54 protein-coding genes and 2 pseudogenes (2 of these 56 cut by a window edge) are annotated in these 57671 nt (G+C 54.2%); 33 read left to right on the top strand and 23 right to left on the bottom strand.

Annotated features, from left to right (window positions below; all coding sequences use genetic code 11):
- From VRC33_RS13065 to VRC33_RS13020, 10 genes are all read left to right on the top strand, one after another.
- Positions 1-460 carry the end of a methyl-accepting chemotaxis protein gene (locus tag VRC33_RS13065; protein ID WP_338556500.1) on the top strand. Its footprint begins 1211 nt before the window's first position, so the window shows 460 of its 1671 coding nt (coding positions 1212-1671); its start codon lies beyond the left edge, outside the window; its stop codon occupies positions 458-460.
- Between the two features lie 197 nt (positions 461-657).
- On the top strand, positions 658-2337 hold the full coding sequence (locus tag VRC33_RS13060) for a methyl-accepting chemotaxis protein (protein ID WP_338556498.1): 1680 nt from the start codon (positions 658-660) through the stop codon (positions 2335-2337).
- A gap of 101 nt (positions 2338-2438) precedes the next feature.
- Complete coding sequence (locus VRC33_RS13055; RefSeq protein ID WP_338564293.1) at positions 2439-3932, top strand: methyl-accepting chemotaxis protein; 1494 nt, start codon at positions 2439-2441, stop codon at positions 3930-3932.
- A gap of 86 nt (positions 3933-4018) precedes the next feature.
- A complete protein-coding gene (cheR, locus tag VRC33_RS13050) occupies positions 4019-4891 on the top strand; it encodes a protein-glutamate O-methyltransferase CheR (protein WP_338556495.1) in 873 nt (290 codons plus the stop codon).
- Entirely contained in the window at positions 4891-5940 is a 1050-nt protein-coding gene (locus tag VRC33_RS13045; protein WP_338556492.1) for a chemotaxis response regulator protein-glutamate methylesterase, read from the top strand. Before cheR ends, VRC33_RS13045 begins: the two co-directional genes overlap by 1 nt.
- 42 nt (positions 5941-5982) lie before the next feature.
- Positions 5983-6372, top strand: coding sequence for a chemotaxis response regulator CheY (cheY, locus tag VRC33_RS13040; RefSeq protein ID WP_338556490.1), 390 nt, complete (start codon positions 5983-5985; stop codon positions 6370-6372).
- Positions 6373-6381: 9 nt separating this feature from the next.
- Positions 6382-7026: a protein phosphatase CheZ gene (gene cheZ, locus VRC33_RS13035; protein ID WP_338556487.1), complete on the top strand. Its 645-nt coding sequence runs from the start codon at positions 6382-6384 to the stop codon at positions 7024-7026.
- Positions 7027-7233: 207 nt separating this feature from the next.
- A complete protein-coding gene (gene flhB / locus VRC33_RS13030; protein ID WP_338556485.1) occupies positions 7234-8379 on the top strand; it encodes a flagellar biosynthesis protein FlhB in 1146 nt (381 codons plus the stop codon).
- The gene (gene flhA, locus VRC33_RS13025; RefSeq protein WP_338556482.1) at positions 8379-10457 is read left to right on the top strand and encodes a flagellar biosynthesis protein FlhA; all 2079 of its coding nucleotides are present in this window, start codon (positions 8379-8381) and stop codon (positions 10455-10457) included. Before flhB ends, flhA begins: the two co-directional genes overlap by 1 nt.
- A complete protein-coding gene (locus VRC33_RS13020) occupies positions 10457-10852 on the top strand; it encodes a flagellar protein FlhE (RefSeq protein ID WP_338556479.1) in 396 nt (131 codons plus the stop codon). The genes flhA and VRC33_RS13020 overlap by 1 nt, the downstream gene beginning before the upstream one ends.
- A gap of 222 nt (positions 10853-11074) precedes the next feature.
- On the opposite strand, the gene argS is transcribed toward VRC33_RS13020, so the two are convergent.
- Together argS and VRC33_RS13010 are read right to left on the bottom strand one after the other, a co-directional pair.
- Entirely contained in the window at positions 11075-12805 is a 1731-nt protein-coding gene (argS, locus tag VRC33_RS13015; RefSeq protein WP_338556476.1) for an arginine--tRNA ligase, read from the bottom strand.
- Positions 12806-13020: 215 nt separating this feature from the next.
- Positions 13021-13158 carry a hypothetical protein gene (locus VRC33_RS13010; protein ID WP_338556474.1) on the bottom strand — a complete coding sequence of 46 codons (138 nt, stop codon included), beginning with the start codon at positions 13156-13158 and terminating at the stop codon, positions 13021-13023.
- Between the two features lie 303 nt (positions 13159-13461).
- On the opposite strand from VRC33_RS13010, the gene VRC33_RS13005 reads away from it, so the two are divergent.
- Positions 13462-14028: a VOC family protein gene (locus VRC33_RS13005; RefSeq protein ID WP_338556471.1), complete on the top strand. Its 567-nt coding sequence runs from the start codon at positions 13462-13464 to the stop codon at positions 14026-14028.
- On the opposite strand, the pseudogene VRC33_RS13000 reads toward VRC33_RS13005, so the two are convergent.
- Positions 14023-15182 (bottom strand): annotated as a pseudogene (locus VRC33_RS13000) (PatB family C-S lyase). The gene VRC33_RS13005 and the pseudogene VRC33_RS13000 sit on opposite strands and share 6 nt — an antisense overlap.
- A 100-nt stretch (positions 15183-15282) precedes the next feature.
- Between VRC33_RS13000 and cutC the strand changes: the two are divergent.
- The 3 genes from cutC (at position 15283) to VRC33_RS12985 (ending at position 17030) form a co-directional block, all read left to right on the top strand.
- Positions 15283-16038: a copper homeostasis protein CutC gene (gene cutC, locus VRC33_RS12995; protein ID WP_338556467.1), complete on the top strand. Its 756-nt coding sequence runs from the start codon at positions 15283-15285 to the stop codon at positions 16036-16038.
- A gap of 156 nt (positions 16039-16194) precedes the next feature.
- Positions 16195-16710: a hypothetical protein gene (locus VRC33_RS12990; RefSeq protein ID WP_338556464.1), complete on the top strand. Its 516-nt coding sequence runs from the start codon at positions 16195-16197 to the stop codon at positions 16708-16710.
- Between the two features lie 8 nt (positions 16711-16718).
- Positions 16719-17030: a hypothetical protein gene (locus tag VRC33_RS12985; RefSeq protein WP_338556461.1), complete on the top strand. Its 312-nt coding sequence runs from the start codon at positions 16719-16721 to the stop codon at positions 17028-17030.
- 151 nt (positions 17031-17181) lie between these two features.
- On the opposite strand, the gene VRC33_RS12980 is transcribed toward VRC33_RS12985, so the two are convergent.
- The 6 genes from VRC33_RS12980 to VRC33_RS12955 form a co-directional block, all read right to left on the bottom strand.
- Positions 17182-18279 (bottom strand): glycerol dehydrogenase, encoded by a 1098-nt coding sequence (locus VRC33_RS12980; protein WP_338556458.1) that lies wholly within the window; start codon positions 18277-18279, stop codon positions 17182-17184.
- Between the two features lie 573 nt (positions 18280-18852).
- Complete coding sequence (cmoB, locus tag VRC33_RS12975) at positions 18853-19818, bottom strand: tRNA 5-methoxyuridine(34)/uridine 5-oxyacetic acid(34) synthase CmoB (protein WP_338556456.1); 966 nt, start codon at positions 19816-19818, stop codon at positions 18853-18855.
- Positions 19818-20558, bottom strand: a complete 741-nt coding sequence (gene cmoA / locus VRC33_RS12970; protein WP_338556454.1) for a carboxy-S-adenosyl-L-methionine synthase CmoA — start codon at positions 20556-20558, stop codon at positions 19818-19820. Before cmoA ends, cmoB begins: the two co-directional genes overlap by 1 nt.
- A 110-nt stretch (positions 20559-20668) precedes the next feature.
- Positions 20669-21064, bottom strand: a complete 396-nt coding sequence (locus tag VRC33_RS12965; protein WP_338556452.1) for an MAPEG family protein — start codon at positions 21062-21064, stop codon at positions 20669-20671.
- Between the two features lie 103 nt (positions 21065-21167).
- A complete protein-coding gene (locus VRC33_RS12960; protein ID WP_338556449.1) occupies positions 21168-21992 on the bottom strand; it encodes a DUF72 domain-containing protein in 825 nt (274 codons plus the stop codon).
- Positions 21993-22085: 93 nt separating this feature from the next.
- The gene (locus VRC33_RS12955) at positions 22086-22649 is read right to left on the bottom strand and encodes a hydrolase (protein WP_338556446.1); all 564 of its coding nucleotides are present in this window, start codon (positions 22647-22649) and stop codon (positions 22086-22088) included.
- A gap of 291 nt (positions 22650-22940) precedes the next feature.
- Between VRC33_RS12955 and aspS the strand changes: the two genes are divergently transcribed.
- From aspS to ruvB, 6 genes are all read left to right on the top strand, one after another.
- The gene (gene aspS, locus VRC33_RS12950) at positions 22941-24734 is read left to right on the top strand and encodes an aspartate--tRNA ligase (protein WP_338556443.1); all 1794 of its coding nucleotides are present in this window, start codon (positions 22941-22943) and stop codon (positions 24732-24734) included.
- Entirely contained in the window at positions 24735-25169 is a 435-nt protein-coding gene (nudB, locus tag VRC33_RS12945) for a dihydroneopterin triphosphate diphosphatase (RefSeq protein ID WP_338556441.1), read from the top strand.
- A 21-nt stretch (positions 25170-25190) separates the two neighbouring features.
- Positions 25191-25934 carry a YebC/PmpR family DNA-binding transcriptional regulator gene (locus VRC33_RS12940; protein ID WP_338556438.1) on the top strand — a complete coding sequence of 248 codons (744 nt, stop codon included), beginning with the start codon at positions 25191-25193 and terminating at the stop codon, positions 25932-25934.
- Between the two features lie 43 nt (positions 25935-25977).
- Positions 25978-26502 (top strand): crossover junction endodeoxyribonuclease RuvC, encoded by a 525-nt coding sequence (ruvC, locus tag VRC33_RS12935; protein ID WP_338556435.1) that lies wholly within the window; start codon positions 25978-25980, stop codon positions 26500-26502.
- Between the two features lie 89 nt (positions 26503-26591).
- Positions 26592-27209, top strand: a complete 618-nt coding sequence (ruvA, locus tag VRC33_RS12930; protein ID WP_338556432.1) for a Holliday junction branch migration protein RuvA — start codon at positions 26592-26594, stop codon at positions 27207-27209.
- Positions 27210-27216: 7 nt separating this feature from the next.
- A complete protein-coding gene (gene ruvB, locus VRC33_RS12925; RefSeq protein ID WP_338556429.1) occupies positions 27217-28221 on the top strand; it encodes a Holliday junction branch migration DNA helicase RuvB in 1005 nt (334 codons plus the stop codon).
- 216 nt (positions 28222-28437) lie between these two features.
- On the opposite strand, the gene znuB is transcribed toward ruvB, so the two are convergent.
- Together znuB and znuC are read right to left on the bottom strand one after the other, a co-directional pair.
- Positions 28438-29223: a zinc ABC transporter permease subunit ZnuB gene (gene znuB, locus VRC33_RS12920; protein ID WP_338556426.1), complete on the bottom strand. Its 786-nt coding sequence runs from the start codon at positions 29221-29223 to the stop codon at positions 28438-28440.
- Positions 29220-29972 (bottom strand): zinc ABC transporter ATP-binding protein ZnuC, encoded by a 753-nt coding sequence (gene znuC / locus VRC33_RS12915; protein ID WP_338556424.1) that lies wholly within the window; start codon positions 29970-29972, stop codon positions 29220-29222. Before znuC ends, znuB begins: the two co-directional genes overlap by 4 nt.
- Before the next feature lie 77 nt (positions 29973-30049).
- Here znuC and znuA point away from each other — a divergent pair, with 77 nt between their 5' ends.
- The 3 genes from znuA to lpxM all read left to right on the top strand — a co-directional run bounded on the left by znuA (position 30050) and on the right by lpxM (position 33442).
- The gene (gene znuA / locus VRC33_RS12910) at positions 30050-30997 is read left to right on the top strand and encodes a zinc ABC transporter substrate-binding protein ZnuA (protein ID WP_338556420.1); all 948 of its coding nucleotides are present in this window, start codon (positions 30050-30052) and stop codon (positions 30995-30997) included.
- A 12-nt stretch (positions 30998-31009) separates the two neighbouring features.
- Entirely contained in the window at positions 31010-32338 is a 1329-nt protein-coding gene (gene mepM, locus VRC33_RS12905; protein ID WP_338556417.1) for a murein DD-endopeptidase MepM, read from the top strand.
- 132 nt (positions 32339-32470) lie between these two features.
- Positions 32471-33442 (top strand): lauroyl-Kdo(2)-lipid IV(A) myristoyltransferase, encoded by a 972-nt coding sequence (lpxM, locus tag VRC33_RS12900; protein ID WP_338556414.1) that lies wholly within the window; start codon positions 32471-32473, stop codon positions 33440-33442.
- Between the two features lie 118 nt (positions 33443-33560).
- Here the strand turns inward: lpxM and VRC33_RS12895 are convergent, their stop codons facing one another.
- The 6 genes and pseudogenes from VRC33_RS12895 to VRC33_RS12870 all read right to left on the bottom strand — a co-directional run bounded on the left by VRC33_RS12895 (position 33561) and on the right by VRC33_RS12870 (position 43000).
- Positions 33561-34796 (bottom strand): MFS transporter, encoded by a 1236-nt coding sequence (locus VRC33_RS12895; protein ID WP_338567341.1) that lies wholly within the window; start codon positions 34794-34796, stop codon positions 33561-33563.
- Between the two features lie 160 nt (positions 34797-34956).
- A complete protein-coding gene (locus VRC33_RS12890) occupies positions 34957-37314 on the bottom strand; it encodes a GNAT family N-acetyltransferase (RefSeq protein ID WP_338556412.1) in 2358 nt (785 codons plus the stop codon).
- A 1-nt stretch (position 37315) separates the two neighbouring features.
- Complete coding sequence (locus tag VRC33_RS12885; RefSeq protein ID WP_338556409.1) at positions 37316-38605, bottom strand: lysine N(6)-hydroxylase/L-ornithine N(5)-oxygenase family protein; 1290 nt, start codon at positions 38603-38605, stop codon at positions 37316-37318.
- Positions 38606-38615: 10 nt separating this feature from the next.
- A complete protein-coding gene (locus tag VRC33_RS12880; RefSeq protein ID WP_338556407.1) occupies positions 38616-40166 on the bottom strand; it encodes an aspartate aminotransferase family protein in 1551 nt (516 codons plus the stop codon).
- 413 nt (positions 40167-40579) lie between these two features.
- Positions 40580-42022: a pyruvate kinase gene (pyk, locus tag VRC33_RS12875; protein WP_338556405.1), complete on the bottom strand. Its 1443-nt coding sequence runs from the start codon at positions 42020-42022 to the stop codon at positions 40580-40582.
- A gap of 106 nt (positions 42023-42128) precedes the next feature.
- A pseudogene (locus VRC33_RS12870) lies at positions 42129-43000 on the bottom strand (MurR/RpiR family transcriptional regulator).
- A gap of 377 nt (positions 43001-43377) precedes the next feature.
- Between VRC33_RS12870 and zwf the strand changes: the two are divergent.
- On the top strand, positions 43378-44853 hold the full coding sequence (gene zwf, locus VRC33_RS12865) for a glucose-6-phosphate dehydrogenase (RefSeq protein WP_338556403.1): 1476 nt from the start codon (positions 43378-43380) through the stop codon (positions 44851-44853).
- A gap of 290 nt (positions 44854-45143) precedes the next feature.
- A complete protein-coding gene (locus VRC33_RS12860; RefSeq protein WP_338556401.1) occupies positions 45144-45782 on the top strand; it encodes a bifunctional 4-hydroxy-2-oxoglutarate aldolase/2-dehydro-3-deoxy-phosphogluconate aldolase in 639 nt (212 codons plus the stop codon).
- 193 nt (positions 45783-45975) lie between these two features.
- On the opposite strand, the gene purT is transcribed toward VRC33_RS12860, so the two are convergent.
- Entirely contained in the window at positions 45976-47154 is a 1179-nt protein-coding gene (gene purT / locus VRC33_RS12855) for a formate-dependent phosphoribosylglycinamide formyltransferase (protein ID WP_338556399.1), read from the bottom strand.
- 137 nt (positions 47155-47291) lie between these two features.
- Here purT and VRC33_RS12850 point away from each other — a divergent pair, with 137 nt between their 5' ends.
- Entirely contained in the window at positions 47292-47705 is a 414-nt protein-coding gene (locus VRC33_RS12850) for a YebG family protein (RefSeq protein WP_338556397.1), read from the top strand.
- A 1-nt stretch (position 47706) separates the two neighbouring features.
- On the opposite strand, the gene VRC33_RS12845 is transcribed toward VRC33_RS12850, so the two are convergent.
- The gene (locus VRC33_RS12845; protein ID WP_338556395.1) at positions 47707-48534 is read right to left on the bottom strand and encodes a sugar phosphate isomerase/epimerase family protein; all 828 of its coding nucleotides are present in this window, start codon (positions 48532-48534) and stop codon (positions 47707-47709) included.
- A 228-nt stretch (positions 48535-48762) separates the two neighbouring features.
- Between VRC33_RS12845 and VRC33_RS12840 the strand changes: the two genes are divergently transcribed.
- Complete coding sequence (locus tag VRC33_RS12840; RefSeq protein WP_338556393.1) at positions 48763-49416, top strand: DUF533 domain-containing protein; 654 nt, start codon at positions 48763-48765, stop codon at positions 49414-49416.
- Positions 49417-49553: 137 nt separating this feature from the next.
- Positions 49554-51608 carry a prolyl oligopeptidase family serine peptidase gene (locus VRC33_RS12835; protein ID WP_338564290.1) on the top strand — a complete coding sequence of 685 codons (2055 nt, stop codon included), beginning with the start codon at positions 49554-49556 and terminating at the stop codon, positions 51606-51608.
- On the opposite strand, the gene exoX is transcribed toward VRC33_RS12835, so the two are convergent.
- The 3 genes from exoX to VRC33_RS12820 all read right to left on the bottom strand — a co-directional run bounded on the left by exoX (position 51609) and on the right by VRC33_RS12820 (position 53355).
- Entirely contained in the window at positions 51609-52271 is a 663-nt protein-coding gene (exoX, locus tag VRC33_RS12830; protein ID WP_338556391.1) for an exodeoxyribonuclease X, read from the bottom strand.
- Between the two features lie 12 nt (positions 52272-52283).
- The gene (locus VRC33_RS12825) at positions 52284-53042 is read right to left on the bottom strand and encodes a carbon-nitrogen hydrolase family protein (protein WP_338556389.1); all 759 of its coding nucleotides are present in this window, start codon (positions 53040-53042) and stop codon (positions 52284-52286) included.
- An 82-nt stretch (positions 53043-53124) separates the two neighbouring features.
- On the bottom strand, positions 53125-53355 hold the full coding sequence (locus VRC33_RS12820) for a DNA polymerase III subunit theta (protein WP_338556387.1): 231 nt from the start codon (positions 53353-53355) through the stop codon (positions 53125-53127).
- 165 nt (positions 53356-53520) lie between these two features.
- Between VRC33_RS12820 and yobA the strand changes: the two genes are divergently transcribed.
- The 5 genes from yobA to VRC33_RS12795 all read left to right on the top strand — a co-directional run bounded on the left by yobA (position 53521) and on the right by VRC33_RS12795 (position 56892).
- The gene (gene yobA / locus VRC33_RS12815) at positions 53521-53886 is read left to right on the top strand and encodes a CopC domain-containing protein YobA (protein ID WP_338556385.1); all 366 of its coding nucleotides are present in this window, start codon (positions 53521-53523) and stop codon (positions 53884-53886) included.
- Between the two features lies 1 nt (position 53887).
- Positions 53888-54766 carry a copper homeostasis membrane protein CopD gene (gene copD / locus VRC33_RS12810; RefSeq protein ID WP_338556383.1) on the top strand — a complete coding sequence of 293 codons (879 nt, stop codon included), beginning with the start codon at positions 53888-53890 and terminating at the stop codon, positions 54764-54766.
- Positions 54767-54825: 59 nt separating this feature from the next.
- Positions 54826-55164 (top strand): YebY family protein, encoded by a 339-nt coding sequence (locus tag VRC33_RS12805; protein ID WP_338556381.1) that lies wholly within the window; start codon positions 54826-54828, stop codon positions 55162-55164.
- 518 nt (positions 55165-55682) lie between these two features.
- Positions 55683-55982: a hypothetical protein gene (locus VRC33_RS12800; RefSeq protein WP_338556377.1), complete on the top strand. Its 300-nt coding sequence runs from the start codon at positions 55683-55685 to the stop codon at positions 55980-55982.
- A gap of 262 nt (positions 55983-56244) precedes the next feature.
- Positions 56245-56892, top strand: coding sequence for a metallophosphoesterase (locus VRC33_RS12795; RefSeq protein WP_338556373.1), 648 nt, complete (start codon positions 56245-56247; stop codon positions 56890-56892).
- A 5-nt stretch (positions 56893-56897) separates the two neighbouring features.
- Here the strand turns inward: VRC33_RS12795 and rsmF are convergent, their stop codons facing one another.
- Positions 56898-57671, bottom strand: the 3' portion of a protein-coding gene (rsmF, locus tag VRC33_RS12790; RefSeq protein ID WP_338564289.1) for a 16S rRNA (cytosine(1407)-C(5))-methyltransferase RsmF. The gene runs 618 nt beyond the window's last position; only the last 774 of its 1392 coding nucleotides appear in the window; its start codon lies off the right edge, out of view; its stop codon occupies positions 56898-56900.

The raw sequence follows: 57671 nt of genomic DNA, 5'->3' as shown, positions 1-57671 counted from the left end.
TAACCTGGCTCAGCGTAGCGCGCAGGCTGCTAAAGAGATTAAAGGCCTGATTGAAGACTCTGTAGCCCGTGTGGATACCGGTTCGGTGCTGGTAGAAAGCGCAGGGGAAACCATGGCGGATATCGTCAGTGCGGTCACCCGTGTGACCGATATCATGGGTGAGATTGCTTCTGCTTCGGATGAGCAGAGCAAAGGGATCGACCAGGTTGGCACGGCGGTTACCGAGATGGACCGTGTGACTCAGCAGAACGCCTCGCTGGTGGAAGAGTCCGCTGCGGCTGCGGCGGCCCTTGAAGAGCAGGCGAGCCGTCTGTCACAGGCAGTTGCCGTGTTCCGGGTGCGCAAAGAGGCTGTAAATGCCCCCGCGCAGCACCGGGTCGCTTCACATAAGCCGGCAAAAGCCGCTGCCCTGAAGACCGCTGCTCCGGCAACGTCTGACAGCAACTGGGAAACCTTCTGATTAAGCAGTAATTACGGTGGCAGCGCTCTGCTGTCACCGTCCGTACCCCCTTCAAAATTCATCCAGTCCGTAATTCTCCGAATAATATCCCTAATCCCACAATAAAGATCCGGTTACAGGTGCCGATAATCAAAGCCAATGGAAGCCCCGGACGGGCAGCATGATTTTGCGTGTAAATGGAATATCAAGGAGTAGTTATGTTAAAGCGTGTGAAGGTGGTTACGGGTCTGGTAGGGGTACTGACGTTATTTGCCCTGTTGCAGTTGGGAACGGGCGGATTGTTTTATAAAACCGTCAATGACGACAAAACAAATTTTGCTTACAACCAGCATCTCCGCGAACTGCAGCAGTATATGGGCACCTCATGGATCTCTCTGGTTCAGGCGCGTAACTCCCTTAACAGGGCAGGAATGCGCTATCTGATGGACATGACCAATACGGGAGCAGGGCCCTCGGTCAGTGAACTGGTCGCGCTGGGGAATTCGGAGCTGAAGGAAGGCGACGAAGCGATGGAGAAATTTAATGCCACCCTGACCGAAGAAGGGAAGGCGCAGGAAAACGTCAAAACGCTGCAGGCAAACTACCAGCAGTATCGTCAGGCGCTGGGTGACCTGGCCGTCATGATGACCACCGATCGTTTTCAGGAGTCCGTCACTCAGCCTACGCAGAGCTATCAGGATCAGCTGGGTAAGGCCTATGACGCCTGGCTGGACGCCAATAACGCCCTGACCGCTAAAGCCATCCTCACCAACCATAATGCCTATCGCACTACGATCTGGCTGCTGCTGGGCGTGCTGGTGGTGACGCTGACGGTAATAGTGGTGAGCTGGAAAGGCATCTTCAATATTTTGCTCGCCCCGCTGAAAACCAATATCGAGCATATCCGCCGTATTGCCGATGGCGATCTGACCAAAACGATAGTGGTGGAAGGGCAGAGCGAAATGACCGATTTAGCCTCAAGCCTGCTGGATATGCAGCAATCCCTGGTGCGCACCGTTAGCCATGTTCGCGAGGGCTCTGATTCAATCTATACCGGTGCCAGTGAAATCTCTGCCGGTAACAACGATCTCTCTTCCCGTACTGAGCAGCAGGCTGCCGCGCTGGAACAAACCGCAGCCAGCATGGAGCAGTTAACCGCCACCGTTAAGCAGAATGCCGAGAATGCACGTCAGGCCTCACAGCTGGCCCTCAGCGCCTCCGGCACGGCAGAGAAGGGCGGCAAAGTGGTGGATGGCGTGGTGAGAACCATGAGCGACATCGCCGGCAGTTCCAAGAAGATTGCTGATATCACCAGCGTGATTGACGGCATCGCCTTCCAGACCAATATCCTGGCGTTAAACGCCGCTGTCGAAGCCGCACGAGCAGGCGAGCAGGGGCGTGGTTTTGCCGTGGTAGCGGGTGAAGTTCGTAGCCTGGCCCAGCGCAGCGCGCAGGCTGCAAAAGAGATCAAATTACTGATCGAAGACTCTGTGTCCCGTGTGGATGCCGGTTCAGCCTTGGTGGAAAGCGCCGGTGAAACCATGGCGGACATTGTCAGTTCGGTCACACGGGTGACCGACATCATGGGCGAAATTGCCTCCGCTTCTGATGAGCAGAGTAAAGGAATTGAGCAGGTAGGGACGGCAGTGACCGAGATGGATCGTGTCACGCAGCAGAACGCCGCTCTGGTGGAAGAGTCGGCCGGGGCCGCCGCAGCGCTGGAAGCGCAGGCGAGCAGGCTCAGCCAGGCCGTGGCGGTGTTCCAAATCAGTAAAGAAAAAGCCAGCGCAGCCGTTAATGTCACTACGCCGGTGAAAAAACCGCTGTTATCGCCTGTCGGAGTGACACGAAAAGCCCTGGAATCAGCCACGGCTGAAAACAACTGGGAAACATTTTGAGATGAGCTTAAACCGCCCTCAGGGGCGGTTGTACAAGGAGAGTAAAAGTGAACCGGATTCGTATCTCAACAACAATTATCGTGTTACTGGCCGTGCTCTGCATGATGCAGATCGTCGGCGGAGGGTTGTCCTTTAACTCTTTCCGTCTGGATGCAAAAAATTTAAATGACGTTGAGATCAGCGGCCATCAACGGGAAGCGCTGGGTGAAGTCTGGGCGTCATTACTGAGCGCGCGCGTCACGTTAAGCCGGGCCGGAACGCGAGCTGCGATGAACGTCTCGCGGGAACAAGTAATAATCTTGTTAAAAATGGCTCAGAAAGATCTGGATGCTGCCGATAAAGCATATAAGGAATTCGATTCTATCCCCGCCATCACCCCTGAAGGGGAGGAATTGAAAAAGGGGATGCAGAGCGATTATGACATTTACGCCAAAGAACTGACGGGATTAGGTCACTATCTGGACGCTGGCGAGGTGCAGGCCTACCTCGATTCTCCTACGCAGAAGAAACAGGAGAATTTTCAGACGCAGTACAAAGTCTGGATGAAGCATATCGATACGTTGCGTGAACATGCAACTGACGCCAGTAAAGGATTTTATACCCTGTCGAAAATCATCTTTGGTGGTTCGGTGATGTTGTCCCTGCTGGTAACAACGGCCGGTATCTGGTGGGTAGGTAAAGAAGTTATCGCCCCGCTGGCGGTGATGCGCAGCCACTTCGGGCGTATTGCATCCGGGGATCTGGCGGGCCGCATTACCCTGGCAGGGCGCAACGAACTGAGCCAGCTGTTCAACAGCCTGAATGAGATGCAGGTGGCACTGGCAGAAACCGTCAGTAGCGTGCGCGATGGCAGTAACGCCATGCAGGTGGGCATTCGTGAGATTGCGGCGGGGAATACCGACCTCTCTTCACGTACTGAGCAGCAGGCATCTTCGCTGGCAGAAACGGCAGCCAGTATGGAGCAGCTGACGGCCACGGTCAGTGCCAACGCCGAAAATGCGCTTCAGGCCGCAGTGGTAGTAAAACAAGCCTCGGTAACGGCGAACAAAGGCGGATCGCTGACGGCAAAAGTGGTCACCACCATGAGTGACATTGCGGTGAGTTCGAAAAAGATTGCCGATATCACCAGTGTGATCGATGGCATTGCATTCCAGACCAATATTCTGGCCCTGAATGCGGCAGTTGAAGCAGCGCGTGCAGGTGAGCAGGGTCGGGGGTTTGCTGTGGTGGCGGGTGAAGTGCGTAACCTGGCCCAGCGCAGCGCTCAGGCGGCTAAAGAGATAAAAGTGCTGATTGATGCTTCGGTAACCCGGGTGGATCAGGGGGCAGTTTTAGTAGCTTCTGCGGGCGAAACCATGGATGAAATCGTGAAGTCAGTGACCAGAGTCGACGACATCATGAACGAGATCGCCTCAGCTTCTGAGGAACAACGCCGGGGGATAGAGCAGGTAGCCCTTGCGGTAAGCCAGATGGATCAGGTGACACAACAGAATGCCGCGCTGGTAGAGGAAGCGGCAACAGCTACAGATGCACTTGAAGCACAAGCTGAACATCTGACGGGAGCGGTAAAACGCTTCTCATTTGCTGATGTTTAAGCGGTAGTCCAGGTTGCCTGACCGGCATACAGGGAAAATAAGAATGCTTTTAACCCCTTAATCAGTTCTTTGCAGGGCGGCCTTACATGAAAAAATCGACGTTGTTAGCACCGCAGGAAAACGCAACGCTGTTGTCACAAATGGTGCAGCGTCTGCCGTTATCCGATACGCACTTTAAGCGTATCAGCCAATTAATTTATCAGCGCGCTGGCATCGTACTCGCCGATCACAAGCGAGAAATGGTTTACAACCGCCTGGTGAGGCGGTTACGGATGTTGGGCATTGATGACTTCGGTCGTTACCTGGCTATCCTGGAAAATGACATTAACAGCCCTGAGTGGCAGGCGTTTATCAACTCCCTGACCACCAACCTGACGGCATTTTTCCGCGAAGCGCACCACTTTCCGATCCTGGCGGATCATGCGAAACGGCGCAGCGGCAATTTCAGCGTCTGGTGTGCGGCAGCTTCCACTGGCGAGGAGCCTTACTCCATCGCCATGACGTTAGCGGAAACGCTGGGTGCCGGGCCTGGAAAATTTCAGATCCACGCCAGCGACATTGATACACAAGTGCTGGAAAAAGCCCTGGCCGGCGTCTACCGGCAGGAAGAGCTTCGCACGCTGTCTCCACAGCAGCTGCAACGCTTCTTTTTCCGGGGAACAGGCCCGCACTCCGGAATGGTGCGGGTACGGCCTGAGCTGGCTAACTCAATTACCTATGCGCAGCTGAATTTACTGGGCAACGACTGGGCATTACCGGGACAGTTTGACGCCATTTTCTGCCGTAATGTGATGATTTATTTCGATAAAGAAACACAGGAAAAGATCCTGCGCCGTTTTGTACCTCTGTTGAAGCCTGGCGGTATTTTGTTTGCCGGGCACTCAGAGAACTTCAGCCAGATCAGTAAAGAGTTTTACCTGCGTGGCCAGACAGTCTATGGACTGACTAAGGAAAGATAATGGGCAAAATCAGAGTGTTATGCGTTGATGACTCCGCACTGATGCGACAGTTGATGACCGAGATCATCAACAGCCATTCAGATATGGAGATGGTGGCCTCAGCCCCGGATCCGCTGGTGGCAAGGGATATGATCAAAGAGTTCAACCCGGATGTGCTGACTCTGGATGTTGAAATGCCCCGCATGGATGGCCTCGATTTCCTGGAGAAATTGATGAGGCTGCGTCCGATGCCGGTGGTGATGGTCTCCTCCCTGACGGGGAAAGGATCGGAAGTGACGCTGCGGGCGCTGGAACTGGGCGCGGTGGATTTTGTCACCAAACCTTCGCTGGGTATTCGCGAAGGAATGCTGGCCTACAGCCAGACGATCGCTGACAAAGTGCGGGCCGCCTCAAGGGCAAAGCTTCACGCCCGTGGCTCACAGCCTGCGCCAGCGATGCTGAAAGCGGGGCCGTTACTGAGTAGCGAAAAGCTGATCGCCATTGGCGCTTCGACCGGCGGCACAGAAGCGATCAGGCATGTGTTACAGCCTTTACCGGCTACCAGCCCGGCGCTGCTGATTACTCAGCATATGCCACCAGGTTTTACCCGCTCTTTTGCAGAGCGGCTGAACAAACTCTGCCAGATCACGGTGAAAGAGGCCGAAGATGGCGAGCGTATTCTCCCCGGCCATGCCTATATCGCACCGGGTGCCATGCACATGGAGTTGTCCCGCAGTGGGGCTAACTACCAGGTGAAACTGAATGAAGGTCCGCCGGTTAATCGTCACAAGCCGTCGGTCGATGTGTTGTTTAAATCTGTTGCACAGTTCGCAGGGCGTAACGCCGTAGGGGTAATCCTTACCGGCATGGGTAACGACGGTGCAGCAGGGCTGTTAGCAATGAACAAGGCGGGAGCCTGGACCATTGCGCAAAACGAAGCAAGTTGTGTGGTATTTGGCATGCCGCGTGAGGCTATTGCCCTCGGCGGCGCCAGTGAAGTGGTGGATCTCCACCAAATCAGTCAGCACATGCTGGCAAAAATTAGCGCCGGACAGGCATTACGTATTTAGAGCAGCGCCCGTCCCGCGGGGCTACAAAAAACAGGAGTAAGTATGGCTGATAAAAATATGCGGTTTCTGGTGGTCGACGATTTCAACACCATGCGTCGTATCGTCCGTAACCTGCTGAAGGAACTGGGCTTTAACAACGTTGAAGAAGCAGAGGACGGTGTGGATGCACTGACCAAACTGCGCGCCGGTGGCTTCGATTTCGTTATCTCCGACTGGAACATGCCAAACATGGATGGCCTGCAACTGCTGCAGACCATTCGTGCAGACGCGGCAATGAGCAAGTTGCCGGTACTGATGGTGACCGCGGAAGCGAAGAAAGAGAATATTATTGCGGCTGCTCAGGCGGGTGCCAGCGGCTACGTCGTTAAACCTTTTACAGCAGCTACCCTTGAAGAAAAGCTTGGTAAGATCTTCGAAAAGCTGGGTATGTAAGGAGCCGAGATGAGCGAAATTCCGAAACCAAGTACCGACGCGGCCTCGGCCCAGGAGATTATCTCCCGAATTGGCTCGCTGACGCGGATGCTGCGCGACAGCCTGCGTGAACTGGGGCTGGATCAGGCGATTGCTGAAGCAGCAGAAGCCATTCCGGACGCCCGCGATCGTCTGGATTATGTAGTGCAAATGACCGCGCAGGCGGCTGAACGTGCCCTCAACTGCGTGGAAGCTGCTCAGCCGCGTCAGACAGTGATCGAGAATGGTGCGAAAGAGTTGAAGGGACGCTGGGATGAGTGGTTTGAAAACCCCATCGAACTGGCTGATGCCCGTTCACTGGTTTCGGATACTCGTGGTTACCTGGAGTCCGTGCCAGAACACACCTCATTCACCAATGCGCAACTGCTTGAAATCATGATGGCGCAGGATTTCCAGGATCTCACCGGCCAGGTGATCAAGCGCATGATGGATGTTATCCAGGAGATTGAACGCCAGCTGTTGATGGTGTTGCTGGAGAACATGCCCGATCAGCCTGCCCGTCCGAAGAAAGATGAAGACAGCCTGCTGAACGGTCCACAGATTAATGGCACCGCGCCTGGCGTGGTTGCTAACCAGGATCAGGTTGACGATTTGCTGGATAGCCTTGGGTTTTAAGCCTGCTTCTGGCCCCGTGTCAGAATCTGTATTAAACATCAGCCAGTAAGTAAACTGTCGGGACGGTATCATGCCGCCCCGACGGTTTTTGTTCCTGTTTTCTACCATCCGCTAAATAACCCCCTTTTTTTGCGTTTACTCGCCTCATTATTCCCCCGCCAGTTTGTCATGCTACCCACTGAAATTTTGACCTGAAGGTAAGTTGCCGTGTCTCAGGATAGCGACGAGGAAAAGACCGAATCCGCTACCCCTCACCGACTTGAAAAAGCACGAGAGGAGGGGCAAATACCGCGTTCGCGCGAGCTGACCTCCGTGCTGATGCTGGTGACGGGATTAAGCATTCTGTGGATGAGCGGCGGAACAATGGCGCAGAAAGTCGGCGCTTTACTGGCTGACGGCCTTAAATTCAACCATTCCGTGGTCAGCGATACCAGCCAGATGTTCCACCTGATGAGTAACCTGGTGGTGCAGGGCGTCTTCGCGCTGCTGCCGATGATGGCAGGCCTGGTGCTGGTGGCTATCGCCGCGCCGATGCTGCTGGGCGGTTTAGTGATCAGCGGCAAAGCGATCAAATTTGACCTGGGCAAGATGAACCCGCTGAAAGGGTTAAAGCGTCTGTTCTCCGCCCAGTCGGCGGCAGAACTGGTCAAAGCGGTGCTGAAGGCGATTCTGGTTGGCTGCGTGACCTGGGTTTATATCAGCCATAACTGGCCAAATATGCTGCGTCTGATCAGCGAATCACCTTATACCGCGCTGGCCAGCGCGCTGAATATGATCGCCATGTGCAGCGTGCTTATCGTACTGGGCCTGTCGCCCATGGTCGGTTTTGACGTTTTCTGGCAGCTATACAGCTACTTCAAAAACCTGCGAATGACGCGTCAGGACATTCGTGATGAGCACAAGCAGCAGGAAGGCGACCCGCACGTTAAGGGACGGATCCGTCAGCAAATGCGTGCTGCAGCCCGACGCCGCATGATGGCTGATGTGCCAAAGGCGGATGTGATTGTGACCAACCCGACGCACTACTCCGTCGCGCTGCAGTATGACGAACGTAAAATGAGTGCGCCTAAAGTGGTAGCGAAAGGCGCAGGAGAAATTGCCCTGCGCATCCGTGAACTGGGCAAAGAGCACCGTATACCTGTTTTAGAAGCACCGCCGCTGGCGCGTGCATTGTATCGACACAGTGAAATTGGGCAGCATATTCCGGGAACGTTATATGCCGCTGTAGCAGAAGTTTTGGCCTGGGTATGGCAACTCCGCCGCTGGAAGCTGGAAGGAGGCCTGGCCCCGAAAAGACCTGACAATTTACCTGTGCCGGAAGCACTGGACTTTGCCACAAGAGAAGAAGACTGATGGGGAATCTGGCCGCATTACTACGGTTACCGAACTTTAAAGATACTCAATGGCAGGTGATGGCCGGACCGGTATTGATCCTGATGATCCTGTCGATGATGGTGCTGCCTCTGCCGCCCTTCATTCTGGATCTGCTGTTCACGTTTAATATTGCGCTCTCAATCATGGTGCTTCTGGTGGCGATGTTCACCCAGAAAACGCTGGAGTTCGCGGCATTCCCTACCATTCTGCTGTTCTCAACGTTGCTGCGCCTGGCGCTGAACGTTGCCTCCACCCGTATCATCCTGATGGAAGGGCATACGGGGGCGGGTGCTGCGGGGCAGGTAGTGGAAGCATTCGGCCACTTCCTGGTGGGCGGTAACTTCGCCATCGGTATCGTGGTGTTTATCATCCTCGTTATTATCAACTTTATGGTTATCACCAAAGGTGCTGGCCGTATTGCAGAAGTTGGCGCGCGTTTCGTCCTGGACGGGATGCCCGGTAAACAGATGGCGATCGATGCTGACCTTAACGCCGGTCTGATTGGCGAAGATGAAGCGAAAAAACGCCGTTCTGATGTGACCCAGGAAGCGGACTTCTACGGTTCGATGGACGGTGCGAGTAAGTTCGTGCGTGGTGATGCCATCGCCGGGATTATGATCATGGTGATCAACGTGGTGGGCGGCCTGCTTGTCGGGGTGATCCAGCACGGAATGGACGTGGGTCATGCGGCAGAGAGCTACACGCTGTTGACCATTGGTGACGGTCTGGTTGCTCAGATCCCTGCGCTGGTTATCTCCACCGCTGCCGGTGTTATCGTCACCCGCGTCGGCACCGATGAAGACGTTGGCGAACAGATGGTCACCCAGCTGTTCAAAAACCCTCGCGTAATGATGCTCAGCGCCGGTGTACTGGGGCTGTTAGGCCTGGTTCCCGGAATGCCCAATCTGGTGTTCCTGCTGTTTACCGCAGCGCTGCTGGGCCTGGCCTGGTATCTCCGCGGCAAAGAAAGCCAGCCGAAAGCGGAACCCCAGGTTCAGACTAAACACGTTGAAACCTCATCGAATATCGAAGCCTCCTGGACCGACGTGCAGCTGGAAGATTCGCTGGGGATGGAAGTGGGTTACCGCCTGATCCCGATGGTTGATAACATGCAGGACGGCGAGCTGCTGGGCCGTATCCGCAGTATCCGTAAAAAGTTTGCGCAGGAGATGGGCTTCCTGCCGCCGGTGGTGCATATCCGTGACAACATGGACCTGCCGCCAGCGCGTTACCGCATTCTGATGAAGGGCGTGGAAATCGGCAGCGGTGATGCTTATCCTGGCCGCTGGATGGCGATCAACCCTGGCACGGCAGCAGGCACGCTGCCTGGTGAACCGACAGTGGATCCGGCCTTTGGCCTGGCGGCGACCTGGATTGACAGCGCGCTGAAAGAGCAGGCACAGATTCAGGGCTTCACCGTGGTGGAAGCCAGTACGGTAGTGGCAACGCACCTGAACCACCTGATTGCTCAGTACTCCAGCGATCTGTTTGGACGTCAGGAAGCGCAGCAGCTTCTGGATCGTGTGACGCAGGAAATGCCTAAGCTGACTGAAGATGTGATCCCGGGTCTGATTAGCCTGACCACGCTGCATAAAGTGCTGCAGAATCTCTTGTCAGAGCGTGTCTCTATTCGCGATATGCGCACAATTATTGAGACGCTGGCAGAACATGCACCGGTGCAGACAGATCCGCAGGAGCTGACTTCCGTGGTTCGTGTAGCGCTGGGCCGTGCTATCACCCAGCAGTGGTTCCCTGGCGGCGGTGAAGTGCAGGTTATCGGGCTGGACTCCACGCTGGAACGTCTGTTGCTGCAGGCCCTGCAGGGCGGTGGCGGTCTGGAGCCGGGTCTGGCCGATCGGTTACTGGCCCAGGCTCAGGGCGCGCTTGATCATCAGGAATCGCTGGGGGCACCGCCGGTGCTGCTGGTCAATCATCCGCTGCGCGCCTTGCTGGCCCGCTTCCTGCGCCGCAATATGCCGCAGCTGATGGTGATTTCGAATATGGAGCTGACCGATAACCGTCAGATCCGCATGACTTCCACCATTGGTGGTGCGTGATGAAGACGCTGCTGCTTAGTCTGTTACTGCTGCCTGCGATGGCGATGGCAGACAATGCCTGGCACGCCAGCAGCAGCGGCCCGGCACTGCAAAACCGGGGTGCTCAGGCCACATCTCCGGCGTTGACCCCAACCGAACCGGTGGCCGGGAACATCACGCAGATAGCCTGGCGCTACGAGCTGAGTAGCCCGGCACCCTCCGGAATGGTGGTCTACCTTTGTGCGCAAAACCGTTGCGCAGAACTCGACGGCGCCAGTGGCACCACGCGCGGGCTGACCGATGTCAGCGCCACAGAGCCGCTGCATTTCGTTTACGGTTTTCAGGGCACAGGGCGGCTTAACCGCTCAATCCGGGTTATAAGCAATGCGGTGATGGTGAACTATCGCCAGAAATAGACTGGTATAACTAAAAGGACGGAGTTCTCAGTCCTTTCAGACGGCTTACGAACCCCGAAGCGATGGGAGCATATGCCTTGAACAAAGCATCACGGGCCACGGACGGCCCGTGCTGAGCTGGCAGGGATGGCGCTTTTTGCGTCTTTGTGAGAGGCATATGCTCCCTGAGCCTGCGTTCAATTAACAACCTTAAAGGAGGGATTTCTCCGTCCTTTTGGCGTTTTACATCTTCTCTACAGTGTCGATACCCAGGGTATCCAGACCCTGCTTCAGGGTCTTCGCGGTGAGCAGGGCCAGCTTCAGGCGGCTCTGTTTTGTCGCTTCATCAGCAGCGGAGAGGATAGGGCAGTGCTCATAGAAACCAGAGAACAGACCGGCCAGATCGTATAAGTAAGCACACATTACATGTGGCGTACCGTCACGGGCGACCTGAGTGATGGTTTCTTCAAACTGCAGCAAACGAACGGCCAGCGCCGCTTCACGATCTTCAGCGATCTGCGTTGCGCCGGTGACGCCAGACTCATCAATCCCCGCTTTACGGAATACCGACAGCACACGGGTATAGGCATACTGCATGTAAGGCGCGGTGTTGCCCTCAAAGGCCAGCATGTTATCCCAGTCGAAGATATAGTCCGTGGTGCGGCTCTTGGAGAGATCGGCATATTTAACTGCACCGATACCCACGCTGTTCGCCAGCTTCTTCAGCTCATCGGCAGGCATATCGGGGTTCTTTTCGCCGACCAGTTTGGTGGCGCGTTCTACCGCTTCATCCAAGAGGTCAGAGAGTTTGATGGTACCACCAGCACGGGTTTTAAACGGCTTGCCATCTTTGCCCAGCATCATGCCAAACGCATGGTGCTCCAGAGAGACAGACTCGGGCACGTATCCGGCTTTACGGACAATCGTCCATGCCTGCATCAGATGTTGGTGCTGACGGGAATCGATGTAGTAAAGCACACGATCGGCATGCAGCGTTTCAAAGCGGTATTTGGCGCAGGCAATATCCGTGGTGGTGTAGAGGTAGCCGCCATCCTTTTTACGGATGATCACGCCCATCGGATCGCCATCTTTGTTTTTGTATTCATCCAGGAAGACTACGGTGGCACCTTCACTTTCCACGGCCAGACCTTTGGCTTTCAGGTCTTCCACGATGCCCGGCAACATGTCGTTATACAGGCTCTCACCCATCACATCTTTGCGGCTCAGCGTCACATTCATGCGATCGTAGATGATCTGATTTTGCGCCATGGTGATGTCCACCAGCTTTTTCCACATGGCTCGGCAATATTCATCGCCACCCTGCAGTTTTACCACGTAGCCACGCGCACGCTCGGCAAAGACCGGATCTTCATCATAAGTACGTTTAGCTTCACGGTAGAAGGCTTCCAGATCGGACAGCGCAATCTCTTCATGCTGCTCGTTCTGCTGCTTCTCCAGGAAGGCGATCAGCATCCCGAACTGCGTGCCCCAGTCGCCAACGTGGTTAGCGCGGATCACTTTATGCCCCAGGAACTCCTGAGTCCGCACCGCAGCGTCACCGATGATAGTTGAACGCACGTGACCGACATGCATCTCTTTTGCCACGTTCGGCGCGGAGTAGTCGATGACGATAGTCTGCGGAGTGACGGGCTCAACGCCGAGACGTGGCGCAGCGCAGACTTTATCTATCTGGGTGGAAAGCCAGTTTTTATCGAGGAACAGGTTAATAAAGCCCGGTCCGGCGATTTCAACTTTGCTGGCGATGCCCGTGAGATCGAGATGTTTGAGGACTTCTTCTGCCAGTTGTCGGGGCGCCATGCCCAGCTTTTTGGCAACGGCCATAATGCCATTTGCCTGATAGTCGCCAAACTGGGCTTTAGCTGACTGACGTATCTGCGGTTCGCAGTCGGCCTGCGCCCCTGCTGCGATCATCGCCTGACTGACTTTTTCTGAGAGAAGAGCCTGAATATTCACCGGGTTACCTTATATGCTAAAAAGTCTGCAGGTGCGCAGACCATCACCTTTCACGACGCCATACAACAGAAATTTGTATAATGGCACCGCTTAAAAAATAAGGGGAAAAGTATACTGTATTTCCGGTTCAGTTATCCAGGAACCTGCATACAGGAGGGGAAGATGAGGGGAATGGCGGCGGAAAGCAGTGCTGTGACTGTTTTCCGCCAGAGTAATCAGGTACGGCGACGGGCTGCGCGGTGAGGGCGATGCGGACTTGCAATGGTATTTTTGTCATTACGAACCTTCCAATGGCGAACCAGAGCAAACCCCATCATCGCAATCAGCGCTGCACATAAAATTAACATAAGCATTTTGCTTTTCCTTGTATGAGGGTCGGAATAAATCTATAAGAATCCAGAATACCCTACAACGTATTGCGCGGGATTTAAGAATAGTCGCATTGTATAAATTTAACTAAACTAAAACAGAAAGTTAAGGCGCATTTTCTAAATAAAAAGCTGGTCCTGAACCAGTCGAAACTGGGAACTTGTTTTGATAATTGCCATTCGGAGGCAATTTTTTCAGTTTAAGCAGGCTATTCACCAGTTAAGCTGGACCGGTAATAGACTGGGGTCGCAAAACAATGGTTAGACAAATTACAGTAAGGTGAAAGAATGTCGCTGTTTAAAGGCAAAAATGCAGAAGAACTGAACGATCTGGCTAATGATTTGCCACGTTTTTTACAATCCCTTTACGATCTGGCGGACCGGCTGGCATTGGATCTGGCGGGTCTTGATGTGGATCACATTGCGGTGCGTTGTCATCAGGTGACCACCGCAGAGCGCTGGAAAGCCGGATTTATGCAGCATGGGGCGCTATTTTCCGAGAAAGAGATCAATGGTCGTCCTGTGGCCCTTTTTGAACTGGAGTCGCCCCTGAATGTAGGGCCGTGGAAGATAAGCGTTGTTGAACTACCCTGGCCAGGAAACCGGCTCTACAGGCACGAAGGATGGGAGCATGTTGAGGTGGTGCTAAGGGGTGAGGTGGAACAACTCGGTGCGCGTGCGCTGGCCCTGTGTTCAGATGCAGGACTGACTCAGCAGGGGATATCCATTAAAACCAGTTCGCCAAAGGGGGAAGGAGAACGCCTGCCAAATCCCACGCTGGCTATAACCGACGGCAGCGTTACCATCAAGTTCCATCCCTGGAGCCTGAAAGAGATAGTAGAAAGCGAGCTATAAGGTGTTTTGACGGGGTAGCGATTTCACGGCGTTTTCCATACGCCGCAACGCTTCTTCAGTTAAGGCCCGTGGGCAGCCAAAATTGAATCTCACGAAACCATCGTCGCCAAAATCACGACCGGGTGAGAATCCCAGCCCGTGTCGTTCAAAAAGAGTGCCGGGCTGGCGACTTTCAACTGACTGGCATCAATCCACGCCAGATAGGTTGCTTCCGGTGCCACCACCGACAGGCCGTCGATAGCATTGATCCTTTGTGTGAGAAAATCGCGTGAGTTGCGCAGATACTCAAGCTGCTCATCCAGCCAGGGCTGTCCGTCACGCCAGGCAGCCGTGGCCGCCACATAAGCCAGCACATCCACACCGGGCACAATGCCCTGGCGCTCGTTAATAAAGCGTTTGCGCAGTTCAGGATTAGGGATAATCGCCAGGGAAGCGCCCAGCCCGGCGATATTAAAGGTCTTGGAAGGGGATATCAGCGTGACTGAACGCTGCGCCGCATCTTCGCTGAGGCTGGCAAACGGAATATGCCTGACGCCGGGTTCCAGCACTAAATCGCAATGGATTTCATCCGAACAGACTATCAGGTTATGCCGACGGGCAAAGCGCCAGTGCTCCTCCAGCTCTTCGCGGCGATAAACTGTGCCGCCAGGGTTTTGGGGATTGCACAGCATTAACAGCTTTTCGTTGCCGGTCATTTGTGGCTCAAGGGCGGCGAGATCCATCACCCAGCGCTGCTCTTCAAGCCTGAGCTGAGCATTTAACTGTTTGCGGTTGGCAAGCGCAGAAGCTGAGCGGAATGGCGGATAGATCGGTGTTGGGGCGAGGGTTGTCTGATGCACTTCAGTAAAAGCGCGCACGGCAAGATTAAGGCCGCTGACAACGCCAGGCAGAAACACTATCCATTCGGGTTTGATCTCCCACTGATAGCGCTCAGCCAGGCGGGCGATGACTACGTCAATTAGCTCGGCAGGCGGCTTGCCGTATCCAAATACACCGTGCTCCACCCGCTGCTTTAGCGCGTCAATTATACATTCTGGTGAACGAAAATCGGTGTCTGCCACCCAAAGCGGGAGGATATCCTGATCACCATATTTATGCCATTTAAGGCTATCGCTGTGACGGCGATCGATCCGTTCATTAAAATTGCAAGCCATGTCAGGGATTCCCGTTACTATAAATCTTAGAGTATGAAAACAGACTAAACATCTGAAAAGGTTTACACAACCAGCCAGCAGTCATTAACGGGAGGATGGAATGTTAAAACTGGAAGTATGCTGCTATGGAGTAGATTGTGCTTTGGCTGCTGAGAAAGCAGGTGCCGACAGGATAGAGCTTTGCGCTGCGCCCGCAGAGGGCGGAATAACGCCGTCAGCCGGGAGCCTGAAGCAGGCGCGCAAAATCCTGACCTTGCCTGTGCATCCTATCGTGCGCCCAAGAGGCGGCGATTTTTGTTTTACGGACAGTGAATTCAACGAAATAAAATCTGATGTCGCGCTGATCCGTGAACTGGGTTTTCCTGGGGTGGTGGTAGGCATACTGGATGTGGACGGGCATATAGATTTGCCCAGAATGAAGCAAATTATGGCGCTGTGCGAAGGCATGCAGGTGACTTTTCACCGGGCCTTTGATCTTTGCCACAGTCCTCTGATGGCCCTGCAGCAACTGACGGATTTAGGCGTGGCCAGGATCCTGACTTCCGGTCAGCAACAAAGTGCCGAAAGTGGATTAGCGTTGCTGAAGGAACTTAATATGCTCACGCGCGGTCCTATTATTATGGCTGGGGCTGGTGTTCGCCTCAGCAATTTGCAGAAGTTCATTGATGCGGGCCTGAGCGAAGTTCACAGCTCGGCCAGCCAGAGAGTCTCCTCTCCGATGCGCTATCGCAAAGCCGGTGTCTCTATGAATTCTGCGGCCGAAACCGATGAATTCAGTCGTACCTGCGTGGACAGTGATATGGTGGAAGCGATGAAAATTTCCCTGTCACTCAGTTCTCCGGTAAGAGTCGCCTGAGCCGATTTTGCCGCGCAGCACGCCAGTAACGACGTGATGTTTGCAAGTACCAGGCCCCATCATTTTGGTGGGGCTTTTTTTCATCCCGATCTGCCGCAGGGTGAAAATAGCCTTTACACTGAAAGTGATCCCCTTACTTCTTCGACGAGATTGTTCATGAAAATCATCATGCCGGGCGCAGGGTGTTTAGCTTTGTGGGTAGCGCTGTCAGTCGCCGCTTTTGCGGCAGAGATTTGTCCGGCACAGTCACAGCAGATCAATGACAGTAACAGTCTTATGATGCTGGGGGGGACCGCGAAAGGGCCGGTTAAGCAGGTGGTGGTGGGGGAGTTCGGCAAAGACGTCAATCAGCAGAAGCGCATTCTGGGGCAGTTTGACCGCTGTGGCGCGCTAATCAGAGCAGATATCAGCTACGACAAGAATGAAGGCGCGTTGATGCTGCGGATGGTTCAGAGCATTGCCAGGGCTTCAGGTGGCTGGCAGGCCGTGTACGATATGTCGGTGTATGTGGTTAAAGAGGGCAAACCCGTTGAGGTCAACCGTAAGCAGGGCACCATCGATTATCTGGTCAGCCCCAGAGGCATTATTACCAGCGCTACGGATGCTTTTATGCTCAGGGGAAAAAAGGTTTCACTGAGACCACCAACACTTTCGATCCGCAACTGCGGCTGATAAAAAGCGTGGCCAGGGGTTCCGATACCGAGGCTAACGGTGAATATCTCTATCAGTGGAACAGTAAGAATCAGCTGGTGGCTTCGTTGTCCGCTAACAGCAAAATGACCTGGTCTTACGATAAGCAGGACCGTGAGCAGCGACTGACGACAACCACCCATTCTGACAACAGCGAAATGGTGACGGTGGATGAATGTCAGCTCTGGGATGAGCGCGGTAACTGCACGCTGAGCTATTCTCATGAAACCGAAGTGTTCGCTGAGGGGGAAGTTAACCGCAATATCAGCGCGGCTTACCGCTTTGAATACTGGGAAAAGTAAACAGCACTCTTTGGCCGGGGACGTGCTTTCAGAAGGAGCCACAGAGGCAGAGCGGCTGTGATCGGATGATTTAAAAGGCGGCTGAATTGCCCCAGCCGCCCTGAATTTACAGCACCAGCCTGCTGCGCTGACTTTATCCTGAATGACGCGTTTATTTCACCGTCTGGCTGAATGCATCCACGGCCAGAATTGCGCTGGCAATGTCTTCAGCATTCAGATTTGGATTGAGGTTTTTCAGCGTATCGCCTTCACTGTTGGCCAGCGCCCCCACTTTCACCAGGTTTTCCCAGCTTTCATTTTCAAGATGCAACTCTTTCAGCGTGGTTGGCATTTTGATGGAGCGATAGAAACGAATATAGCGAGCAATTTCTTCATCTGGACGCTGCTCCAGTACCATCTGCGTTAAGGTGCCGTAGGCCACTTTTTCACCATGCGTCAGGTGGTGGATTTCACCGTCAATGGCGGTGAAGCCGTTATGAATCGCATGGGCCCCGGCCAGACCCGCATTTTCAAAGCCCAGCCCGGAAAGCAGGGTATTGGCTTCTACTACTGCTTCGACGGCGGGCGTGACCACTTTCTTTTCAACCGCCTGGTAGGCGCTATAGCCGTAAGCCAGCAGCGTTTTCTCACAGGCTTCGGCAATGGCCATACCGGCAATGGTTGGGTCGCCGTTGACCATTGATTTGCTGTGCGAGCGTTTTACCGCCTGCGCTTCCACAAAGGTAGCCAGGCCATCTGCAATACCTGATGCAAACAGACGCACCGGTGCCCTGGCACATACCTGGGTATCGACCAGCACTAAATCGGGATTTTTGCTGTAGAAGCGATAGCTTTCGAAGACGCCGGTATCGGAGTAGATCACGGAAAGGGCACTACAGGGAGCATCGGTGGAGGCAATGGTAGGCACGATCACCACCGGTTGTTTAAGTTCATCGGCCACGGCTTTTACCGTATCCAGCGTTTTACCTCCGCCCAGGCCAATCACCAGGCTGGCACCGCCTTTTTTTGCCAGTTCTGCCAGGCGGGTGATTTCGTTACTGGAAGCTTCACCTTTAAACTGTTCGTAGTGAAACTCAATCTGACTTTGTTTCAGGGATCCCTGAACGTCTTTGCCGATTAATCCCCAGACAATTTCATCTGCCACGACAAACGCATTGTTACCAAGTTCTGCAACATACTCACCTAACTGTGCCATCACACCTGCACCCTGGACATATTTCCGCGGTGAAGAGAAAACGAATTTACTCATGTGGGACTCCTTTCAGTTAATTGAAACGGGCTGACTCCATACTGGACTGAATAGCGCTAAGGCGTTTGTTAAAAAAAGGGTTTGTGAAAAAATACGCATTCTCATTGAGATTAGCAGGTCTGGATGGCTTGGTGGCAGGTCAGTGAGAGGGGGACTTAAAGGCAGGTTGTCTGGAGGGCTGGCGGCAGGTCAGGAAGAGTGGGCTGAACACAAAGACGCAAAAAGCGTCGTCCATGACAGCTCGGCCCGGCACGTCCATGTGCCGGGACGCTTTGTTTATCAGCCCACTCTCCCTTCCCGTTAGCTTCAGTTTCGCCGGGAGCGAGGCGGATACACAGGTCAAAACCAACCCACTTTTGCTTTGTGTAATCACTCAACCACAACCAGCTTTTGACCTGTTTATCCGCTAAACCACAAATCGGCACTGAAAATGAAGGGTGGAGCCTGGGAGCACGTTAGCCGAGTTTCTGCCGCATGGACGCGGCAGCAAAGCCCCCAGGGACCGGGTTCACGGCGTCTCGGATAACGTGCTTCCTGGTGACGCCTTTGCACATCACCGGTTTTGACCTGACCTTAAGGTTTCCTTGCTACCAGCACGGCGCGGAGCGGTGCCGGGTAACCTTCGACGGTTTTGGTTGGGTCGTTCGGGTCGAGGAATTCCGCCAGTGATTCGCTGGTCATCCAGTCGGTGCGGCGCTGCTCGTCGGTGCTGGTGACGGAGTAATCCACAATGCGGACATCTTCAAAGCCGCACTTTTCCAGCCAGCTCTTTAAGGCGCCAGTTGAAGGAATAAAGTAGACGTTACGCATCTGCGCATAACGCTCACCGGGTACCAGCACTTCACGATCGCCGCCTTCCACCACCAGCGTCTCCAGCACCAGTTCGCCGCCGCTCACTAACTGATTTTTCAACTGTAAAAGATGGTCCAGAGGAGAACGACGATGGTAAAGCACGCCCATGGAAAACACGGTATCAAAGGCTTTCAGTTCCGGAAGCTGCTCAATGCCCAACGGCAGTAAATGCGCACGCTGATCGTCGCCTAACAGTTTACGAACCGCTTCGAACTGGCACAGGAACAACTGCATCGGGTCAATTCCAACCACAAGGTTGGCACCCGCTCCAATCATCCGCCACATGTGATAGCCGCTGCCGCAGCCGACATCCAGCACCGTCCTGCCCGCAAGCGAGGAGATATGGGGTAATACGCGCTCCCATTTCCAGTCCGAACGCCATTCGGTATCAATATTCACGCCGTATAACGAATAGGGGCCTTTACGCCAGGGCATCAGATTGCGCAGCAAACTCTCAATGCCGCCACGCTGACGCTCGCTAAGGTGTGGGCTGTCGGCGGTTACGCTGTGGAGTAAATCCAGCGTCTCAGGCTTCAGTGAAGGCAAATGCTCTACTGAACGATCCCAGTTTTTGAAATGTCCATGTAACTGCTCGCGCTGCCAGGCAGCAATTTGTGCCGGCAGCGTCTCCAGCCAGTGGGAGAGGGGGCTTTTTGCAATAAGCTGGTAAAAATTACCGAAATCCATCAGACCTGACCTGCTTTCAGGGCTATCAATGACCCAAAATTAAAACACTGGAACCACAATTCAGCGTGCTCAAAACCGGCGGTACGCAGGCGAGCTTTATGTGTCTCAACGCTGTCCGTCAGCATGACATTCTCCAGCATGCTGCGTTTCTGGCTGATCTCCAGCTCGCTGTAGCCGTTGGCACGCTTAAAATCGTGATGCATATTGAATAACAACTCGCCCACATCAGCATCGGCAAAACTAAACTTCTCTGAAAGAACCAGCGCGCCACCAGGGCGAAGGCCTTTCCAGACGGTGTTCAACAACTGCTGGCGCTCATCCGGCTCCAGGAATTGCAGCGTGAAGTTCAGAACTACCATCGAGGCATTTTCAATGGTGATATTGCGGATGTCCGCCTCAATCACCTCAACCGGCGTCTCTGCGCGGAAAGCATCAATATGACGTCGGCAGCGTTCAACCATTGCCGGGGAATTATCTACGGAAATGATCTTGCAGCCTTCGGCTTTGATATTACGGCGTACCGAAAGCGTCGCCGCACCCAAAGAACACCCCAGATCGTAAACCTGAGTGTTGGGCTGCACAAAGCGCTCAGCCAGCATGCCAATCATGGAAATAATGTTTGAATAACCCGGCACCGAGCGCTGGATCATATCGGGGAAAACTTCTGCAACGCGCTCGTCAAACGTCCAGTCACCCAGTTTGGCAATTGGCGCGGAGAACAACGTATCGCGGTTAGACATAGTGGTAAGCCCGGAAACGGAAAGGCCGTATTTTGGCAGAAAGCGGCGCGGGCTGCACCCTTTCTGCCACTGTAGCCAGTCAGAGAGGTTAAAAAGTGACGGCGAAACGATTAATGCAGGGTCAGAACCAGATCCCACGGCAGAAAAATAAGATTCAAAATAATCATCCCCAGCAGCGAGAGCAGGGTGATGATCATACCGTTTTTACGCCACAGCAGCGTGCTGGTGCGCATGCCGTAGCTGTGCAGGATGCGGCCCAGGAAGAAGAACAGGCCCGCCAGATGCAGCATCCAGATATCGGCCCCGTTCATCTCCATCACCACCAGTAGCAGGGTGGCCAGAGGAATGTACTCCACGGCATTTCCGTGAATGCGAATGGCGGTCTGAAGTTCGTAAAATCCGCCATCGCCGTGTGAAACGCGATACAGGCGGCGAAGACGAACAACATCAATAGAAAACTTAATCAGAAACAGTGCTCCAAGCACGACATACAGGGCGCTGACCATCCCAACTCCAAAAGCACATAAATAACTGGCCTCATCATAGCGGTGAAAGCGCTGGCTGTCAGTGCGTGACCGCCATAGTTAAGGATTTATCTTAGGCTTAGCCTCAGAAAAGGTGTGCCTGCTGCGGCCAGTCTGGCGGATCGCCCACCTGAGGCAGCGCCTGTTGCAGAGCCTTCCACAGGTACTGCACCAGTTCAGGTGCCTGGGCAATATCCGGCGTATGGAGAAACAGCCAGGGTTGCCCCTGTTCACACCACTGCGGCAGCCTGGTCAGCCAGGCCTGAAACCATGCCAGGTTGGCTTCAGCATCATCGCTGCCGATAAAACGGATCATGGGCTTATCGGCGGTCATCACGGCATGGACCGGCAACTTAGGCTTTTTGCGCTGTGCGTCAATAACGGCCTGACTGGTGGGCCTGGCGGAGTGGACTCCACGGGTATCCAGGATGACCCGATTCACGCCTCGCTGATGTAATCCGCGATTCAGCGCCAGCTCCGCTTCCCCTTTGGCAAAAAAGTCGGGATGGCGGACTTCCACACCATAGCTGAACGACGCTGGCAGGGCATCAAGAAAGGCCCAAAGCGCGGGCAAATCGGCGGGAGCGAATTTTCCAGGCATTTGAAGCCAGTACTGACCAATACGTGGGGCCAGAGGTTCAAGCAAAGCGAAAAATTCAGCCGTCAAATCGCCGCAGTTACGCAGGGCAGACTGATGAGTGATGGTGGCGGGGAATTTAAAGCAGAAGCGGAACTCATCGCTGGTCATATCGCGCCAGCGCTGAACAATTTCAGGACGCGGTAGCGCATATAGCGTGGTGTTGCCTTCCACACAGTTAAAGTACTGCGCATAATCTTCGAGGGTACTCATACCCAATTTTTTCCACTGCGGATGCTGCCATTGCGGCAGTCCGAGATAAAAAGGTTTCATCGGCGTTTCCGGATTGGCGACCTGCCTGAAATGTAGCGAGTGAGTGAAGAGAGCGCAACCCGCCGGAGGATCGCTGACCGGCGGGTTGGGAGATTACAGCGCGGAAAGGATTTCTGAAGAGTTACGCACACGACCCAGACGCGGGAAGATGTGTTTAAAGCTGCCGTTGTGCTCTTCGGTGCTGCCGGCGCTGCAGATATCTTCAGCCACCACCAGATTGAAGCCCAGCTCCCAGGCATTACGCGCGGTGGATTCCACGCCGATGTTGGTTGAGATACCGCCCAGCACGATGGTATCAATGCCGCGACGACGAAGCTGCAACTCAAGATCGGTGCCGTAGAATGCGCCCCACTGATGCTTGGTGACTTCAATATCGCCGTCTTTCTTACCCAGAGCTACCGGATAATCCCACCAGTTTTCTGGCAGTGCACCGCCGTGGCTGACATCCACAGGCTGTTTTGGCGCATCGCCAAAATCTTTTGCCCAGCCCACGCGGACCAGCACCACAGGAGCGTTTACCGAACGGAATTTTTCAGCCAGCACCGCAGAACGGGCTACCACATCTGAAGCAGCATAAGGACCGCCAGCAAAAGGCAGAATGCCTTCCTGCAAATCAATTAATACCAGTGCAGTCTTGCCCGCATTTAATTCCAACATAGTCTCTCCGGTCAAAAGGGGGAAATCAGTGAGATTACGGGTGATAGGCCCCCACGACAATGTTCGCAACGGCTGAAATTTGTTAGCTTTTGTGAGAAGTGAGTGAATTGAGATCAATTAAGCGGGAAAAGGTCAGGCCAGATGGGGTTACAGCTCTTATCGCGCCGGGCTTTTTCCATTATAATGGCCGCCTTTTTTCGCGGCAGCATAGCTTTGTAAGAGTGGATCGCTTTGCAAGGCTGAACACTGAATCATGCTGCGGCGATGCGGCGAAGTTTAAAGGATATCGTTATGCGTACTGATTATTGCGGGCAGATCAACCTGTCTCACGTAGGCCAACAAGTGACACTCTGCGGTTGGGTCAATCGCCGCCGCGACCTGGGTAGCCTGATCTTTATTGATATGCGTGACCGCGAAGGCATCGTGCAGGTGTTTTTCGATCCGGATCGTCAGGATGCCTTCAAACTGGCCTCTGAACTGCGTAACGAATTTTGCATTCAGCTTACCGGCACCGTCCGCGCCCGTGATGAGAAAAATAAAAACAGCGACATGGCCACCGGTGAAGTCGAAATCTTCGCCACCGATCTGACCATCATCAACCGTTCAGAACCTCTGCCGCTGGATTCTAATCACGCCAACACTGAAGAAGCGCGCCTGAAATACCGCTATCTGGATCTGCGTCGCCCTGATATGGCTCAGCGCCTGAAGGCCCGTGCCAAAATCACCAGCTTTGTGCGCCGCTTTATGGACGATCACGGCTTCCTGGACATTGAAACGCCAATGCTGACCAAAGCCACGCCTGAAGGTGCGCGTGACTACCTGGTGCCAAGCCGCGTCCACAAAGGTAAATTCTATGCGCTGCCGCAATCACCTCAGCTCTTCAAACAGCTGCTGATGATGTCCGGCTTCGATCGTTACTACCAGATTGTTAAATGCTTCCGTGATGAAGATCTGCGTGCTGACCGTCAGCCAGAATTTACCCAGATCGATGTTGAAACCTCCTTTATGACCGCGCCACAGGTGCGTGAGATCATGGAGAAGCTGGCGCGTGGATTATGGCAGGATGTGAAAGGCGTGGATCTCGGGGCGTTCCCGATGATGACCTTCGAAGAAGCGATGCGTCGTTACGGTTCCGATAAGCCAGACCTGCGTAACCCTATGGAGCTGGTGGACGTTGCGGATCTGCTGAAAGAGGTGGAGTTCAAAGTCTTCTCCGGCCCGGCTAACGATGCCAAAGGCCGTGTGGCTGCGCTGCGTGTCCCTGGCGGTGCGACTCTCACCCGCAAGCAGATTGATGAGTACACCAAATTTGTTGAAATCTACGGGGCCAAAGGCCTGGCGTGGATGAAAGTCAACGAGCGTGCTAAAGGCCTGGAAGGCATCAGCAGCCCGGTGGCTAAATTCCTGACCGCTGAGATCGTTGAAGCGATTCTGGAACGTACCAACGCCGCTGATGGCGACAGCATCTTCTTCGGTGCTGACAGCGCCAAAGTGGTAGCCGATGCTTTAGGCGCGCTGCGCCTGAAACTGGGCCGCGACCTGAACATCACCAACGGTAACGAATGGGCCCCTCTGTGGGTTGTCGACTTCCCGATGTTCGAAGAGGACGGCGAGGGCGGTCTGACTGCCATGCACCATCCGTTCACTGCGCCAAAAGATATGACGCCGGACGAGCTGAAATCCGTGCCGGAAACCGCTATCGCTAATGCCTACGATATGGTGATCAACGGTTATGAAGTGGGTGGCGGTTCAGTCCGTATTCACAGGGGCGAGATGCAGCAAACCGTGTTCGGTATTCTCGGCATTACCGAGCAGGAACAGCGCGAGAAATTTGGCTTCCTGCTGGATGCGCTGAAGTACGGAACGCCGCCTCATGCAGGCCTGGCTTTCGGTCTGGATCGTCTGGTGATGCTGTTGACCGGCACGGATAACATCCGTGATGTTATCGCTTTCCCGAAAACTACCGCAGCGGCCTGCCTGATGACCGAAGCACCCAACTTCGCTAACCCAACCTCGCTGGGCGAGCTGGGCATTGAAGTGATGAAAAAGTATCAGGCCGCTGACCAGACTTCAGAGAAAGAGTAAATGGCCTTTAAGCATCCCGTATCGGTACTGGTGGTGATTTACGCCCGAGATACCGGGCGGGTGCTGATGCTCCAGCGTCGGGACGATCCCAGCTTCTGGCAGTCGGTAACCGGCAGCCAGGAACCGGACGAAACGCTGGCGGAAACGGCGGTGCGGGAAGTGCGGGAAGAGCTGGGAATTGATGTCAACGCCAGGCAGCTCACAGTAGTTGACTGCCAGCGTCAGATACAATTCGAAATCTTCGCCCACTTCCGCCATCGTTATGCGCCGGATGTGACGCACAACAGTGAGCACTGGTTCAGCCTGGCGTTGCCTGCCGAGTGGGAGATGACGCTAAGCGAGCATCTGGCAATGAAGTGGCTTACGCCTGCTGAAGCAGCCCGGCTCACCAAGTCCTGGAGTAACCGCCAGGCAATAGAAGAATTCGTTATTTAGTCTTTATGGAGAATTGAATTTATGGCAGGCCACAGTAAATGGGCTAACACCAAGCACCGTAAAGCGGCGCAGGATTCCAAACGCGGCAAGATTTTCACCAAAATCATCCGTGAACTGGTGACTGCCGCCAAACTGGGTGGCGGCGATGCCAGCTCTAACCCACGTTTGCGCGCCGCTATGGATAAAGCGCTGTCGAACAACATGACGCGTGACACCATGAACCGTGCGATTGCACGCGGCGTGGGCGGTGATGATGACACCAATATGGAAACCATCATCTATGAAGGTTACGGCCCCGGCGGCACCGCAGTCATGGTGGAATGCCTGAGTGATAACCGTAACCGTACCGTCTCTGAAGTGCGTCATGCCTTTACCAAAACCGGCGGCAACCTGGGGACAGATGGCTCTGTAGCCTACCTGTTTACCCGTAAAGGCGTGGTCTCTTTCGCACCGGGTCTTGAAGAAGACACCGTGATGGATGCGGCGCTGGAAGCGGGCGCAGACGATGTGGTGACCTATGAAGATGGCACCATTGACGTCTTCACCGCCTGGGAATCGCTGGGTCAGGTCAAAGATGCGCTGGAAGCGACGGGCCTCAAGGCCGAATCTGCTGAAGTGACCATGATCCCGTCAACCAAAGCGGATATGGATGAAGAGACTGCACCTAAGTTGATGCGTCTGATCGATATGCTGGAAGACTGCGACGATGTGCAGGAAGTCTACCATAACGGTGAGATCTCCGACGAGGTGGCGGCAACCCTTTAATGGCGTTGTCAGCACAGACTAACCCCGTGGCCGGAGAAGCGTGATGGCGATCATTTTAGGTATCGATCCAGGTTCACGCATCACCGGCTACGGCGTAATCCGTCAGGTCGGACGCCAGTTAACCTATCTTGGCAGCGGCTGTATTCGTACCAACGTCACGGATCTGCCGTCCCGCCTGAAGCTGATATATGCTGGCGTCAGTGAAATCATCACCCAGTTCCAGCCTGAGTATTTCGCCATTGAGCAGGTCTTTATGGCGAAAAATGCGGATTCAGCCCTCAAACTCGGCCAGGCACGCGGGGCTGCGATTGTGGCGGCAGTGAACCAGGATTTACCGGTATTTGAATATGCGGCACGCCAGGTAAAACAAACCGTGGTGGGCACCGGCAGCGCGGAAAAAAGCCAGGTACAGCATATGGTGAAAACCCTGCTGAAACTCTCTGCCAGCCCGCAGGCAGATGCCGCCGATGCGTTGGCGATCGCCATCACTCACTGCCACCTCAGCCAGAACATCACCCGCATAGGGGAAGGACAACTGAACCTCGCGCGTGGCCGTCTTCGTTCCTGATAAGCTGGATATTCATCCAGCTTTTTTTATGCTATAACCTCCGCATTCTTATTTATATAAAGCTTACCTGAAAGAGAAGGGGTAAAAACGTGATTGGTCGTCTTAGAGGCAACATCCTGGAAAAACAACCGCCGCTGGTCCTGCTGGAAGCCAATGGCGTAGGTTATGAAGTGCATATGCCGATGACCTGTTTTTATGAGCTTCCTGAACTGAACCAGGAAACCATCATCTTTACCCATTTCGTGGTACGCGAAGATGCCCAGCTGCTGTTCGGCTTTAACAGCAAGCAGGAACGCGCGCTGTTTCGTGAGCTGATCAAAGTCAACGGTGTCGGGCCTAAGCTGGCTCTGGCAATCCTCTCCGGCATGTCTGCTCAGCAGTTTGTCACCGCCGTCGAGCGTGAAGAGATTGCCTCACTGGTGAAACTGCCGGGCGTGGGCAAGAAAACCGCCGAACGTCTGGTGGTAGAGATGAAAGACCGCTTTAAAGGCATGCATGGCGATCTGTTTGCTGCCGATACGCCATTTGCGCTGACCAGTGAAGTTCAGCCAAACGATGCTGCCAACGACGCAGAGAGTGAAGCCGTTGCCGCACTGGTATCTCTGGGGTATAAACCGCAGGAAGCCAGCCGGATGATCAGCAAAGTAGGGCGTCCGGATGCCGATTGTGAAACGCTGATCCGCGAAGCACTGCGCGCGGCAATTTGAGGTAAGCATGATAGAAGCCGATCGCCTGGTCTCGCCGGGAACCATCACTGAAGAAGAGGTCATTGACCGCGCCATTCGTCCCAAGCTGCTGACGGAATATGTCGGGCAGCCTGTGGTCCGCGAGCAGATGGAAATCTTTATTCAGGCGGCCAAAATGCGCGGCGATGCCCTAGATCATCTGTTGATCTTCGGGCCACCGGGTCTGGGCAAAACCACGCTGGCTAATATAGTGGCCAATGAGATGGGCGTGAACCTGCGCACCACCTCTGGCCCGGTACTGGAAAAAGCCGGCGATCTGGCTGCGATGCTGACCAATCTTGAACCCCACGACGTGCTGTTCATTGATGAAATCCATCGCCTCTCGCCAGTAGTGGAAGAGGTGCTTTATCCGGCAATGGAAGATTACCAGCTGGATATCATGATTGGCGAAGGCCCCGCCGCAAGAAGTATCAAACTCGACCTTCCACCCTTTACCCTGATTGGTGCAACGACGCGCGCCGGATCCCTTACCTCGCCCCTGCGTGACCGCTTCGGTATCGTGCAGCGCCTGGAATTTTACAAGGTGGAAGATCTGCAGCATATCGTCTCACGCAGTGCCGCCTGTCTGGGCCTGCCACTGAGCGAAGAAGGCGCGCTGGAAATTGCCCGCCGTGCCCGTGGAACACCACGTATAGCTAACCGCCTGCTACGACGCGTGAGGGACTTTTCTGAAGTCAAAGCCGCAGGAAGCCTGAGCGGGGATGTCGCCTCCCGCGCGCTGGATATGCTGAGTGTGGATACCGAAGGCTTCGACTATATGGACCGTAAACTGCTGCTGGCGATCATCGACAAGTTTATGGGCGGCCCGGTAGGGCTGGATAACCTCGCCGCTGCTATTGGCGAAGAGCGGGAAACCATCGAAGACGTGCTGGAACCCTACCTGATACAGCAGGGCTTTATCCAGCGTACGCCGCGTGGTCGTATGGCAACAAATCACGCCTATAAGCACTTTGGGATTTCACGCGAAGAATAAAGAAGAGAGTAGTCACTGAAACCTCCCACCGACAACACTACAGTTGAGGGGAGGGGAACAAAGGCTGTGAATAAAGCGTCTCGCCACATGGACGTGGCGAGCCGAGCTATCAGGGACGATGCTGTTTGCGTCTTTATGAACAGCCAGCGGTGCCACAGCAGTCCGCCCTTAGATCCCCCAGCAATTTCGCCCTTTGCTCGCCTCGCCCTTAAAAACCTATACCGCAGGGCGCTTCATCATACTCAGCATAAACATTACCGATGCTCCCAACACTACCGATGGGCCTGCCGGCGTGTCGTACCAGGCGGAAAAACTTAAGCCAGCCGTGACGGCCAGAATCCCCACCAGCACCGCAATTCCCGCCATCTGCTCTGGCGAACGGGCAAACCGCCGCGCCGTGGCCGCAGGAATGATCAGCAGGGAAGTGATAATCAAAGCACCAACAAACTTCATCGCCACACCGATCGTCAGCGCCGTCACCAGCATCAACACCAGCTTGGTACGCTGAAGATTAACCCCATCAACCTGCGCCAGTTCGGGGCTGATAGTCATCGACAGCAGTGAACGCCAGTTCAGCGCCAGCACGGCAAGCACAATGAAAACGCCCGCTGCAATGGTGTAAAGATCGGTTGGGGTTACAGAAAGCAAATCGCCAAACAGGTACGCCATCAAATCCACGCGCACATTCGACATCAGACTGACCACCACCAGACCCAGCGACAGCGCGCTGTGTGCCAGAATGCCCAGCAGCGTATCAATCGCCAGATGTGGCCTGCGTTCCAGCCATACCAGCAACAACGAAAGTAGCAGCGTCACGGCAATCACCGCGTAAAAAGGGCTGACGTTCAGCAGCAAACCAAAGGCGACCCCAAGCAGAGAAGCATGGGCCAGGGTATCGCCGAAATAGGACATCCGACGCCAGACAACAAAAGAGCCGAGCGGGCCTGCTGCCAGCGCCAGAAGGAATCCGGCAAACCAGCCGGGTAAAAGCAATTCAATCACTGGCCTTGCCCTCTGCGTAATACAATGCGTCCCTGTAAATCGTGACGATGATTGTGGTGATGACGGTAAATTGCCAGCTGCTCAGCGCCGCGGCTACCGAACATCGAAATAAATTCCGGATGTTTGGAAACCACTTCTGGCGTTCCTGAACAGCAGATATGCTGATTCAGACAGAGAACTTCATCCGTTTTGGCCATCACCAGATGCAGATCGTGGGAAACCATCAATACGCCGCAATTCAACTCCTGGCGCAGCTGATCTATCAAATCGTACAGCGCGACTTGCCCATTCACATCCACACCCTGGGTCGGCTCATCAAGTACCAGAAGCTGGGGCTGATTCAAAAGAGCGCGAGCCAGTAACACGCGCTGCATCTCCCCGCCGGACAATTTCTGCAAAGGATAATGAAGCAGCTGCGCGGCCTGCACTCGTTTGAGCGCTGGCTGAATATCAGCGCGTTTGACACCGCCACGCAGCAGCATAAAACGTTCAACGGTTAACGGAAGGGTCGCGTCCAGGTGAATTTTTTGCGGAACGTAGCCAATGCGCAGCTGGGCCGGGCGCTCCATGGTTCCTTTATCCGGCTGAATCAACCCCAGCACCACGCGCACAAGCGTGGATTTGCCCGCGCCATTCGGGCCGAGCAGGGTCAGGATTTTGCCGGGTTGCAGCGTTAGCGAGACGTCCGAAAGCACCCGGCGCTGACCAAAGCTGACAGAAATTTTTTCAAGCTTAATCAATGAGGACATAAACATTACGGCTTGCAGAATTAATAGAATGTTATAATATCACATTTCTTCGACTTATCACGATGGATTGAAAAATTATGTTACACAATAAAAAGACCCTGACGACGCTGGTTTCTTCTCTGGCATTAGCCGGTTCGCTTACTGCTTCTGCCCATGCCGACGTTGTGGCTTCCGTTAAGCCGTTGGGCTTCATCGCTGCAGCAATTGCCGATGGCGTTACGCCGGTCAAGGTTCTGCTGCCAGATGGCGCATCCGAACATGATTATGCTCTGCGTCCGTCGGATATCAAACGCTTGCAGGGCGCGGATCTTGTGGTGTGGGTGGGGCCGGAAATGGAAGCTTTTATGCCGAAAGCAGTCGCGCAATTACCGGCACAAAAATCTGTGGAATTATCTGATTTACCCACGGTGAAACCCCTGTTAATTCGGGGTGCCGAAGAGGATGAGCATCAACATGATGAGACCAGCGAAGCACATGATGAACATCAACATTCTCACCATCACGGTGAATATAATATGCACCTGTGGATGTCCCCAGAGATAGCAAGGCAATCCGCGGTTGCAATCCATGCAAAATTATTGGAACTTATGCCGCAAAGCAGAGACAAACTAGACGCGAACCTGCAGCATTTTGAAGCAGAATTGGCGACCGCCAATACGCAAATCAGTTCTCAGCTTGCGCCGGTGAAGGGGAAGGGGTATTTCGTTTTTCACGATGCTTACAGCTACTTTGAAAAACAGTTCGGTTTGACGCCACTTGGTCATTTTACCGTTAACCCAGAGATCCAGCCGGGCGCACAACGATTACATCAAATTCGAACAGAGCTGGTTGAGCACAAGGCCGTATGCGTCTTTGCTGAGCCACAATTCAGGCCAGCCGTAATTGATGCTGTTGCCAGAGGAACCAAAGTGCGTTCTGGAACGCTGGATCCGCTGGGAATTGACATCTCCCTGGGCAAGGACAGTTATGTGAAATTCCTCTCACAACTGTCCAGCCAGTATGCGAGCTGCCTGAAAGGAGCCTAGAGGAACAACTAAGTGCAGCATATTGCCCGCGCTGTCAGCATGGCGTTTAACACATTGCCACGAACCCACCGCATCATGCTGGGTTCGCTCACCGTCGTAACGCTGGCCGTCTCCGTATGGCGGCCTTTTGTTTACCATCCCAGCGGTGAAACCAATCCCATTGTCAAAAGCATCGAGCTGGACAAAAATCAGCTGCGAACGCTGCTGCCTGAAGCCAGTGAGCCTATCGACCAGGATACGCCTGCGCCTGAAGATGATGTGCCAAAAGATGAGATAGATGAGGATGTCCCGAATGAAACCGGCACCCATGACTACGTTGTCTCATCGGGCGATACATTAAGTAGCGTTCTGAATCAGTATGGCATTGATATGGGAGATATCAACCAGCTGGCCAGGGTCGACAAGGATTTGCGTAATCTGCGGGTGGGCCAACAGCTGAGCTGGACGCTGACCGATGACGGGCAGCTGCAACGTCTGAGCTGGGAAGCCTCGCGCCGTGAAACCCGTACTTATGACAGGTCCGGAGATACCTTTAAATCCTCTTCAGAAGTGCAGAAAGGGGAGTGGAAAGATACCGTTCTCTCCGGCACCGTTAACGGCAGTTTTGTTAACAGCGCCAAACAGGCAGGGCTGAACAGCGGTGAAATCAGTGCGGTGATCAAGGCACTGCAGTGGCAAATGGATTTCCGTAAGCTGCGCAACGGCGATAAATTCTCGGTGCTGATGTCCCGTGAGATGCTCGACGGCAAAAGCGAGCAGAGCCAGCTTTCCGGCGTTCGCCTGCAATCGGGCGGAAAAAATTACTACGCTATTCGCGCAGAAGACGGCAAGTTCTATGACCGCACCGGTGCAGGGCTTGCTCAGGGCTTTATGCGTTTCCCTACGGTTAAACAGTATCGTGTCTCCTCGAACTTCAATCCTCGCCGTCTGAACCCGGTTACCGGGCGTATTGCACCGCACAAAGGGGTGGATTTTGCTATCCCGGTTGGCACCCCCGTGCTGGCTGTGGGTGACGGTGAGGTTATCGTCTCTAAACGCAGCGGCGGCGCGGGCAACTACGTGGCTATCCGTCATGGCCGTCAGTACATGACGCGCTATATGCACATGAAAAAATTGCTGGTGAAACCCGGCGAAAAAGTGAAGCGTGGCGAGCGTATTGGTCTGTCTGGCAGTACCGGACGTTCCACCGGGCCTCACCTGCACTTTGAAATCTGGATCAACAATCAGGCTGTTAACCCACTGACGGCGAAACTGCCCCGGATGGAAGGCCTGACCGGGAAAGATCGCAGTGCTTATCTGGCTCAGGTACGTGAAGTGATGCCGCAGCTACGCTTCAAATAAGAGGTTAATGGCGTGCATCAGAAAGCCGACGGGGTCTCCCGCCGGCTTTTTCATTTTGTTAATGGATTGAATCGCCATTGCAAAATCGCCCGTCAGCACTATCATAAGCCGGTTATTGTCTGAGGCGAGTGCATGGAAAACAGCAAAAAAAGCAACAATGAGTTCATCCCTACTTTTCAAAAATCCTTTCTGCTGCCGCGTTTCTGGGGAAACTGGCTGGCTATTGGAGCCTGCGCAGCAATGGCGTGGGTCCCTGCACGCCTGCGCGATCCGCTGCTGGGTTCGCTGGGGAGTTTTGTCGGCAAGTATGCCAAAAGTGCCAGAAGGCGCGCGCAAATAAATCTGTTTTACTGCCTGCCTGAAGTGTCGGAAGCCGAACGGGAAAAAATCATTGATGAGATGTTTGCTACGGCACCTCAGTCAATGGTGATGATGGCCGAGCTGGCGATGCGCCCGGAGCATACCCGTCAGCGTATTACCTGGCATAACAGAGAGATAATCGAAGCCATTCGGGCTGAAGGTCAGAACGTGATACTCCTGGTCCCGCATGGATGGGCTGTGGATATCCCGGCGATGGTGCTGGCCTTTGAAGGGCAGAAGATGGCCGCGATGTTTAACCATCAGAGCGACCCGCTGATGGATTATGTCTGGAATGCGCTTCGTCGGCGTTTTGGTGGCCGTATGCATGCCCGCGATGACGGCATTAAGCCCTTTATCAGTTCGGTGCGTCAGGGCTACTGGGGCTATTATCTGCCGGATCAGGATCACGGTGCAGAACACAGTGAATTTGTAGATTTTTTTGGCACCTATAAAGCCACGCTGCCCGCTGTTGGCCGTCTGATGAAAGTATGCCGCGCTCGTGTAGTTCCGCTGTTTCCGGTTTACAACAGTAAAACGCACCGTCTGGATATTCACCTGCGTGAACCCATGGACGATTTGCTGGAGGCAGACGACTCTACCCTGGCACGCCGGATGAACGAAGAGGTGGAGGAACTGGTCCGCCCCAATCCGGAGCAGTATACCTGGATTCTGAAGCTTCTGAAGACGCGGAAAGAGGGCGATATTGAGCCTTACAAGCGCAAAGATATTTACCCTAAAAAATAATCAGCAAGATTCAGGCAGTAAGAAAGGCAGTGAATAACACAGGAAAGGTTTTTTGCTGCCAGGCATTATGAGTGCCCGTGCCGTAGAGCATCACATCGCTCTCCGGCACGGGTAGGTTTTATTCCACTGAACTCACCGCGGTACGACGCTTACGCTCACGCAGGAAACCCCGCACCAGCCATAACCACACCAGCCCACAAGCCAGGTTCGCCACGCTGAACCAGAAACTCCCCCCGCTGAAGTAGGCGCTTTTAGCCAGCTCAATCCCCAGAGCAAAGACCACTATACTGACCATCCCCAGCATGGCTGCCACGCTGCCTTTGCCCGCTGAACTGGAGAACAGCGTCAGACGGTAGAGCCCGGCATTCACCAGCCCGGTACCAAAACCATACAAACTTAGTCCGGCGGTCAGCCAGAGGTAGCTGTGCGAATTGATCGAGGTACAGAGCGCGGCCAGGGCCAGCCCGACAATGATTGGCCAGGCACCCAGCTTCAGGGGCTGCTCTATCGGCAACCGGCCTGACAGGCGACCAAGCGTCAGGTTTCCGGCGATCATCGCCACGAAGACCGGCAGTTGCAGCAGGGCATAGTCCAGACGGGATAAGCCCTCGTCGTGGATCAGGATCACCGGTGAGAGCGCAACCCAGGCGAGGCAGGGGATAGTGACCAGGCCGATAGCCAGCGAGCCCGCCATCACCTGGCGATCTTTCAACAGCGAATAGTAACCTTTACCCAGCGATTTCAGCGAAAGCGAGGTGTCACGATCGCCGGAGGTTTCCGGCATAGTGCGCCAGAGGCCTACCAGCGCAATCGCCGTCACGCCGCCAAACAGCCAGAACATGGTGCGCCACTCGCCAATAGAGAGAAAGGCCGCGCCTGCCAGAGGGCCGGCAAGGGGAGCCAGCAGCGCCACGTTAGCCATCAGCGCCATAATCTTCACGCTCAGGGATTCATCAAATGCCTCCTGAATGGCGGCATACCCCACAGCGCCAATAAAGCAGAGGCTGATCCCCTGTAAAAACCGCAGCAGAATAAACTGCTCGATACTCTGCACCCAGTGGGTTGCAAAGCAGGTCAGCATAAAGAAGGCCACGCCTGCCAGCATCACTGGCCGTCTTCCCAACTTGTCCGAGAGCGGCCCCAGCAGCCATTGCAGCACAATGCCGCCGACAAGGTAAGCAGTCAGGGAAGCGGAAACCCATTCCGGGCCGACCTGAAATTCACTGGTCACCAGCAGCATGCCGGGCTGGATCATGTCATGTGCGATGTAGGTCGCAAATTCAAAAAGTACCAAAGAGAGGGGGAAAATCAGATGACGGCGGGTCAGGCTCGACACCGGAATAAATGAGGCCATTCTGGCTCCTTCCAGCAGAAAAATTAAAAGACGCGGCCGCCGAAGCGACCGCGCCAACATACACCAGTTTTGTGCCGGTTTGATGAATTATCTGGCGCTTTTTAAACGCCAGCTTGCCCGTTGGTGGAAAAGGAATCTGGGTCCGCTTCCCGTCAGACGATTAATTCTCCCGGAAGGCTGCAATCGGATTCACCAGGGTTCCGGCGAATTTAAGGTTTTCCGCCGGATCGCTGAGATTGATCATCTGCTGATTATTCGCCAGCTGCAGGCGGTTCAGGCAGGAGCGGGTGAACTCCGCGGTGAACATATCGTAACGGGCAAATTTCGCCGCCAGCTGCGGATGTGCCTGCTGGTACTCTTTCACACAGTTGGCTACCGCCTGCCAGAATTTCTCTTCCGGCAGCGTGCCGGATTCGTCCAGGATCGCACTGATAAAGCGGAAGATGCAGTCAAAGACGTCAGTAAAGACCGACAGCAGCTTGAGATCCTCCGGCACGTCAACGGCCAGGCGCTGCACTTTTTCTGGCAACACGGCATCCGGATTCATCACCGCAATCTCTTCACCGATATCTTTCATATAGGCGCTGACCGGCACATTGTTTTCCAGCAGCAGGATGAGATTCTCACCGTGTGGCATAAAGACCAGGTCGTGCTGATAGAAACAGTGCAGCAGCGGGCTGAGGTAACAGGTCAGATAGCGGCCGATCCATTGCTCAGCAGGCAGCCCGGAGTCTGCAATCAGGGCAGGCAGCAGGGCGTGCTGATGCTGATCGACGTGCAGGAACGAGGCCATAGTCATGAGACGCTGGTTAGCCTGCAAACTGGCAACCGGATTGTCGCGCCACAGCGCAGCAAACATTTTTTTATAGGCCGAATCCCCGCTGATAGCCTTCTCGTAATAGCGGTTGTGGTATCCAACGGCAGCCACCTCACGCAGAATGCGGAAATCACAGCGCTGAAGCCACGCATCCTTAGCCACCAGGCCTTCCAGCCACTCATTTATCGCCGGCGTGGTAGCCATATAGTAAGGCGACAGCCCGCGCATAAAGCCCATGTTAAGCACTGACAGGGCAGTTTTGACATAGCGTTTACCGGGCTGGCTACGGTTAAAGAAAGTCCGGATTGACTGCTGAGCCTGATAGCGGTCGTCACCCATGCCGAGATAAACGATATCGTGATTGGCAATATCCGGCGCAAACACGGTGAGTAATTTGTTCTGCCACTGCCAGGGGTGCACGGGCATAAACAGATAGTCGTCAGGCGCGAGATTTTTCTCCGTTAACTGACGGTTGAAACCATCAATCACCGGCTGGCCCAGTTCATCGCGCATCAGCTGTTCATACTCAAGATCGCTCAGGCTGGAGAAGTGAGCGTTGCGCAGATGCACGGCAACCCAGACCAGGGAGATCGGTGTGGCCGCTTCCGGCGCATAGGCCAGGTAGTCGCGGGCATCAAAGCCAATGCGGCCATTGTTCGCCACAAAGCAGGGATGGCCTTCAGTCATTGAAGCTTCCACCGTCTGGAAGTCGGCATGAACCAGCGCGGCGCTGTCAGGATTGTTCTTCTGCAGTTTGAACACGCTGCTGCACAGCGTACTGGTGATCTCTTCCATGTAGGTTGCCAGCATGGCGGGCGGAATACCGATTTGCTGATTGAATTCGACGATAAATTGCAGCGCATCCAGCGACAGCTGATGGCCATTCTCCTGCTTAATCAGCGAAGCGGCATCAATTTCCCAGTGATCCAGCGCCAGGCGACGGGCTTTGAACTGATAGTCCGCTTCGCCACCCGGCACAGGCAGCGAGAAGCGGCCCGCGTTCAGTTCCGCCGGGGCAATGATTTTTTCATGAGCAAACTCAGCAATGGCTTTGCGGATCAGCATACGATTAGCCTGCGCCCAGTTGTCACCAGAAAGATGGGCGCCGGAAAGAAGAGGGGTGTCATTCGTCATAGTCAGGGTTTCCTGCAGAAGAGCTTGTTGATAATCGTCACGCTGGCAGAACGCCAGCCATGCGGTTTTATGTCCCATATCTATGGTGTGCTGATAGCGGAAACCTGCGCGCTTGTTCAGCGGGTGAATTTTGGCGTTGCGGACATCTGGCTCCACCACCACGCGTTTGACTTCAGGCTGGCTGAACATGTAGTCCATCACCACGCTGAAGACCTGCCAGCTGAACTGAGGAATCGGCCTGCTGGCCGGGGCTATCAGCAGGTGCATTCCGTAGTCGCCGGGCTGAGTCGGATAAAATTTACCCACCTCATCTTCGCTGGCCTGATAAAACTCCATCAGAAACACCGGCTGGTCATCTAAACAGCCCGTCAGCGCTGCGGCAGGATTGCTGGCCGTAAGGTTCAGGTAGAAGGTCTTCACCTGTTCCAGGCTGTCGTTCTGCATCCCCCAGAAGCGGGCATAATCACGCGTGACCCAGTTATGGATCTCAATGGCATCCTCTTCGCGAAAAGGACGAAGGGAGAAGCGGCCCGCCGGGCGGGTTGCCGTGAAGGGTATCTGTGACATATCAAAGTTCCGATTGGGCCGGGAAGGTCTGGAAAGCGATCTGACGTTCAACCGGATAGACTTCCCGGCCAGCCAGCTCACGCAGCAAGACAGAGTTGCGGTAGCACGCCATTCCCAAATCGGGGGTGACGAAACCGTGGGTATGAAGCTCGGCGTTCTGCACAAAGACCTGATTGTGATGGTCAATACTGTAGTTACGCTGTACGTCGTACCGGCCTTTTTCATCCCAGCGCAGCCGTGAGGCGATGCCTTCAATGAACATGGGCGGACGGTAGTGATAGCCAGTGGCCATTACCAGGCCCTGAGTCCGGCGCGTAAAGTCCCGCTCCTGTTCCTGCTGATGGAGTGACAATTCAAACTCGCCTTCCGGCAGCCAGCGCATATCTTTCAGCTCCGAATGGGTAAACAGATTGACGTTGAGCTTCCCATCCAGCTGCTTCACATACATCAGATCATAGATATCGTTGATCAGGCTGCTGTTGATGCCTTTGTACAAATTTTTATGACGTGCATTCAGAGCATCACGCTTGGCGGGAGGCAGGTCGTGGAAGTAATCAATCCACTCAGGCGACGTCATCTCCAGCGTCAGCTTGGTATATTCCAGAGGGTAAAAACGTGGCGCACGGGTGACCCAGTTCAGCTGGTAGCCATGACTGTCGATATCTGTCAGAAGATCGTAATAGATCTCCGCCGCACTCTGCCCACTTCCCAGCACGGTGATGGAGTTCTTCTTCTGCAGCTCAGCTTTATGAACCAGATATTCACTGGAGTGGGTGAACCGCTGGCGATGAGGGCGGCTGCACTCTGGCATCCAGGCGGCCGGGCCGGTTCCCAGCACCAGGTGACGGGCAAGCCACTCCTGCGGCTCACCGGTCTGGCTGTTCACCGAGCGTATACGGTAGCACTGCTGGCTGTCGTCGTAGCTGACGTACTCCACGCGAGTATTCCACCGCAGGTTACTCAGCTGTGAGGCGGCCCACTGGCAGTACTGGTTATACTCTTTGCGCATCAGGAAAAAATCTTCGCGGATATAAAACGAGTAGAGTTTGCCTTTTTGCTTCATGTAGTTCAGCAGACTGTAGGGGCTGGTGGGGTCGGCAAGCGTGACCAGATCGGCCATAAAAGGCGTCTGAAGATGGGCGCTTTCCAGCATCATGCCGGTGTGCCAGTCGAACCCAGGATTCTGGTCTAGAAAGACGCCGTTCACTCCTTCTACCGGCTCGCTCAGGCAGGCCAGGCCCAGGTTAAAGGGGCCGATACCGATGCCAACGAAATCATAGATTGTAGACATAGCCTGCTCCTTACTGGTTAGCAGCGTTGAGGGCGGAATGACGAATCTGCTCACGACCGTAATGCACGATCAGGGCGAGCACGTCTTCGAGATCGGCCGTGGTAGTGGTGGGATTCAGCAGCGTGAATTTCAGGTACTGTCGGCCACCGACTTTGGTACCTGCAATCACCGCGTTGCCGGAACGGAACAGAGCCTTACGTATGTTGGCGTTGATTTCATCAACGGCGGCGTCGCTCATGCCGGGACGCGGGACATAACGGAAGATTTGCGTGGTCAGTTCCGGCGCGTGAAGCACTTCGATTGCCGGATGGGCGCTGAGCAGGCTATGGGCAGTTTCTGTCAGATCGATCAGCGTATCAAAAGCTTCACCCAAAGCCGCTGGCCCCATAATGCGCAGCGTCATCCACATTTTCAGCGCATCGAAACGACGGGTGGTCTGGATGCTTTTGTTCACCAGGTTAGGCGTGCCTTCCTGCTGTGCGCTGAGCGGGTTGAGGTAATCAGCATGGTGCGTAACATGGCTGAGATGCTGTTTGTTACGGACGAAAAAGGCGCCACAACTCACCGTCTGGAAGAAAGATTTGTGATAATCGACGGTGACAGAATCGGCCTGTTCAATGCCCTTGAGGCGCTGACGATGCTCTGCGGAAACCAGCAGGCCACAGCCATAAGCGGCATCCACATGCATCCATAAACCGTAATGCCTGCAAAGCTGAGAGACCGCCTGCAACGGGTCGATACTCCCGAAATCAGTGGTGCCGCTGGTGGCAACCACCGCAATCGGAATCAGCCCCTGTTCATGGCAGCGCTGGATCTCCTGTTCCAGCTTCATCGCATCCATCCGGTAATGGTCGTCATAGTCCACCGGGATCACAGCGTCATAGCCCAGCCCCAGGATCGCCATGGATTTCTGGATGCTGAAATGGCTGAGTTTCGAGGTGAATACCCGCCACTTGCTGGCATCGTGTGGCAGGCCCTGCTGTTTGATCAGGTGGCCTGGATGATGAGCAGCGCACCAGCTGTCGCGAGCCAGCAGCATAGCCATCAGGTTAGACTGGGTACCGCCACTGGTGAAAATGCCATCGGACTGCTGTGGCAGGCCGATACGGCTCAGCGTCCAGTCAATGACTTTTTGTTCAATAAGGGTGCCGCCTGCGCTCTGGTCCCAGGTATCAACCGAGCTGTTCACCGCTGCCATAATCTGCTCCGCCAGCAGGGAAGGGAGCACCACCGGGCAGTTAAGATGCGCCACGTATTTAGGGTGATGGAACCAGACCGCATCGCGTAAATAGAGCGCTTTAAGCTCTTCCAGTGCGGCTTCATTGCTGCCCAGCGGGCAATTCAAATCAACAGCGCTAAAGTCCGGAGCCAGTTCGTGAGGAAGGATGCCGCTGAACGGTTTTTCAACTGCGCTGATGGTACCCGTCAGAAGCGTCAGCACTTCCTGAGTCTGCTGATTCCATGCGGCCAGCTGCTGGTCATTGAAAATGTAATCCTGAGACCCGGCCGCTGTGGTGAGGTGCATGCGAGGGACCGGCTGAGTTTGAGTACGTAACACCATAGCAATTCCTTAAAAAAAGACGTAGTAAGCCCTGCCACCCTGAAAAAAGGGCGACGTTGACCGCCTGACGCTGGGGCGTCAGTTCAGAGTTGTTAACCTTTGCGTGGGGCGACAAGGCCCCCAATGACACAGCAATTCAGTGGTTTTAGCTGTTTAAACTAAAAAAACTCCTGTTTGTGTGGTTTTGTGGCGTTTAAACGCCATTTGTTATTGAGAGTGAGATTATAAATAGTAATCATTATCATTCAATAGGATTATTGTGACAGCATTGTTATAAGCGTTGTTAATGTTGAAAGTGTGATATAGATCACAAAAGTGGGGCGGACGGGGAGCAAAGGGTTTCAGGGGGCTTAAAACGGGGAGAAGGAATAAGAAAAAGTTATTGAGCCTTGCGGCTCAATAACCTGGGGACGTTACTCCACCCGCAGCACGCGGCTGGTATTAGTGGTTCCAGTGGTACTCATCACATCGCCCTGCGTCACAATGACCAGGTCGCCTGAGACCAGGAAACCTTTGTCGCGCAGCAGATTGATAGCGTCATGGGCCGCAGCCACACCATCATTGTTGCTGTCAAAGAAGACCGGCGTCACGCCACGGTATAACGCCGTCAGGTTCAGCGTGCGTTCATGACGGGACATGGCAAAAATCGGCAGGCCGGAAGTGATACGTGAAGTCATCAATGCGGTACGGCCAGATTCGGTCATGGTGATGATGGCCGTTACGCCCTGCAAATGGTTGGCAGCGTACATGGCAGACATCGCAATCGCCTCTTCGATGTTGTCGAACTGCACATCAAGACGGTGTTTGGAGACGTTAATGCTGGGGATTTTCTCTGCGCCAAGGCACACTTTGGCCATCGCGGTGACGGTTTCAGCAGGATACTGACCGGCAGCGGTTTCGGCCGACAGCATGACGGCATCGGTGCCATCCAGCACGGCGTTAGCCACGTCCATCACTTCTGCACGCGTTGGCATAGGGTTGGTGATCATCGACTCCATCATCTGGGTAGCGGTGATCACAGAGCGGTTGAGCTGACGGGCACGGCGGATCAGCGCTTTCTGGATGCCGACCAGTTCAGGGTCGCCAATTTCCACGCCCAGATCGCCCCTTGCCACCATCACCACATCGGATGCCAGGATGATGTCATCCATTGCTTCCTGTGAGGCGACCGCCTCTGCGCGCTCTACTTTAGAGACGATTTTGGCATCGCAGCCTGCATCCCGCGCGAGGCGACGAGCGTAGTTGAGATCTTCACCACAGCGCGGGAAGGAGACGGCCAGATAGTCGCAGTTAATTTTGGCCGCGGTAAGAATATCCGCTTTGTCTTTCTCGGTCAGTGCTTCTGCAGAGAGGCCGCCACCCAGTTTGTTGATGCCCTTGTTATTGGAAAGTGGGCCACCCACGGTCACTTCGGTGAACACCTTCATGCCCTGAACTTCCAGCACTTTCAACTGCACGCGACCATCATCAAGGAGCAGGATATCACCAGGCACTACGTCAGCCGGTAAGCCTTTGTAATCAATGCCGACTTTGTCTTTATCGCCTTCGCCTTTACCCATGCTGGCATCCAGCAGGAAGCGGTCGCCCACGTTCAGAAAGACTTTGCCTTCCTTGAAAGTGGAAACACGAATTTTTGGACCCTGAAGATCACCGAGGATAGCGACATGACGACCAAGCTTTGCCGCAATTTCACGAACTTTATTGGCACGCAGAAGATGATCTTCGGCGGTGCCGTGGGAGAAGTTCAGGCGAACGACATTGGCACCCGCAGCGATGATTTTTTCAAGGTTATTATCGCGATCGGTAGCGGGCCCCAGTGTGGTTACAATCTTGGTTCTTCTGAGACGTCTTGACATGTATGACTCCGTTGACTTTGAAAGGGGCGTTGCCGGAGCAACCCCTGAAAAGGTTCATTCTGTTTTACATGAGATGGGCCGGATTCCACGACCCTGCAAGATCCGGCTAGCGGCGCGAAAGCACCAGCAGCGGATCTTCTTTTTCAAATCTGGACTCTTTTAGCGCAGCCTTGACCCGTTTGAGATTATCCCGGAATTTGGCGCCGCGCCGCAGGGTAAAGCCGGTAGCCAGCACATCAATCAATGTCAGCTGCGCCAGCCTGGAAACCATAGGCATATAGATGTCGGTATCTTCCGGGACATCCAGCGTCAGCGCCAGGGTGGCTTCATGGGCCAGCGGCGAGTCAGGAGAGGTGATCGCCAGGACCGTGGCATCATTTTCCCGTGCAAGCTGCGCCAGTTCGACTAAATTTTTAGTGCGTCCGGTATGAGAAATCAGCACCACGACATCGCCTTCTGTGCTGTTGATACAACACATCCGCTGCATCACAATATCATCGGAATAGATGACCGGCACATTGAAGCGAAAAAATTTATTCATTGCATCATGAGCCACGGCCGCCGATGCACCCAGACCAAAGAAGGCGATTTTTTTGACTGGGTAAGCAGATCTACCGCGCGGTTGATCGCGGTAGCATCCAGCGCGTTGCGAACCTGATCCAGCCCGGCCATCGCCGATTCGAAAATTTTTGCCGAGTAAGCTTCGACACTGTCATTTTCATCGACATTCCGGCTGACATAAGGGGTGCCGTTGGCCAGACTTTGTGCCAGTTGCAGCTTAAAGTCAGGGAAGCCACGGGTTTGCAGCCGGTGGCAAAAGCGGTTAACGGTAGGTTCACTGACCTCTGCTTCACGGGCCAGCAGGGCGATGCTGGCATGGATGGCGGAGCCAGGCGCAGCCAGTATGACCTCCGCCACTTTTCGTTCGGATTTGCTAAGGTGCTCCAGGTGAGCCTGAATTTTTTCCAGCATATTCATCATGGCATCCACTCATACATTGTGACGATTTCAATCAAAGGAGAAATCGATGTCAATTTGTAGAGAATATACAATGCGCTAAACGGCGGCGGGCAGGGGCACAGCGCGGATCCCCGGCTTTTATTGTCAGACTTTGAACTGTGTCTGATTTTCAAATATGTAAATACAGTAACAAAAAAGTCGAAAAATTACGCACAAACTGTCCGTTCCTTCGACGGTAAAGATTCAGACAATTGCATACTCTGTGCTGGTGTAGCGCTGCCCGGTTTACGCGGACCGGGCAAAAGCAGTACATTGTACTGAAAGAAAATTACAATAAGAGCCTGACTGCTTACGGATTAATCCGGTCAGGCTAATCCTGCAACGAGGAGAATATAATGGCGGTTACACAAACGGCCCAGGCATGCGATCTGGTGATATTCGGTGCCAAAGGCGATTTAGCTCGCCGGAAACTGTTGCCTTCCCTGTACCAGTTAGAAAAAGCCGGGCAGATCCATGAAGAGTCCCGCATTATCGGGGTGGGTCGGGCGGACTGGGATAAAGCAGCCTACACCAAGGTAGTGCGCGAAGCGCTGGAAACCTTTATGAAGGAAAAAATCGATGAAGCGCTGTGGGATAAGCTGAGCAGCCGACTCGATTTCTGCAATCTTGATGTTAACGATGTGGCCCACTTTACCAATCTGGGTAAAATGCTGGATCAGAAAAAACGCGTCACCATCAACTATTTCGCCATGCCGCCGGGTACCTTCGGTGCGATCTGTAAAGGTCTGGGGACCGCCAAACTTAATGCACAGCCTGCACGAGTAGTGATGGAGAAACCGCTGGGGACCTCTCTGGCTACCTCCCGTGAGATCAACGATCAGGTGGGTGAGTATTTTGAAGAGAACCAGGTTTTCCGTATTGACCACTATCTCGGCAAAGAGACAGTTCTGAACCTGCTGGCGCTGCGCTTTGCTAACTCGCTGTTTGCCTCCAACTGGGATAACCGCACCATCGACCATGTGCAGATCACCGTGGCAGAGGAAGTGGGTATCGAAGGTCGCTGGGGGTATTTCGATCAGGCTGGTCAGATGCGCGATATGATCCAGAACCACCTGTTACAGGTTCTGACCTTTATTGCAATGTCACCGCCTTCAGATCTCTCTGCTGACCGCATTCGCGATGAAAAAGTGAAAGTGCTGCGTTCACTGCGCCGCATTGACCATACCAACGTACGTGAAAAAACCGTGCGCGGGCAGTACACCTCAGGTTTTGTGCAGGGTAAAAAAGTGCCTGGCTACCTGGAAGAGGAAGGCGCTAATAAATCCAGCAGCACCGAAACGTTCGTCTCTATTCGCGTGGATATTGATGACTGGCGTTGGGCTGGCGTGCCGTTCTATCTCCGTACCGGTAAACGTCTGCCAAGCAAATGTTCAGAAGTTGTGGTCTATTTCAAGAACCCGGCAATGAACCTGTTTAAAGATTCCTGGCAGGAGCTGCCTCAGAACAAGCTGACTATCCGTCTGCAACCGGATGAGGGTGTGGATATTCAGATCCTGAATAAAGTGCCGGGTCTGGATCACAAACATAATCTGCAAACCACCAAACTGGATCTGAGCTTCTCTGAGACCTTTAACCAGTCACATCTGGCCGATGCTTATGAGCGTCTGCTGCTGGAGACCATGCGGGGTATTCAGGCGCTGTTCGTGCGCCGTGACGAAGTGGAAGAAGCCTGGAAGTGGGTCGACTCCATCATGGAAGCATGGGCCGCTGATAATGACGCTCCCAAGCCTTATCAGGCCGGGACATGGGGACCAGTGGCGTCAGTAGCCATGATTTCCCGTGATGGCCGTTCCTGGAACGAGTTCGAATAACATATGATTACAGGCCCTGTACTGGCCTGTATACGGTGAATAAACCCTGCGCTCTCTGCAGGGTTTTTTTATCTCTCAGCGTTCTGCCCGTCAGTTATTTCCCCTCACTGCCACTTTTCATCGCACACAGAATTGCCTCTCATTCCCCTGCTAAGGGTGAAGCCCCGAAAAATGAACCGTAGTTTTAAAAAATGAATTGTGCTGATAGACGGCGCGGAAGCTGATGCTGTATGGTAGTTCAGGTAACCCTGTCCTGACGCCGCGCGCGTCGCTTTGGAGAAGCAGAAACAATGACTAACTGGAAGACCAGCGCAGAACACATTCTGACTACCGGCCCTGTGGTACCGGTGATTGTGGTTAACAAACTTGAACATGCCGTCCCTATGGCGAAAGCCCTGGTGGCGGGGGGAGTGAAGGTGCTGGAAGTCACCCTGCGTACTCCCTGTGCCATGGATGCCCTGAAAGCGATGATTAAAGAGGTGCCGGAAGCCATTGTCGGCGCGGGCACGGTGCTCAATGTCCGGCAATTAAAAGAAGTGACCGATGCAGGCGCGCAGTTTGTTATCAGCCCCGGCGTGACGGAAAGCCTGCTAAAAGCCGCTGTTGAGGGGCAGGTCCCGTTGATCCCGGGTATCAGCACGGTTTCTGAACTGATGACGGGGCTTGATTATGGCCTGCGTGAGTTTAAATTTTTCCCGGCTGAAGCGAATGGCGGGGTAAAAGCGCTGCAGGCGATTGGCGGACCCTTCCCTCAGGTGCGTTTCTGCCCGACTGGCGGCATCTCTCCGGCCAACTACCGTGATTATCTGGCGCTGAAAAGCGTGTTATGTATCGGGGGTTCCTGGCTGGTGCCAGCGGATGCGCTGGAAGCGGGGGATTACGACCGTATTACTCAACTGGCGCGCGAAGCGGTAGCTGGCGCCCGCTAAATAGTTTGGTTCAGGTTTCTGTGATCGCCTGATTCCGCAGCTAAAAGCCTGATGCCCGGGTGCCGATAAGGGTAACCTGGGCAGACGCAATTAGCGTTATCCGTAACAGTTTCGCCGTCCCTGGCGCATGACGCTTTATGAACCTGCCTGGGCCCCTTGCCTTAGTCGTCGGGGCATCAGGGGCTAAAGGCTATTACCCGCTGACTTTTACGCCAGCTGCGCACTTGATGGCGCGCTCAATCGCCAGATCAATGTTGTCGCCAGTGGCCAGCGCCACACCCAGACGGCGCTTGCCGCGGATTTCTGGTTTACCAAATAAACGAACCTGCAAGCCTGCTCCCAGCACATCACCCAGATTCGCGAATTGCACATTATCGCTGTCCAGCTCTGGCAAAATGACCGCGGAAGCAGCAGCGCCATACTGGCGAATGCCGCCAACAGGCAGGCCGAGGAAGGCGCGAACATGCAGGGCGAATTCAGAGAGATCCTGAGAAATCAGAGTTACCATACCGGTGTCGTGTGGGCGAGGAGAGACTTCGCTGAAGACGACCTCATCGCCACAGACGAACAGTTCCACGCCAAACAGGCCATGTCCACCCAGTGCCTTCACGACCTGCTCAGCAATCTGCTCAGCGCGTTCCAGCGCCAGAGCACTCATCTGCTGCGGCTGCCAGGATTCGCGATAGTCACCGTCTTCCTGACGGTGACCAATTGGCGCGCAGAAGTGGATGCCGTCCACGGCGCTGATGGTCAGCAGGGTAATTTCAAAGTCAAACTTCACCACGCCTTCAACGATCACGCGTCCGGCACCGGCACGTCCACCTTGTTGCGCATATGCCCAGGCGGAGTCAAGCTGTGAGGCTTCACGGATAAAGCTCTGACCTTTACCGGAAGAACTCATTACCGGCTTAACGATGCACGGGAAGCCAATTTCATCAGCGGCTTTTTTAAAAGCATCTATGCTGTCGGCAAACTGATAGCTGGATGTCGGTAATGCCAGCTCCTCTGCCGCCAGACGACGGATACCCTCGCGGTTCATGGTCAGGCGGGCTGCGCGGGCTGTAGGCACTACGTGTTGACCCTGTTTTTCCAGCTCAATCAGCATGTCGGTGGCAATAGCTTCAATTTCCGGCACGATATAATCCGGACGTTCCAGCGCGACAAGCGCTTTCAGCGCTTCGCCATCCAGCATATTGATGACATGGCTGCGGTGTGCCACATGCATAGCCGGGGCATCGGCATAGCGATCGACTGCAATTACCTCGACGCCAAGACGCTGACATTCCAGCGCCACTTCTTTGCCCAGTTCACCTGAACCTAACAGCATTACACGGGTTGCGGCAGGGCGCAGCGCGGTTCCAAGAGTGGTCATAGTCTCTACCTGATTGGATGAAAAAAACGCGCGCAGTATAAACGAAAACGATTGCGCGTACATCAGCTTTCCAGGCTTGAGCAAAAAATGGCGGGCTGATATACTGTATAAAAATACAGTTAAACGAGGTGAGAACTATGGCTGTTGAAATCAAATATGTTGTCGTCAGAAAAGGTGAGGAAAAGATGACATTCGCCAGTAAGAAAGAAGCCGACGCGTACGATAAAATGCTCGACATGGCAGAAGTCTTTACAGACTGGCTGAGTGACTCGTCGCTGATCATGGAAGAAGATCAGCGTGAAGCACTGGGAATGTTCCTTGCCGGGAATAAAGAGGCTCTTCAGCACATTCTGCGTACCAGCAAAATGCCTGAAGCCAGCGACCCGGCCACGGGGAAAGAAGCGTCATCTGCTGCAGAGGGAAATTCTGAAGCCCTGAGCGCTGACGAAACTGCCCCAGAAGGTGATGACGAAGAGGCTGAAGCCTCGGCAGCCCAGAGTGGCAAAGCGGCGAAAACCAAATCCGCCGCCCGTGCCAGCAAAGCGGCCTGATTTACAGTGTCGCAGCGCAGACTCGTTTAAGGGCATGCATCGCCTCTTTTGCGACCTCTGCCGGGGGCTGCTGGTGGTAACCGTCATTAAACACCTCCAGCCCCAGGGGGCCGCTATAGCCCTGAGCATGCAGGTAGTTAAGCAGGGTATAAAGCGGGAAACTTCCCTGGCCCGGCAGCAGCCGCTGGTGGCGTGCCGTGTCTACCAGATCCTCCCGGGCGGGGAGGGTAGCCAGGTCAGAGAGCTGTACCAGAAAGATCTTCTCCATCGGTATGCCCGCCAGGTCAGCCAGGGTGCGGTTCCTTGCAAAGATATGGAAGGCATCCACCACCAGGCCGAGGTTCGGTTCATCCACTTTCTGTACCAGCTTCCACGCAGCCGCCGTGTTGTTGATATGCGTGCTCCAGGCCATCGCCTCAAAAGCCACCCGCAGTCCGCGCTGGCCCGCTTCCCTGGCAAGCCAGCGAATATCTTCCTCTTCACGCTCCGCAATACAGGCTGAGTGGGTAGACGCCGGGGTCAGCAGCGTTGTGGCCCCCAGGCTTACTGCGGTATCCAGCATTTTCAGTGCTTCCTGCCGCTTAGGCTCACGCTGATCGTCTGGCGCACCATCAAAATCCAGCAGTACCTGATAGTCAGTTAACCCCAGTTTCTGTTGCTCCAGTAACCTGGCAACATCGCCGGCATTTCCCTGAGCTGCTTCAACATCCTGACGCCACAGTTCAACCTGGCTAAAGCCCGCTTCTGCAGCCGCCAGGAGTTTTCCTTCCGGGCTTCCGCCTAAAAGAACCGTATTGATAAACAGCGGATTCTCACTGAAACGCGTCATGGTATTCCCTTCTTAAAGTGTTCAAAAATTCAGAAGCAATAAAAATGTGTCTTCATGCAAGGTAATATTTAGTGCTTACAGAGCCTTACCTCCACATCAAGTATAGCGACATGGACAAATTTGCTGTGCAGGATGAGGCATTTAAGGTTTTCCAGGCTTTTCCTCGCTTGACGCTTCTTGACGCATACCGCTCTATGCTGGTGGTTTTCCGGCAACAGAGATCAACATATGACTAACTGGCTGCAGCAGATTCAATCGGTACTGGGAAACAGTGCAGGCAAGGGAAGCGGTGGAGAAGGGTTGAGTAAAATGCTCGCGCCTGGTGCACTGGGCGGACTTGCTGGCCTGCTGATCGCCAGTAAATCTTCCCGTAATCTTTTGACTAAATATGGTAAGAATGCCCTGATTATTGGAGGAAGCGCTGCCGCAGGCGCAGTGCTCTGGAAAAAATATAAGCAGCGTGTCAGTGAAACGCACAGTGACGAGCCCCAGTTTGGCCAGCAGCAAACGCCGGTGGATCGCCGTGCAGAACGCCTGGTGCAGGCGCTGGTTTTCGCGGCTAAAAGTGACGGGCACATCGATCCTCAGGAAAGAGAGGCCATCAATGAACATATTCATCAGGCCGGTCTGGGGAGTGAAGGTGAGAAGCTGATCCAGCAGGCCATCGATATGCCCCTTGACCCACAGAAACTGGCCGTTGATGTGAAAAATGAGGAAGAGGCTTTGGAGGTCTATTTCCTCAGCAATCTGGTCATCGATGTGGATCACTTTATGGAGCGCAGCTATCTTCAGGCCCTGGGCGACGAGCTTAAAATCCCTCAGGACGTGCGTGACAGCATGGCCAACGACATCAAAGCTGAAAAGCAAAAGCTGACGGCTTAGCAGGTTACGGGGTGGCTGTCTGGTCATCCCGTAGCCCTGACGAGAATATTTTCCAATCCTCTGCCATTGCGCTTGGCATTCCCTGCGACAACTGCCACCCTTAGCCCATGTACTTGATCCTGCGGGGCTGAACCATGATAAAACCACCGATTGCCAAAAAAATTCCTTTTGAAATGACGCTTCACGGCGAGACTCGCACCGATAATTATTACTGGATGCGCGATGATGAACGTGAAGATCCCGCGGTACTGGAATATCTGCATGCCGAAAATGCGTACGGCAAAGAAATTATGCAGTCGCAGAAAGCCTTGCAGGAAAACCTGCTACAGGAAATTATCGCCCGTATTCCTCAACGCGATCACTCTGTGCCCTATGTGAAAAAAGGCTACCGTTATCAAAGTCGCTACGAAGAGGGCAACGAATACACCATTTATGCCCGTCAGCCTGAAAACACCCCTGAGCCCGATCGGTGGGATGTTTTGCTGGATGGAAATCAGCGAGCGGCGCAGAGCGAGTTTTATACGCTGGGTGGCATCGCTATCACTCCGGATAACGCCATTATGGCGGTGGCGGAAGATTTCCTTTCACGCCGCATCTACGGGATTCGCTTTTGCAATCTGGAAACCGGAAGCTGGTATCCGGAAGTTCTTGAAAATGTCTCTTCCAGCTTTACCTGGGCCGGTGACAGCAGCACGCTGTTTTATGTATTGAAGCACAAGCAAACCCTGCTGCCGTGGCAGGTCTGGCGCCACAAGTTGGGCACCAGCCAGCAGGAGGACGTGCTGGTCTACGAAGAGAAGGACGACACCTTCTATGTCGGCGTACATAAAACCACCTCTGAAGATTTTATCCTGATCTCACTGAGCAGCAGCACTACCAGCGAAATCCTGCTGCTGGATGCCAGTGATCCTGAGTCACAGCCACAGATGTTCTGCCCGCGCCGTAAGGATCACGAGTACAGCGTTGACCACTATCAGCAGCAATTTTTCGTGCGGTCTAACCGCGAAGGGAAAAATTTTGGCCTGTATCGCACCTCAGACGTTGCTGAAGAACAGTGGGAAACCCTAATCCCGGCCAGGGCAGACGTGGTGCTGGAAGACTTCAGCCTGTTCCGTGACTGGCTGGTTGTTGAAGAGCGTGAACGTGGGCTGACCAGCCTGCGTCAGATCAACTGGCAAACCGGCAAGGATAACGGTATCGCCTTTGACGATCCCGCTTATGTTACCTGGCTCTCCTATAACCCCAGCCCTGAAACCAGCAAACTACGCTACGGTTACTCCTCAATGACCACGCCGGATACGCTGTTTGAACTGGATATGGACAGTGGTGAACGCAAAGTATTGAAGCAGACCGAAGTTAAAGGCTTTGATGCCAGCCACTACCGCAGCGAACGCCACTGGATCACCGCCCGTGATGGCGTCCAGGTCCCCGTTTCGCTGGTTTATCATCGTGAACATTATCAGCCAGGTGAAAATCCGCTGCTGGTTTACGGCTACGGCTCCTATGGCAGCAGCATGGATGCGGACTTTAGCGCCAGTCGTCTGAGCCTGCTGGATCGCGGCTTCGTCTTTGCGCTGACGCATATTCGTGGCGGCGGAGAGCTGGGTCAGCAGTGGTATGACGAAGGTCGTCTGCTGAACAAAATGAATACCTTCACCGACTTTATCGATATTACCGATGCGCTGGTGGCGCAAAAATATGGCCATCCTGACCGGCTGTATGCCATGGGCGGCAGCGCGGGCGGCCTGCTGATGGGGGCGGTGATGAACATGGCACCGGAGCGTTTCCGTGGGGTGGTGGCACAGGTGCCATTTGTGGATGTGGTGACCACCATGCTTGATGAGTCCATTCCGCTGACTACCGGAGAGTATGATGAATGGGGTAATCCGGCTGACGAAACCTATTACCGCTATATCAGTCAGTACAGCCCTTACGACCGGGTAAGCGAACAGGCTTACCCACATCTGCTGGTCACCACCGGCCTGCATGATTCCCAGGTTCAGTACTGGGAGCCGGCGAAATGGGTAGCCAAGCTGCGTGAGCTGAAAACCGATGACAACCTGCTGATGATTTGCACCGACATGGAGTCGGGGCATGGCGGCAAGTCAGGCCGGTTTAAAGCCTATGAAGGTGTGGCGCTGGAGTACGCCTTTTTGATTGCGCTGGCGCAAAAAACGCTCGGCGCTGACTGATTACTCTGCTGACAGCGCTCTTTCGATGGCGCTGCGCAGATCTGGCTTAAGATCCGGGATGTTTTTCATCATCCATTTGAGATATCCCGGATCCCGTTTTGCCACATCATCTACTTTACTGCCCCGGTATTTGCCAAACGGGAAGGTCGCGCTTGATCCCCGAACCTGCATACGGCGAACCATCTCCGCTGCATCCCACCCTGAATAATCCATGATACGGATCAGCAGCGCCGCAGTGACGTAACAGTCATAGAGCGCACGGTGAGCATGCAAATCTGAAGGCGGCGTCACTTCCAGCTGCAACGTTTCCCGCAGTGCCTGATTGCTGTATTTGATACCCGGCCATAACCCTCTGGCCAGGGTCATGGTACAAATCCACTCACCGTTCATTTCGGGCAGCATCCGCCGATCGAAACTGGCATTGTGCGCGACATAGTAAGGGCTGCCGTGATAGCGACTGATAGCCTGTTCGATGGGCGGCATATCCGCCACCATCGCTTCAGTAATCCGGTGAATAGCCATAGCCTGGCGACCAATCGGCCGGTCAGGGCAGATCAGATCGCTCATGGGGTTAACAATTTCGCCGTTAACCACATCCACAGAAGCCACTTCTACAATGCCCCCCTGCAGACCACAGGTTTCGGTATCTATTACTCTTAACATGGTGCGTCCTTGTCAGATTGCGGGTGCAAGGCCTAAGGAATAGACTTCTCCCTGCCACTCTGTGCCCGTTCTTCTGGCGATAACCAACTGTTCGCCTTCACCGCCCGTAACCACCCGCCGGCCGCTTTCATCCCATAAAACGCTTTTGCCAGCGCTCTGGTAACCGCCTGTCGGCAGGGCATGATTGGCCATCAGCACCGCCATTTTGTACTCGCGGGACCAGCGGGCGAGATATTCACAATCCGAGTGATAGCCGTTCTCAGAAACCAGCACGCCGGTGGCATAAAGATTTGCGCCACGTCTTGCGGCATCACGGGCAAACTCCTCTACGCTGATATCCGCGCAGATGGCCATCGCCACATGATGCTGGTGATAACCGAACAGCGGGACACCCTCGCCAGCGGTGAAAAACAGATTCTCATCACCCATCAGATTGCGTTTGCCATAAGCCATCCGGGTGCCATCAGCCAGGAAAGCCAGCGCGCTCAGCAGGATGTTATCGCCATTAGTCAGCGGAAGCCCAATCACAATCGACATCTGGTGTTCGGTTGCGGCATCGGCAAAAACCTGCAAACGGGGATCGTCCATCGCCATCGCCAGTTCAGGAGTGCCAGTAAGTTCATAGCCGGTAAGGGAAAGTTCAGGGAAGATTAGCAAATCAACATGATGAACGGCCGCCTGACGTATAAAGTCGAGATGACGGGCAATGTTCCAGGGGATGTCACCCTGGCGCGATCCCGATTGAGCAGCAGCGATACTCCAGACAGACATAATTTCTCCAACAGGCCTGAAACGGACCTTTATCTCAACCGAAGCGGTGAGGAATAACAAGGGAAATAAGTCAAATTCTGAGCTATTTCATTTTGGGTTCATAGGGTAAGCGTGACAGGCTCAGAGAAGCCTGGCGATACTGCGTCAGCCGCTGACGGAACCACTCCCGCAGGGCTTCAGGTTGCTCACGCTCCACCATTTCAGCAATCACCGGCATATTATATCGCTCTTTAAATGCGACGCCCGCGGCTGCCAGGTCGACGTTGACCTTATCTTTCTCTTCCTGCGGCCATTCAGCCAGATTGTGATTCATCCACGTTTCTCCTGTTCCGACGGCAAAAATATAGCAGTTAGTGCACTTTCGCAAGCCTGGGCACCGTTACGGGTTGTTAACGGCTCGACACTCAATTTTAGGCGGAGTATCCTTTTGGCCTCATCGCAGCTATCGGGCTGCCAAGGACAGGATGATACGACGATTATGCGTAAGATCTTTATGGTTTTTGCTCTGGCGCTGACCACCGCCGCTCTATCACAGCAGGCTTCGGCCCATGCTCATCTGAAAAACCAGTATCCGGCAGCGGATGCCAGCATGGAGGCTTCGCCTCAGGCGCTGACCCTGACCTTTACCGAAGACATTGAACCTGCCTTTAGCGGAGTAACAATCACCGACGCTGGTCAGAAAGCCATGCCGCTGGCGGAAGCTGAGCGTGCGCCCCAACAGCATAATCAGCTGATCGTGCCGCTGCAAAAACCCCTGACGACAGGGCAGTACCAGGTGAACTGGCATGTGCTGTCGGTGGACGGCCATAAAACCAACGGGAACTACTCCTTCAGCGTGAAGTAACGTGTCCCTGACGATTTTCTATGTGCTCTGCCGCTGGTTGCACTTTGCTGCATTAATGGCTCTGACAGGCGGCAGCTTGTATACCGCGCTGATGGCTCCGGCCCGTTTCAGGGGCCACCTGACCCAACGCTTCCGGCTTCTGCTGAGCTGCAGCGCCCTGATATCGCTGCTGACCGCTGTATTATTGCTGGCGGTGCAAACGGCACTGATGGGGGAGGGCTGGCAGGACGTGCTCAGGCCTGAAATCTGGCAGGCGGTATGGCAGACCCACTTCGGTCAGGTCTGGCAATGGCAACTGGCAGCCGCTTTACTGGGCGCCGCCGCATTGCTGCTTAAAGGACGTCTGCGGCAGCAATTATTGCTGGTGAGTGGAGCAGGGCAGTTAGCGGGTCTGGCTTTCGTGGGCCACGCGGCAATGCTGGATGGCGTGATGGGCTTCCTGCAACGCAGTAATCAGATTGTGCATCTTCTTTCCGCCGCATTCTGGGCAGGAGGATTGCTGCCGGTAGCAATGCTGATGCAGGATGCCCGCCAGATGACGACGCGCTATGATGCCATCCGCACGCTGATGCGCTTCTCACGTTATGGACATCTGGCTGTAGCGCTGGTGGTGATCAGTGGAGTAATCAATGCGTTGTTGCTCCTTGGCTGGCCGCCCGACAGTTTCCAGTTCTACAGTCGGCTGCTACTGATTAAAACGCTACTGGTCATGCTGATGTGCACCGTAGCCTTGTTTAACCGCTACTGGCTGGTTCCGCGATTTCAGCGCAGTGGAGAAAACGCGCAACATGCGTTTCTGCTGACCACGCTGGGGGAGCTGGCGCTCTCCGCGCTGGTCCTGCTGCTGGTTAGCTGGTTTGCCACGCTGGAACCGGCCTGAGACTGAAAATATTTATCGCCTGTAATGGCAGGCGCTTTAGAGAGAGAGAGTGCGACACCATGAAAAGATTGGCCAGTCTGATGATTGCTATGAGTTTTTGTTCCAGCGCTATGGCGGCGCAGATTATCACCGTCAGCCGTTTTGAAATGGGCAGGGACAACTGGCCGTTCAGCCGTGAAGAGGTGATGCTGACCTGTGATAAAAGCGGCGCGCTGTTTGTCATCAACCCGGCTACGTTGGTGCAGTATCCGCTCAATGATACTGCCAGCGAGCTGGTGAAAAGTGGTCAGGCTAAAGGTCAGTCCATCAGCATTATTCAGAGTGAAGACCCGCAGCATCCGGGGCAGATGAAGAGCCTGACGCCAGTCATCGAACGTACGCAAAAGTTATGTAACTAGCCTGCCATCAGGCAATAAACCCCTGTCTTGCCGCACGGCAAGGCAGGCCAGCCATTTCTGCCGCCACGATCACAGAGCTGGCATCTTTCAGTCAGCCCCTTTCCAATTGCCTGGAAAATCCTCACGCCTGTACTACCTTTTAAAAGGCAAGGCGACATAGCCTGCATAAATGCCAACTTTTAGCGCACGGCTCCCACAAAGAGCCATTTCCCTGGACCGAAGATAGGAATCGTCTTCGGTCTTTTTTTGTTTGGTATTTAAAATCAATCACGTATCTTAAAATGAAGCAATTACACACTCTGCCGGCTTCTTTTATCTTCCATAGAGCCAGGTATAACCAGGCAAACGAAAAGGAAGCCGGTAATCACGTAGCCGCTTCATACCCCCTTCACTATTGATCCATCAAACCCGTAGCATTTCACCCAACACTTGTTTATCCCGCGCCGATTCTCTACCCTCAGGGAGCAACAACGACACGCGAAATATGCGTCCGCACGTTATGGCCTGGAGCCAACCTGATGAAAAGCGATAAAGAAATCTCGATCGACCAGTTTACGGAAGCAGAGAAAGAGCTGGTAGCGGCTAAGGTTAAGAGCCTGACAGCGAAGCTGAGCCATGTGGCCAGCAAAAAAGAGGAAAAGGAAATCCTGAAAGAGGCCAAGCGCCAGGTGATGAAAGATCGGGTGGTGAAAGAGACTACCAAAGCGGTGATTGCGAAAAAACCACGTAAAGCTGCCTCTGCCAAAGAGAGCGAAGTGAAAGAGTACAACTGGTCGGCGTCACTGAGAAAAAACCCGCGGGCCCTGAAAGCTAAATAATCCCGCCAGCTACAGCGTCAGTGGGTTGCCAGACCTCAGCAATCTGACGCTGTCAGCCTCAGCCCACAATAATCAGATGGACCAGTCGGGCTAACACTTCGATGATTAATAAACTTCCAGCTGTTATTAACACCAGCGTGAAATAAAACTGTTTACGGTTGCTCATGGCGCACGCTTTTCCAGACCCTCAACGGACTATACTTTAGACCGTAATGCTTAAACAGCCAGTCAATACTTCCAGTAAATGCACTCAGGGTGGATCATGTTGTATCAATATCTTAGCGGTGAGAACTGGCGTCATATTTACATTGTGGGCGATCTGCACGGTTGCAGGGCATTGTTGGATGAGCAACTGCTGGCGTGGCATTTTAATACGGATGAAGATTTGTTGATCTCGGTAGGGGATTTGATCGATCGCGGGCCGGACAGTCCCGGCTGCCTGGCGCTGGTGAATCAGCCGTGGTTTCGCAGCGTGCGGGGTAATCATGAAGAGATGGCGATCAACGCGTTGAGTAAAGGTCTGCACCGGCAGTGGATAGCGAACGGAGGTGACTGGTTTTACGCGCTGGAAGGCGTGGAGATGATTGAAGCGAAACATGCCATCAATCGCTGCCGGGAATTGCCGTTAATCCTGCACTTACAGCTTGAGGATCGTATTGTCGTGGTGGCCCATGCAGATTACCCTTCCTCCCATTATGCCTGGGGTGCAGAGGTGGATGAGCAAAAAACCGTCTGGAGCCGCTCCAGAATAGAGCGACTTCAGAGAGGCACCGGCCAGACAATTACCGGTGCCGATGCGTTTTATTTCGGTCATACGCCATTGAAAGATCCGCTGGATGCGTGGAACCAGCACTACATTGACACCGGCGCGGTATTCGGTAACCGGCTGACAATGGTGCAGGTTCAGTAATCCTGTCAGGAAGAGAACAGTTTGCCATCGCGAACCAGATCGCGCGGGTAGTTATTCTTGATTCGGCTACCCACTTTTTTCGCCAGACCAATCTGCTGGTGCTGACAGGTGACGATCATTTCATCGCCAGGCAATGCCCGTTCCGGGTAGATATCCCGCCCCCTGTACCATTCCTCCGCTTCGTTCAGCGTCAGCTCAAAGCGGTTTTTCGCATCGGACTGGGCGAGGGCGATTACGGCCTCATGCTGCCAGCGGTAACCTTTCGGGAAAGTTTCAGCCAGCTTCAGGCCAATACGGGAAAAACGCACTTTTCCCAGTAAAGGCTCAATCGCTACAGGGAACAGCCACAACTCCTTGTCACGCTGCCACAACTGGTGAGTCTCGCTATCCCAGCGTAAACCTGACTTCTCAGCGGCCTGCGCAATTTCATCTCTTTGCTTCGGCTTCACCGGAACAAAAGGCAGCTTGCCGACTTTATAACCGGGCACCGGTAAGGGTGGAACGCTATGGGTCTTGCGCAGACGGGCAACAAAAAATCCTTCACTGTCGAAGATTTGCGGGAAAACGTGCAAAAAACCTTCCGGGGTGACGGCCTTATCTGCCCCAGGGAAAAGATCGTTCAGCGTTTCGATCTCTACAGCATCCGGATACTGCTGCTGCAGCCAGGCGATCACCTGCTGATTTTCACTGCGGTTTAGCGTACAGGTTGAATAGATCAGCGTACCGCCAGGTTTAAGCGCGTGAAAAGCACTCTCAATCAGGTCGTGCTGGGTTGCGGC

Source organism: Erwinia sp. E_sp_B01_1, assembly GCF_036865545.1.
In the GTDB taxonomy this organism is placed as follows: Bacteria; Pseudomonadota; Gammaproteobacteria; order Enterobacterales; family Enterobacteriaceae; genus Erwinia.
This window is presented reverse-complemented; position numbering and strand designations above follow the sequence as displayed.

Coding starts and splice junctions, on each gene's coding strand:
- cheZ (WP_338556487.1), top strand. CDS start 6,382: ATGAGCGAAATTCCGAAACCAAGTACCGACGCGGCCTCGGCCCAGGAG.
- purT (WP_338556399.1), bottom strand. CDS start 47,154: ATGACCACTCTTGGAACCGCGCTGCGCCCTGCCGCAACCCGTGTAATG.
- lpxM (WP_338556414.1), top strand. CDS start 32,471: ATGGAAAACAGCAAAAAAAGCAACAATGAGTTCATCCCTACTTTTCAA.
- VRC33_RS12850 (WP_338556397.1), top strand. CDS start 47,292: ATGGCTGTTGAAATCAAATATGTTGTCGTCAGAAAAGGTGAGGAAAAG.
- VRC33_RS12955 (WP_338556446.1), bottom strand. CDS start 22,649: ATGTTGGAATTAAATGCGGGCAAGACTGCACTGGTATTAATTGATTTG.
- cheR (WP_338556495.1), top strand. CDS start 4,019: ATGAAAAAATCGACGTTGTTAGCACCGCAGGAAAACGCAACGCTGTTG.
- exoX (WP_338556391.1), bottom strand. CDS start 52,271: ATGTTAAGAGTAATAGATACCGAAACCTGTGGTCTGCAGGGGGGCATT.
- VRC33_RS13020 (WP_338556479.1), top strand. CDS start 10,457: ATGAAGACGCTGCTGCTTAGTCTGTTACTGCTGCCTGCGATGGCGATG.
- VRC33_RS12860 (WP_338556401.1), top strand. CDS start 45,144: ATGACTAACTGGAAGACCAGCGCAGAACACATTCTGACTACCGGCCCT.
- VRC33_RS12840 (WP_338556393.1), top strand. CDS start 48,763: ATGACTAACTGGCTGCAGCAGATTCAATCGGTACTGGGAAACAGTGCA.
- VRC33_RS12895 (WP_338567341.1), bottom strand. CDS start 34,796: ATGGCCTCATTTATTCCGGTGTCGAGCCTGACCCGCCGTCATCTGATT.
- VRC33_RS12980 (WP_338556458.1), bottom strand. CDS start 18,279: ATGAGTAAATTCGTTTTCTCTTCACCGCGGAAATATGTCCAGGGTGCA.
- VRC33_RS12880 (WP_338556407.1), bottom strand. CDS start 40,166: ATGGTGTTACGTACTCAAACTCAGCCGGTCCCTCGCATGCACCTCACC.
- nudB (WP_338556441.1), top strand. CDS start 24,735: ATGGCCTTTAAGCATCCCGTATCGGTACTGGTGGTGATTTACGCCCGA.
- VRC33_RS12800 (WP_338556377.1), top strand. CDS start 55,683: ATGAAAAGCGATAAAGAAATCTCGATCGACCAGTTTACGGAAGCAGAG.
- VRC33_RS12960 (WP_338556449.1), bottom strand. CDS start 21,992: ATGAAACCTTTTTATCTCGGACTGCCGCAATGGCAGCATCCGCAGTGG.
- VRC33_RS12990 (WP_338556464.1), top strand. CDS start 16,195: ATGAAAATCATCATGCCGGGCGCAGGGTGTTTAGCTTTGTGGGTAGCG.
- cheY (WP_338556490.1), top strand. CDS start 5,983: ATGGCTGATAAAAATATGCGGTTTCTGGTGGTCGACGATTTCAACACC.
- ruvB (WP_338556429.1), top strand. CDS start 27,217: ATGATAGAAGCCGATCGCCTGGTCTCGCCGGGAACCATCACTGAAGAA.
- yobA (WP_338556385.1), top strand. CDS start 53,521: ATGCGTAAGATCTTTATGGTTTTTGCTCTGGCGCTGACCACCGCCGCT.
- aspS (WP_338556443.1), top strand. CDS start 22,941: ATGCGTACTGATTATTGCGGGCAGATCAACCTGTCTCACGTAGGCCAA.
- VRC33_RS12795 (WP_338556373.1), top strand. CDS start 56,245: ATGTTGTATCAATATCTTAGCGGTGAGAACTGGCGTCATATTTACATT.
- flhA (WP_338556482.1), top strand. CDS start 8,379: ATGGGGAATCTGGCCGCATTACTACGGTTACCGAACTTTAAAGATACT.
- cmoB (WP_338556456.1), bottom strand. CDS start 19,818: ATGGATTTCGGTAATTTTTACCAGCTTATTGCAAAAAGCCCCCTCTCC.
- VRC33_RS12845 (WP_338556395.1), bottom strand. CDS start 48,534: ATGACGCGTTTCAGTGAGAATCCGCTGTTTATCAATACGGTTCTTTTA.
- VRC33_RS12825 (WP_338556389.1), bottom strand. CDS start 53,042: ATGTCTGTCTGGAGTATCGCTGCTGCTCAATCGGGATCGCGCCAGGGT.
- VRC33_RS13060 (WP_338556498.1), top strand. CDS start 658: ATGTTAAAGCGTGTGAAGGTGGTTACGGGTCTGGTAGGGGTACTGACG.
- VRC33_RS12820 (WP_338556387.1), bottom strand. CDS start 53,355: ATGAATCACAATCTGGCTGAATGGCCGCAGGAAGAGAAAGATAAGGTC.
- zwf (WP_338556403.1), top strand. CDS start 43,378: ATGGCGGTTACACAAACGGCCCAGGCATGCGATCTGGTGATATTCGGT.
- znuA (WP_338556420.1), top strand. CDS start 30,050: ATGTTACACAATAAAAAGACCCTGACGACGCTGGTTTCTTCTCTGGCA.
- VRC33_RS12805 (WP_338556381.1), top strand. CDS start 54,826: ATGAAAAGATTGGCCAGTCTGATGATTGCTATGAGTTTTTGTTCCAGC.
- VRC33_RS12940 (WP_338556438.1), top strand. CDS start 25,191: ATGGCAGGCCACAGTAAATGGGCTAACACCAAGCACCGTAAAGCGGCG.
- znuC (WP_338556424.1), bottom strand. CDS start 29,972: ATGTCCTCATTGATTAAGCTTGAAAAAATTTCTGTCAGCTTTGGTCAG.
- cutC (WP_338556467.1), top strand. CDS start 15,283: ATGTTAAAACTGGAAGTATGCTGCTATGGAGTAGATTGTGCTTTGGCT.
- VRC33_RS12965 (WP_338556452.1), bottom strand. CDS start 21,064: ATGGTCAGCGCCCTGTATGTCGTGCTTGGAGCACTGTTTCTGATTAAG.
- VRC33_RS13010 (WP_338556474.1), bottom strand. CDS start 13,158: ATGCTTATGTTAATTTTATGTGCAGCGCTGATTGCGATGATGGGGTTT.
- VRC33_RS13045 (WP_338556492.1), top strand. CDS start 4,891: ATGGGCAAAATCAGAGTGTTATGCGTTGATGACTCCGCACTGATGCGA.
- ruvC (WP_338556435.1), top strand. CDS start 25,978: ATGGCGATCATTTTAGGTATCGATCCAGGTTCACGCATCACCGGCTAC.
- VRC33_RS12890 (WP_338556412.1), bottom strand. CDS start 37,314: ATGTCACAGATACCCTTCACGGCAACCCGCCCGGCGGGCCGCTTCTCC.
- cmoA (WP_338556454.1), bottom strand. CDS start 20,558: ATGTCTAACCGCGATACGTTGTTCTCCGCGCCAATTGCCAAACTGGGT.
- VRC33_RS13055 (WP_338564293.1), top strand. CDS start 2,439: ATGATGCAGATCGTCGGCGGAGGGTTGTCCTTTAACTCTTTCCGTCTG.
- VRC33_RS12885 (WP_338556409.1), bottom strand. CDS start 38,605: ATGTCTACAATCTATGATTTCGTTGGCATCGGTATCGGCCCCTTTAAC.
- VRC33_RS13005 (WP_338556471.1), top strand. CDS start 13,462: ATGTCGCTGTTTAAAGGCAAAAATGCAGAAGAACTGAACGATCTGGCT.
- pyk (WP_338556405.1), bottom strand. CDS start 42,022: ATGTCAAGACGTCTCAGAAGAACCAAGATTGTAACCACACTGGGGCCC.